Source organism: Pseudomonas sp. UMAB-40 (genome assembly GCF_900095275.1).
Lineage (GTDB): Bacteria > Pseudomonadota > Gammaproteobacteria > Pseudomonadales > Pseudomonadaceae > Aquipseudomonas > Aquipseudomonas mandelii_B.
The window spans coordinates 101,922-156,962 of record NZ_LT607566.1; the positions used below are offsets into that span (position 1 = coordinate 101,922).

General features: G+C 62.2%; 22 protein-coding genes and 2 pseudogenes. 12 read left to right on the plus strand and 12 right to left on the minus strand.

Going from position 1 to position 55,041, the window contains the following annotated elements; genetic code table 11:
- A pseudogene (locus K0F88_RS32520) lies at positions 1-296 on the plus strand (iron dicitrate transport regulator FecR); the annotation flags it as partial.
- 100 nt (positions 297-396) lie between these two features.
- Entirely contained in the window at positions 397-2,808 is a 2,412-nt protein-coding gene (locus K0F88_RS21895) for a TonB-dependent receptor (protein ID WP_219096509.1), read from the plus strand.
- Between the two features lie 147 nt (positions 2,809-2,955).
- On the opposite strand, the gene K0F88_RS21900 is transcribed toward K0F88_RS21895, so the two are convergent.
- Both K0F88_RS21900 and K0F88_RS21905 read right to left on the minus strand, forming a co-directional pair.
- Positions 2,956-4,398 (minus strand): mechanosensitive ion channel domain-containing protein, encoded by a 1,443-nt coding sequence (locus tag K0F88_RS21900; protein ID WP_219096510.1) that lies wholly within the window; start codon positions 4,396-4,398, stop codon positions 2,956-2,958.
- A gap of 202 nt (positions 4,399-4,600) precedes the next feature.
- Positions 4,601-5,467: a pirin family protein gene (locus K0F88_RS21905; protein WP_219096511.1), complete on the minus strand. Its 867-nt coding sequence runs from the start codon at positions 5,465-5,467 to the stop codon at positions 4,601-4,603.
- 260 nt (positions 5,468-5,727) lie between these two features.
- On the opposite strand from K0F88_RS21905, the gene K0F88_RS21910 reads away from it, so the two are divergent.
- Together K0F88_RS21910 and dkgB are read left to right on the plus strand one after the other, a co-directional pair.
- Positions 5,728-6,267: a PaaI family thioesterase gene (locus K0F88_RS21910; RefSeq protein WP_094468238.1), complete on the plus strand. Its 540-nt coding sequence runs from the start codon at positions 5,728-5,730 to the stop codon at positions 6,265-6,267.
- 237 nt (positions 6,268-6,504) lie between these two features.
- The gene (gene dkgB / locus K0F88_RS21915) at positions 6,505-7,308 is read left to right on the plus strand and encodes a 2,5-didehydrogluconate reductase DkgB (RefSeq protein WP_219096512.1); all 804 of its coding nucleotides are present in this window, start codon (positions 6,505-6,507) and stop codon (positions 7,306-7,308) included.
- 3 nt (positions 7,309-7,311) lie between these two features.
- Here the strand turns inward: dkgB and K0F88_RS21920 are convergent, their stop codons facing one another.
- The 6 genes from K0F88_RS21920 to K0F88_RS21945 form a co-directional block, all read right to left on the minus strand.
- Positions 7,312-10,533, minus strand: coding sequence for a transporter substrate-binding domain-containing protein (locus tag K0F88_RS21920; RefSeq protein WP_374039736.1), 3,222 nt, complete (start codon positions 10,531-10,533; stop codon positions 7,312-7,314).
- Positions 10,534-11,154 carry a response regulator transcription factor gene (locus K0F88_RS21925; protein ID WP_094468240.1) on the minus strand — a complete coding sequence of 207 codons (621 nt, stop codon included), beginning with the start codon at positions 11,152-11,154 and terminating at the stop codon, positions 10,534-10,536.
- A 142-nt stretch (positions 11,155-11,296) separates the two neighbouring features.
- Complete coding sequence (locus K0F88_RS21930) at positions 11,297-11,707, minus strand: chemotaxis protein CheY (protein WP_094468241.1); 411 nt, start codon at positions 11,705-11,707, stop codon at positions 11,297-11,299.
- 102 nt (positions 11,708-11,809) lie between these two features.
- A complete protein-coding gene (mgtA, locus tag K0F88_RS21935) occupies positions 11,810-14,512 on the minus strand; it encodes a magnesium-translocating P-type ATPase (protein ID WP_219096513.1) in 2,703 nt (900 codons plus the stop codon).
- 518 nt (positions 14,513-15,030) lie between these two features.
- Complete coding sequence (locus tag K0F88_RS21940; RefSeq protein WP_219096514.1) at positions 15,031-16,368, minus strand: lysine N(6)-hydroxylase/L-ornithine N(5)-oxygenase family protein; 1,338 nt, start codon at positions 16,366-16,368, stop codon at positions 15,031-15,033.
- Positions 16,369-16,490: 122 nt separating this feature from the next.
- Entirely contained in the window at positions 16,491-16,973 is a 483-nt protein-coding gene (locus tag K0F88_RS21945; protein ID WP_306823151.1) for a sigma-70 family RNA polymerase sigma factor, read from the minus strand.
- Between the two features lie 348 nt (positions 16,974-17,321).
- Here K0F88_RS21945 and K0F88_RS21950 point away from each other — a divergent pair, with 348 nt between their 5' ends.
- The 3 genes from K0F88_RS21950 to K0F88_RS21960 are packed head-to-tail and all read left to right on the plus strand — an operon-like array spanning position 17,322 to position 21,870.
- Positions 17,322-18,494 carry an efflux RND transporter periplasmic adaptor subunit gene (locus K0F88_RS21950; RefSeq protein ID WP_219096516.1) on the plus strand — a complete coding sequence of 391 codons (1,173 nt, stop codon included), beginning with the start codon at positions 17,322-17,324 and terminating at the stop codon, positions 18,492-18,494.
- A complete protein-coding gene (locus K0F88_RS21955; RefSeq protein WP_219096517.1) occupies positions 18,495-20,468 on the plus strand; it encodes a MacB family efflux pump subunit in 1,974 nt (657 codons plus the stop codon).
- Between the two features lie 7 nt (positions 20,469-20,475).
- Positions 20,476-21,870 (plus strand): efflux transporter outer membrane subunit, encoded by a 1,395-nt coding sequence (locus tag K0F88_RS21960; protein WP_094468247.1) that lies wholly within the window; start codon positions 20,476-20,478, stop codon positions 21,868-21,870.
- A 138-nt stretch (positions 21,871-22,008) separates the two neighbouring features.
- On the opposite strand, the gene K0F88_RS21965 is transcribed toward K0F88_RS21960, so the two are convergent.
- Positions 22,009-23,637: a PvdJ/PvdD/PvdP-like protein gene (locus K0F88_RS21965; protein ID WP_219096518.1), complete on the minus strand. Its 1,629-nt coding sequence runs from the start codon at positions 23,635-23,637 to the stop codon at positions 22,009-22,011.
- A gap of 252 nt (positions 23,638-23,889) precedes the next feature.
- Here K0F88_RS21965 and pvdM point away from each other — a divergent pair, with 252 nt between their 5' ends.
- The 5 genes from pvdM (at position 23,890) to K0F88_RS21990 (ending at position 32,155) form a co-directional block, all read left to right on the plus strand.
- Entirely contained in the window at positions 23,890-25,239 is a 1,350-nt protein-coding gene (gene pvdM, locus K0F88_RS21970; protein WP_219096519.1) for a pyoverdine-tailoring dipeptidase-like protein PvdM, read from the plus strand.
- Positions 25,240-25,269: 30 nt separating this feature from the next.
- A complete protein-coding gene (locus K0F88_RS21975; RefSeq protein ID WP_094468250.1) occupies positions 25,270-26,550 on the plus strand; it encodes an aminotransferase class V-fold PLP-dependent enzyme in 1,281 nt (426 codons plus the stop codon).
- 145 nt (positions 26,551-26,695) lie between these two features.
- Entirely contained in the window at positions 26,696-27,574 is an 879-nt protein-coding gene (locus tag K0F88_RS21980) for a formylglycine-generating enzyme family protein (RefSeq protein WP_219096520.1), read from the plus strand.
- 214 nt (positions 27,575-27,788) lie between these two features.
- Positions 27,789-29,438, plus strand: a complete 1,650-nt coding sequence (locus K0F88_RS21985) for a cyclic peptide export ABC transporter (RefSeq protein ID WP_219096521.1) — start codon at positions 27,789-27,791, stop codon at positions 29,436-29,438.
- Between the two features lie 251 nt (positions 29,439-29,689).
- Entirely contained in the window at positions 29,690-32,155 is a 2,466-nt protein-coding gene (locus K0F88_RS21990) for a TonB-dependent siderophore receptor (protein ID WP_094468253.1), read from the plus strand.
- 245 nt (positions 32,156-32,400) lie between these two features.
- Here the strand turns inward: K0F88_RS21990 and K0F88_RS21995 are convergent, their stop codons facing one another.
- From K0F88_RS21995 to K0F88_RS22005, 3 genes and pseudogenes are all read right to left on the minus strand, one after another.
- Positions 32,401-33,357 carry an alpha/beta hydrolase gene (locus K0F88_RS21995; RefSeq protein WP_094468254.1) on the minus strand — a complete coding sequence of 319 codons (957 nt, stop codon included), beginning with the start codon at positions 33,355-33,357 and terminating at the stop codon, positions 32,401-32,403.
- Positions 33,358-33,462: 105 nt separating this feature from the next.
- Positions 33,463-45,228 carry a non-ribosomal peptide synthase/polyketide synthase gene (locus K0F88_RS22000; RefSeq protein ID WP_219096522.1) on the minus strand — a complete coding sequence of 3,922 codons (11,766 nt, stop codon included), beginning with the start codon at positions 45,226-45,228 and terminating at the stop codon, positions 33,463-33,465.
- Positions 45,228-55,041: pseudogene (locus K0F88_RS22005) on the minus strand (amino acid adenylation domain-containing protein); the annotation flags it as partial. The pseudogene K0F88_RS22005 and the gene K0F88_RS22000, both read right to left, overlap by 1 nt.

A 55,041-nucleotide genomic window follows, 5' to 3' on the forward strand; every position in this document is an offset into this window, starting at 1 on the left:
GCCAGAGCTTCAAGCTCAACCGCCTCGACCCGCTGGAAAGCTTCGACACCAGCGCCCTGGCCTGGGACAAGGGCATGTTGCTGGCGAACAATATGCGCCTGGACGAATTGCTCGGCGAATTGAGCCGCTACCGGCCCGGCGTGTTGCGTTGTCATGAGGACGTCGCCGCGTTGCGGGTGTCGGGGGCGTTTTCCCTGCGCGATACCGATGCCAGCCTGCGTTTGCTCAGCGATACCCTGCCGCTGAAAATCAGCCGGCTGACCCGGTATTGGTTGTCGGTCGAACCGAAGGTCTGACTGTCCTGCGATTTTTTTCAATGTCCCCTGATACCTTTCTGCGCTTCGTTCGGTGTGTGGATATACCTCTTCAATTCCACGCGCTCGACAGGAACGCCGAATGACTTCAACACCCCTGCACGATTTCCCGCTCAAGGCCTTGAGCCTGAGTTTCGCCCTGGCCTGCACGGCGTTGCTGCCGTTCAACAGCCAGGCGGCCGACGCCGTGAATGAAAGCGCCAGCCGCAGCGTCAACATCGGCCCGGGTTTGCTCAGCCACACCCTGGCGCAATTTGCCGTGAGTGCCGGGGTACCGCTGTCGTTCGATCCGGCACAACTGGGCAACCGCCAGAGTCCGGGATTGCAAGGCGACTACAGCGTGCAATCGGGCTTTGCACAGTTGCTGGAAGGCAGCGGTTTCGAGCTGATTAGCACCGGCGGCAACGGTTACACGCTGGTGCCGCGAGTCACCGCCAATGGTGCGCTGGAATTGGGCGCGACCAGCATCAGCGCCCTGCGCGACGACAACGCTGACACCTTCGGCGGCGGCCAGGTCGCGCGCAGCGCACGGGTCGGCATGCTGGGCAACCAGGAACTCAAAGACCTGCCCTTCAGCGTCACCAGCTACACCGCCAAAACCATCGCCGACCAGCAAGCCCAGACCGTCGGTGATGTGCTGCTCAACGATGCCTCGGTGCGCCAGTCCGCCGGGTTCGGCAACTTCTCCCAGGTGTTCATGATTCGCGGCTTGCCGCTGGCCTCCGATGACATTTCCTATAACGGCCTATACGGGGTTTTGCCGCGTCAGATCATCACCACCGAAGCACTGGAACGGGTCGAGTTGTTCAAGGGGCCGAACGCCTTCATCAACGGTGTGACCCCAAGCGGCAGCGGTATCGGCGGTGGCGTCAACCTGCAACCCAAGCGCGCAGGCGACCTGCCGACCCGCAGCGTCACCCTGGATTACAGCGCCGATGGCCGGGTCGGCGGGCATCTGGACCTAGGCCAGCGCTTTGGCGAAGACAACCGTTTCGGCGCCCGGCTCAACCTGCTGCAACGCGAAGGCGATACTGCCGTCGACGATGAAGACCAGCGTTCGTCGCTGATCAGCCTGGGCCTGGACTATCGCGGCGATCGCCTGCGCATTTCGACAGACCTTGGCTACCAGAAACAGGTGATCAACCAGGGCCGCTCGGTGGTTTACGTCGACTCGAGCCTGAGCAAAGTGCCCAAGGTGCCGCACGCCAATGCCGGTTACGCGCAGAGCTGGAGCTACTCGCAACTGGAAGACACCTTCGGCATGGCCCGCGCCGAGTACGACCTCAGCGACAGCTGGACCGCCTACGTCGCCGGCGGTGCCAAACACACCCGGGAAAACGGCGTGTACTCGTCGCTGACCCTTACCGACCTCAATGGCAACGCCCGTGGCGGCATGCTTTACCCGCCGCACGACGAGGATAACCAGAGCCTGATGGCCGGCCTCAACGGTCGCTTGAACACCGGCCCGGTCAGCCATCAGTTGAACCTCGGCCTGGCGGGTATCTGGGGCGAGCAACGCTCGGCGTTCGAAACCATCGCCACGGCCGGGCGCTACAGCACCAACATTTACAACGTCACCGATAAACCGCGTCCACGGGCGACGTCGTTTGGCAGCGACATCCACGACCCGCGCATCGTCGGCAAAAACACCCTGCGCAGTGCGGCAGTGTCCGACACCCTGGGGTTTATCGACGATCGCATCTTGCTGACCCTCGGCGTGCGACGCCAGACACTCAACGTCGACGGCTGGAACACCACCACTGGCGCCCGCACTTCAAGCTATGAAGAGTCGATCACCACGCCGGTTTATGGTTTGGTGATCAAGCCGTGGGAACACGTTTCGTTCTACGCCAACCGCATCGAAGGCCTGGCCAAGGGCCCGACGCCGCCGACCAGCGCGGTCAACCGCGACGAAACCTTCGCCCCGGTGCGCAGCAAGCAAATCGAAGCCGGCGTGCGCCTGGACATGGACACCTACGGCGCCAGTCTGGGCGTGTATCGCATTGAGCAGCCATCGAGCTACACGCAGGACGGTATCTTCCGGGTCGACGGCCAACAGCAGAACAAAGGCGTGGAATTGAACCTCTACGGCGAACCGCTCGAAGGCCTGCGCCTGCTCAGCGGCGCGACGCTGATGAAGACCGAGATCGAAGGCAGCACCAACGGCGTCAACCGCGCCGTCGGCGTGCCGCGTTTTCAGCTCAACGTCGGGGCCGACTGGGATGTGCCGGGGATCGAAGGCGCGGCGTTCAGCGCGCGGATGTTGCGCACGGGCGGGCAGTATCTGAATGCCGCCAACACCCAGAGCATCCCGGCGTGGAATCGTTTTGATGTGGGTTCGCGGTATGCCTTCACGCTTGATGACAAGGAAATCACCTTGCGCGCCAATCTGGAGAACGTGGCGAACAAGGCTTACTGGGCGTCGGCCAATGGCGGGTATTTGACACAGGGGACGCCGCGGACGTTGAAGGTGTCGGCGACTCTGGATTTCTGATCTTAATATTTTGGTGAGTCTGCAATTGCTATCGCGGGCAAGCCCGCTCCCACAGGGATTTGATGCGAACCCGAACCTTGAGTTCGCAACAATCAATGTGGGAGCGGACTTGCCCGCGATCCGCGCAGCGGCCATCCACCTGAAGAACTACGCCCGACTGCGCAACCACCGCAAAAACCCTTTCTTCTCCACCACCTTCGGCGCTTCCTGGGTCAGGGTCTGTGCCTTGTGCAAGCGGAAATCCAGCAACGCCTTCATCGCTTCGCTGATGTCATGGCGCGCATCCAGGCACGGTTTGAGGTAGTCCTTCTCGATCCGGTACAGACTGCAGGCCGTCTTGGCGGTGAACTCTGCCGGCAGCGCGGTATCGGACAAAATCCCGCCCTCGCCGATCACCTCGCCCGGGCCCATGCGCCCAGATTCGAACTTGACCCCGCCCCGGCTCAATTGCACCGAGACCACACCCGATTCGATGATGAACAGGTGATCGCTGACCTCCCCCGCCGGCAGGATCATGTCACCGGCACGGAAGGTTTGCAGGGTCATGTTCTGGCTGAAGGTGTCTTTCTCTTCCTGACGCAGGGTTGAGAAAATGTTCGAGCTGTCCAGCAACGCCCGTGGCCGTGACAGGCCGGCAGGCGCGTTGGATTCGACGTTCGACAACAGGCTGACACCGGACGCCTGCAAGTGCCGGTACGCCAGGTCGAACAGCAGATTGCGCACCATGCGCTTCTGATCCATGGAGACCACGAAGCCACTGATTTCGTACTCCACGCCACTGGCGTTGGAGCCTTTCAACGCGACACATGGCGCCGGTTTGTTCAGCAGATAACGACAACCCTGCATCGCCCGCTCCAGCGCGTCGAGCACCGTTTGCGGGCGCGCGTGCGGGCTCAGTTGCAGGCTGATCGAGACGCCGAACATATCGCTCGGCCGGCTGAAATTGATGATCTTGGCCTTGGCCGCCAGCGAGTTGGGAATCACCGCCATGCTGCCCTGGGACGTTTGCAGGCGCGTGGCGCGCCAGTCGATGTCGGTGACCCGGCCTTCGGTGCCGTCGATGGAGATCCAGTCATCCAGTTGATAGGGTTTGGTGGTGTTGAGGACGATCCCGGAGAACACATCACTGAGTGTGCTTTGCAAGGCCAGGCCGACGATGATCGCCAACGCACCGGAGGTGGCGAGCACGCCTTTGACCGGCAGTTCGAGCACATAGGCGAGGGCGGCGATGACGGCGATCAGAAAGATCACCGCTCCGAGCAGATCCTGCAGCAGGCGCCCGGTGTGCCCGACCCGTTGCATCATCACTGCACCGATCAACACCGTCAGGGTGCGCGCGCCGAACAGCCACCAGCCGATCTGCAACCCCGTGGCCGCCAGGTGCAGCGGTACGTTGTCGGCCCAGGGTGCCGGCTCCAGCGGGTTCATGCCTTCGTTGAACAACAAGACGCTGAACAGCGCAAAAATCACCAGCCGCACGACCAGTTTCCAGTTGCTGCCGTTGGCACTGATCAAGCGCCACAAGCCGAGATCGATCAGGATCAGGACCAGCGCACTGATCAAGGGGTGATTGGTAAGCAGTGACAGCATCAAACAACTCCAGCCCATGTACGGATGGGCACAGTGTAGGAGCAATTGAGGATCTGATAACACCACAAAAAACTGTGGGAGCGAGCTTGCTCGCGATGGCGGTCAGACAGTCACTGAATAAGTGGCTGTCCTACCGCAATCGCGAGCAAGCTCGCTCCCACAGGGATGTGTGTTGGCATAGCCCGGCGTCAAAACAATGAGCTCAATCGCTCATCTGCCCAAACCGGCCTGACTGAAAGTCAGCGAAAGCCTGATGAATCTCTTGCTCGCTGTTCATCACGAACGGACCGTGGCCGACAATCGGTTCGTCGATCGGCTTGCCGCTGAGCAGCAACACCACCGCGTCGTCATTGGCTTCCAGGCTGAGCTGATGCCCCTCGCGTTCGAACAACGCCAACTGCCCTTCGCGCACAAGTTCCAGGCCGTTGACCTGAACCGTGCCGCGCAGCACCACCAGCGCAGTGTTGCGACCTTCGTGCAGGTCGAGGGTCAACCATTTGCCGCCGTTGAGGCGCAGGTCCCAGACGTCGATCGGCGTGAACGTGCGCGCCGGACCGGTGTGCCCCTCAAACTCACCCGCGATCAAGCGCAGGCTGCCGGCCTTGTCCTTGAGCGGGAGGTTCGGGATGTCGCCATCGAGAATCGTCTGGTAACCGGCATCGGCCATTTTGTCCCTGGCCGGCAGGTTGACCCACAGCTGCACCATTTCCAGGGTGCCGCCGCTCTTGGCGAACTCTTCGGAGTGGAACTCCTCGTGGAGGATCCCCGATGCCGCAGTCATCCATTGCACATCACCGGGGCCAATCTTGCCGCCGCTGCCGGTGGAATCGCGGTGCTCCACTTCGCCCTTGTAAACGATGGTCACGGTTTCGAAACCGCGGTGCGGATGCTGACCCACGCCACGACGTTCGGTGGTCGGGGTGAATTCGGCGGGGCCGGCATGATCGAGCAGCAAAAACGGGCTGATGTGTTTGGCCAGGTTGTCGTAGGAAAACAGCGTGCGAACCGGGAAACCGTCGCCGACCCAGTGGGTGCGCGGGCTGGTGTAAATACCGATGATGTTTTTCATCCTGCCTCCAAATTCGTTGTGTAACGCAATGGCCCAGCTTAAGACCGAACGCTTTGATCCACTAGACGGCAAAAATCAGCTTGAGCGTTCTATCTGGAGAACGATGGTGAAGGTTTCGACAGGGCTGCCATCGGCGAGGACTTTTGCCTTGGCGATTGCGTGTGACGACTCGACACACGGGGCTGGCGGAGTTTTTATTTCGGACATAATATCGACCAGGATTACAACCATAATATCCGCTCCCGCCTGAGGACCTCATCATGCAAAGCCCCAACCGTGACGCCACCCTCGCCCAATGGATCGCCCAGGAACAGGCCATGCGCTCGCGTCTGGCCGGACCGGGCAGCCTGTCCATGGCCGAGGTCAGTGCGCTGTCGCCCGCCGAGTTTTTCGAGGGTATCGGCGACGGCGCACTGCCTTCACCGCCCATCGGCGCCTTGATGGACTTCATCCCCATCGAATGGTCGGCCGGGCTGTTCATTTTCCAGGGCACGCCGGATTCGCGGCACTACAACCCACTGGGCAGCGTGCATGGCGGCTATGCGGCGACCTTGCTGGATTCGTGCATGGGCTGCGCGATTCATACACAGTTGAAGAAGGGCCAGGGCTATACGACGCTGGACTTACGCATCAGCTACGTCCGGGCGTTGACCGGTGCCAGCGGACCGGTCCGGGCCGAAGGGAAAATTGTGCATTTGGGGCGCTCCACCGCGCTGGCCGAGGGGCGGATTTATGATGTGGATGGGCGGTTGTATGCGACGGGGTCGACGACTTGCATGATTCTTGAGGCTCGGGGATAAGTTCCGAGACCGAGTCGCGGCCATCGCGAGCAGGCTCGCTCCCACAGGGGGACGCATTCCAATGTGGGAGCGAGCCTGCTCGCGATGGCGGCCGACCAGACACCCACAATCCCCCAGGCTGCCCCCTCCCCGATTCATGACTTGCGGTAAATATTGCTTTGCCCATCCAGCGGTTTTTCCCGGGGAGGCAGCCGGGGATACTCCTGCCCATTCCCACTGCAACCCCTGGAGTCATTGATGTCTATTCCCGCATTCGGTCTCGGTACCTTTCGCTTGCAAGGCCAGGTGGTCATCGATTCGGTGAGCACCGGCCTCGCGCTGGGCTACAGGGTGATCGACACCGCGCAAATCTACGAAAACGAAGCCGAGGTCGGCGAGGCCATCACCGCCAGCAGCATCGCCCGTGAAGAATTGTTCATCACCAGCAAAATCTGGGTTGCCAACTTTGCCAAAGACCGGTTGATTGACAGCCTCAAGGAAAGCCTGCGCAAACTGCAGACCGACTACCTGGACCTGACGCTGATCCACTGGCCGTCCCCGGACGATCAAGTGCCGGTCGAAGAGTTCATGGGCGCCTTGCTCGAAGCCAAGCGACTGGGCCTGACCCGGCAGATTGGCGTCTCCAACTTCACCGTCGAGCTGATGCAAAAAGCAATTGCAGCGGTCGGTGCCGAGAACATTGCAACCAACCAGATCGAGCTGCACCCGTACCTGCAAAACCGCAAGGTCGTCGAGTTTGCTCAGCGTCAGGGCATCCAGATCACCTCCTACATGACCCTGGCCTACGGCGAAGTGTTGAAAGACCCGGCGATCCAGCACATCGCCGAGCGCTTGCAGGCCACCCCGGCGCAAGTCACGCTGGCCTGGGCCATGCAACTGGGTTACGCGGTCATTCCGTCTTCCACCAAACGCGCCAACCTGCACAGCAATCTGCAAGCCTGTGCATTGCGCTTGAGCGAAGCCGACATGGCGCTCATCGCAGGTCTTGATCGCGGCCATCGATTGACCAGCCCCAAAGGCATCGCGCCGCATTGGGATTAAGCGTCAGCCCGGCTCAAGGCTCTGATCGAGACTTCGCATGGCGTGCTGCAATTGATCGACGGCCTCGTCGATCGATGCCGCATGCCCTTCGCCACAAGCGCGTTCCAGCGCCTCACAACACTCGATCAACCGCTGGGCCCGGACCATGCGCGCACCGCCCTTGATGCGGTGCGCCAGGTTTCGCAGATCAGGGAGATTGTTGTCAGCCTGTGCTTTAAGCAGATGTTCACGGTCATCCCGATTGGTCACGGCCAGTTCGCGCAGCAATTGATTAATCAACGTCCGGTCTTCACCGACGTATTGCTCCAACTCGCTCAAGTCGATCGGCGAAGACGAAGGGGCTTCACTCCTGGCCTCTTCAAACCGGTCAGCCAGCCATCCACTCAGATCCGCCAGCCGAATGGGTTTGAACAGGCAGTCATCCATGCCCGCCTCAAGGCACCGGACCTTTTCCTCGCGCTGCGCATTGGCGGTAAAACCCAGGATCAGTGTCGGCGGCAGGCCTTGCAGACGCTCTTCATCGCGTATCGCACCGGTCAATTCATAACCGCTGCGGTTCGGCATATTGCAGTCAGTGATGACCACATCGAACTCGTGGACACGCCACAGCTCCAGCCCTTGCTCGCCATCCTCGGCCTCCATCACGCGATGCCCCAGATAGCCCAGCTGACTTGAAAGCAACAGGCGATTGGCCGGGTAATCGTCAACCACCAGAATGGTCAGTGGCCGCGTGGGTTTCGGCGATCCGCTGTCCACTGATTCACAGGGTGGCAACGCTTTCAACACCATCAGCGAAAGACTGATGTCGACGTGCGAGCCCTGGCCGAGGACGCTGTGCAGCACCAGCCGTCCGCCCATCATTTCGCACAACGTGCGGCTGATCACTAACCCCAGGCCGGAACCCTGGCGGGCGGATTGCTGGCTGTTACCGGCCTGAACGAACGGACTGAACAACCGCTGCTGGTCGGCTGCACTGATGCCGATGCCGCTGTCTTCAATGCGCAGATTGACCGCCAGATGCCCCGACACACCGGACACCACGCGTAACGTTAAACTCACCTCACCGTCACGGGTGAACTTGATCGCGTTGCTCAACAGGTTGGACAGCACCTGTTTGAAGCGCGTGGGGTCGACCAGCACGTCGCGGTCGCTGCGCGGGTCCAGATCGACTCGCCACGCCAGATTTTTCTCCCGCGCCAGCCCTTCAAACACCCGGCAAACTGACGCCACCAGGTCACGCAGATTGACGCGCTCGGGTGTCAGGGATAAATGCCCGGATTCGATGCGTGCGATGTCCAGGATATCGCCGATCAATGCCAGCAACTGCTGCGCGGCAGTGGACGCGACATCTATGGCAAAACGGTCGACGATGCCCTCTTGCGCCTGCTTCTCAGCCATTTCAAGCATGCCGATCAAGGCATTCATCGGTGTGCGGATTTCATGGCTCATGGTCGCCAGAAACGTGGTTTTGGCACGGTTGGCATCGTCCGCTGCGTCCTTGGCCTCCTGCAATTGCTGCATCCACTGCTGGCGCTGGCGGATCTGCCGACGCTGCCAGGCAATCCAGCCCAGCGCCAGCAACCACAACGCCACGGCGGCGGCAAATGCCTGCAAGATGTTTTGCCGATGACGCAGCCAATAACTGTCCTCGACCACCGCATCATTGCTCCAGCGAGCGACCAACCCGTCCATCTCTTCGGGCGAAATGCTCAGCAACGCCTTGTTCAAAATCGAGTGCAACTCCGGCTGGTCACGACCGGTGGCCATGGCGATACGCGCCGGCTCGTCGCCCACAGTGCTGCTGATCCGTAAACGCCCCTGGTAGTACCGGGCGATCAGGTAACGGGTGATGAACAATGAGCTGAGCGCGGCATCGGCCTGTCCTTTCGCCACCAGCTCCAGACCTTCGGCCGGGTTTTGTACGCCCACCATCTGCACCTGCGGCGCCCGCGCCTGAATGAACGCACGCATCGGGTGACGGGGATATATCGCCAGGCGCTTGCCGGCCAGATCGCCCAGTGTCTTAGGGCTGTCGGCGGTTGCTGCACTGACCAGCGTGTACGGATTGGTCACATAGGACCGGGTAAAGTGCAGCCCTGCGACGTCTTCGGTCGTGGGGATGATGGCGGGCAAGACGTCGATCTCGCCGGCTTTGAGCCGCTGGATCTGCTGGTCCAGGGTCTGGCCTCGCACCACGTTGAAGTTCAAGCCGCTACGCTGGCTGATCAGCGTCAGCAATTGCGCCGTCAACCCACTGAAGCTTCCATTGGCCGTGTAAAACGTCAACGGCGCAAAGTCCTCGATCGCCGCCACCCTCACCGTCGGATGCTGATCCAGCCAGCGCTGTTCACTCACACTCAGATCCACGCGTTGCTGTCCCGCCACTTTGGCCCTGCCGGCGCTCCAGCGCTGCTCGATGATTGAGCGCTGCTCCATGGGGATCGCCGCCAGCGCCTTGTCGAAGAGGTCCTTCAGCGGCAAGTTGTCCCGGGCCAGTGCGAAGCCGAACGGGTTAGCGTCGAGGCCCGACGGTCCTACCAGATGAACGGAATTGAAGTAGTTGTTGTTGATCAGGTAATTGCCGCTGATGAGGTCGCTGAGGTACACATCATCCTGCCCATACGCCACCGCCCCGAGCGCATCGAGCGCCGACGGATAACGTTTCAGGCTGGCCTCGGGATAAAACGATTCAACGGTCTGCGCCGGCAGATAATCATCGGCCATGGCAATGCGTTTACCCGCCAGATCCTCGGGCATGCGCTCGTCCAGTCGGGTGACCAGCATCGGCTGATCTTCAGCGTAAGCACTGGACAGGATCAGCTCGGGGTCGGCCAGTTCGAAGTTGTTTGAGGTCCCGAGCAGATCCAGTTCGCCGTATTTAAGGGCTTCCATGGCCGCTTCACGCGTGACGTAGCGCAGCACCTCGATTTCCACGTCCAGCAGTTGCGCAACGAGCATGGCGTAATCGGCGGTGATGCCTTCCAGCTCGTCGTGATTGCGCGTCACCTCGAACGGTGGGTAGTCCGGCCCGCTCACCCCAAGGCGCAACACACGCTTGTTGCGCAGCCATTGCCGGTCCTGTTCATCCAGATGGACCGCGTAGCCCTCCACCGTGGAACGCCCCAGCAACTGCAAGCGCTCAGGCTCGCCGGTGGTCCGGGCCGAGGCTGGCAGCACCAGGCACATCATCAGGATCAGCAGAATGCATCGCACGGTCTGGCGCACTCAGATCAGGTGATTGCGTATGGCGAAGTCCCGCAGATGCACCGCCGCCACAACCCCCAGTTTTATGACCAGGCGCGTTTTGTAGGTGCTGACGGTTTTGTGGCTCAGGTTCATGGCTTCGGCGATCGCTTTGTTGGAGAAGCCTCGGGCAAGGTATTGCAAGATGGTCAACTCGCGGTTGGACAGTGTATCGATCAACTTTTTTTCGCTGTGTTGCAGCGGGTTCATCGGCCTGGACAGCAACTGCGAAAAATAGGTGTAGCCCGCCATCATTGCGTGCACAGCCTTGTGCAATTGCTCCAGGCTGTTGGTTTTTGAGACATACGCCAACGCGCCGCCGCGCATGCACCGCTCCTGGAAAAACAGCGGATCGAGCGAGGTGAACACCAGCACCACGCATTTCCAGTCGCTGGCCTTGATTCGCTCCAGCAGGTCCAGGCCGTTGCCGCCGGGCATCACCAGATCCAGGATCAGCAGATCCACCCGTTGCTCACGAAGTGTGGTCAACGCTTCCCCAACGCTGGCCGCCTCATGAATCTGCTTGAAACCTTCCCGCCCCAGTACAAGCTTCACTGCGGCGCGAACCACCGGATGATCGTCCACAATCATCGCTGACTTCATGGCAACTCCCTGTGCAAAGACTCAACGAATGCCCGTCGGATAACGCCGGGGCAGACGCAACGGCTGCGCCAGGACTGTTGCATGGGAGAAAGGCAGAATCTACCTGTCAGAAATGACAGTGCCGACGAACGGTATGTCGCAATCACCCGGCGTACCGCTGATGACGCTCCTGCGACGATGGATCAATGATCGCCATCAACATCTGGATACACCGCAGATCAGGCAGCGCCGCATGGCTCACTTGAACCTTCGGTTGCCGGCCGGCCGGGATCGCCGGCAACTGCGCCCGTTGGCCGTCGAAAATCAGTGCGTGGCGAACCTGCCGGTTATCGAGGACATAGCTGAGCAAATCCAGTTCGCCGGCCGCCAGCGCGGCATTGACGACCACCAGGTCGAACGGCTCACAACCGTACTCGACCAGGGTCAGCATTGAAGCAAGATCCTGCACCGGCGCCACGCGGTAATAATCGAGCTGATTGAACAGCCGCTCGATCAGCATCCGGTGAAAGTGCTGCTCGTCGGCGATCAGGATGCGCAAGGCTTTATTCGGCATCGTAGCCTCATGTGTGAATAGCTGATTTTTGAAGCGGCGAGGCTACGGGAGGCGCACAGATGTTTCTGTAGGACTTTTCTGAAATAACCAAAGACCCGGCCATTACTGCCATCCAAACCGCCGAATGTAGAAACCCTTCACCGCCTGAGTCAGCCCCATGTACGCCAGCAGGATCAGCGGCAGGAACACGAAATACAGCGACGGCAGCGCCTGCAATTTGAAGTAGTGCGCCAACGGTCCCATCGGCAGGAAAATCCCTACGGCCATGATGATCCCGGTCATGACCATCAACGGCATCGCCGCGCGGCTTTGCAGGAACGGGATTTTCGGTGTGCGGATCATGTGCACGATCAAGGTCTGGGTCAGCAGCCCGACCACGAACCAGCCGGACTGGAACAGCGTTTGATGGTCCGGGGTATTGGCGTCGAACACGTACCACATCAGGGCAAACGTGGTGATGTCGAAGATCGAACTGATCGGGCCGAAAAACAGCATGAAGCGCCCGACGTCCGCCGGCTGCCAGCGCTGCGGCTTGCTGAGCATTTCTTCATCGACGTGATCGAACGGGATGGCGATCTGCGAGACGTCGTAGAGCAGGTTTTGCACCAGCAGGTGCATCGGCAACATCGGCAGGAACGGAATGAACGCGCTGGCCACCAGCACCGAGAACACATTGCCGAAGTTCGAACTGGCGGTCATTTTGATGTACTTGAGCATGTTGGCGAAGGTCCGGCGCCCTTCCAGCACGCCCTCCTCCAGCACCATCAGGCTCTTTTCCAGAAGGATGATGTCGGCCGCTTCCTTGGCGATGTCGACGGCGCTGTCCACCGAAATACCGATGTCGGCGGTGCGCAGTGCCGGTGCGTCGTTGATGCCGTCGCCCATGAAACCGACGACGTGGCCGTTGCCTTTGAGCAGACGCACGATGCGTTCCTTGTGCGACGGCGTGAGTCTGGCAAAGACGTTGGTGGTCTCGACCGCCACCGCCAATTGGGCGTCGCTCATGCGTTCGATGTCATTGCCCATCAGCAGGCCTTGTTGTTCCAGGCCGACTTCGCGGCAGATCTTCGCGGTCACCAGTTCGTTGTCGCCGGTCAGCACCTTCACCGCCACGCCATGAGCGGCCAGCGCCTTCAGGGCCGGGGCGGTGCTTTCTTTCGGCGGATCGAGGAACGCCACATAACCGATCAGCGTCAGCGCCTGTTCATCCGCCAGGCTGTAAGTGTCGCGGCCTTCAATCATGGGCCGCGCAGCCACGGCGACTACCCGCAGACCTTCAGCATTGAACGCGCCAGTGACCTGGCGAATCCGCGCCAGCAATTCATCGGTCAGTGCTTCATCAACCATGCCGTGGCGCACACGCGTGCAGACCGCCAGTACTTCTTCCACCGCACCTTTGCAGATCAGCAGATGCGGCTGATCGCGCCCGGCGACCACCACCGACATGCGTCGGCGGGTGAAGTCGAACGGAATTTCATCGACCTTGCGAAACGCCGTGCCGACCTTCAGTTCACGGTGGATTTCCACGTGTTCCAGCACCGCCACGTCCAGCAGGTTTTTCAGGCCGGTCTGGTAGTAGCTGTTGAGGTAGGCCATTTCCAGCACGTCGTCGGAGTCGTTGCCCCAGACGTCGACGTTTCGGGCGAGGAAGATCTTGTCCTGGGTCAGGGTGCCGGTCTTGTCGGTGCACAGCACGTCCATGGCGCCGAAGTTCTGGATCGCGTCGAGGCGTTTGACGATGACTTTTTTACGCGACAGGAACACCGCGCCTTTGGCCAGGGTCGAGGTAACGATCATCGGCAGCATTTCCGGGGTCAGGCCCACGGCAATCGACAGCGCGAACAGCAGCGCTTCGGTCCAGTCGCCCTTGGTGAAACCGTTGATGAACAGTACCAGCGGCGCCATCACGAACATGAAGCGGATCAACAGCCAGCTGATTTTGTTGACCCCGGTCTGGAACGAGGTCGGGGCGCGATCGGTGGCGCCGACGCGCTGGGCCAGGGCGCCGAAATAGGTGTTGTTGCCGGTGGTGAGAATCACCGCCATCGCCGTGCCGGACACCACGTTGGTGCCCATGAACAGGATGTTGTCGAGGTCCAGCGGGTTGCCGCTGTCGCTGTCCTGCTGGCGCGGGAATTTTTCCACTGGCATCGATTCGCCGGTCATCGCCGCCTGGCTGACGAACAGGTCCTTGGCGCTGAGCACCCGGCAGTCGGCAGGGATCATGTCGCCGGCCGAAAGCACGATCAGGTCGCCCGGCACCAATTGCTTGATCGGCACCTCGGTGCGTGATGCCTCCCGACGCAGCACCGTGGCGGTGTTGCTGACCATTGCCTTGAGCGCGTCGGCGGCCTGGTTGGATTTGCTTTCCTGCCAGAAGCGCAGCAAGGTCGAGAGCACCACCATCGAGAAAATCACGATGGCGGCTTTCATGTCTTCCGTCAGCCAGGAGATCACCGCGAGCAAGGTCAGCAGCAGGTTGAACGGGTTTTTGTAGCAGTGCCACAGGTGGGTCCACCAGGGCAATGGCTGTTCGTGTTCGACTTCGTTGAGGCCGTATCGCTCGCGCAGGGTGTCGGCTTCCTGTTCACTCAAGCCGTCGGTGTGGCTGCCGAGTTTTTTCAGCAAGGGGCCGGTGGCGCTGTTGGCAGCGGTAACAAGGGTTTGCGCCAGCGTTGGCGGCACTTCACGGCTGACCGTGGTGTCGGTGAAGCTTTCCAGCAGCGCCAGTCGGCGAAAGTGCCGGCCGATGTGACGGGTGCGCAGGAATCCGGCAAAGAATTCCTTGAGCAGGGTAAGGTTCATGGCGGTGCCCCCTGGGTCAGCCGGGAGACCTTCGAGCAGGCGTGTCGAGTCGCTGCGATGACGACAGGCACGTCGAACATCACACACGGTCAGGCGTCGATGAGAGGGAGGTCGGGACACGGTCCTGGGCTGGCCGCGATCGGGATTTCCGCTGCTCGCTTTACGGCGAGACAACGGCAACAGGCTGCGCGTTATCTTGCCGGGAAGGTGCCGGTTATCGAAACCGGCCGACTACTGTCACTCGAACAAGTACCCACAGAGGGTCTCCGCTATTGATGAAAACGCGCGAAGCTTACGCCCCGATTTCTGGAGAGTAAACGAAGGAACGGCGGGTGGTGGGGGAATTGCGGGGTTCTTCAGGAAGGGTTCAGCTTTCAATATTTGTGGTGACTTTCAGGACCCCATCGCGGGCAACCCCGCTCCCACAGAGATCTCTAGTGAACACGGATTTTGTGCCAATAGATCAAACTGTGGGAGCGGGCTTGCCCGCGATGACGGCCTCACAGCCACCACACATTTTAGCTCGCAGTGGCCAACAACAAATCCACCATCGACCGGCTATGCCCACGGTGCTTGCCATGGTCATACAAGGAACCGGCAATCTCATCCGCGCGAATCGGCAGGATCGACAACAGCGTGTCGCTCAAACCGTGGCTCGCCTGGCAGAAGCCCTGCATATAGATGCCGGCCTTGCAGCGCTCGTCGGTGATCAGTTTGTAGTTGCGATCCACCTCGAAATCACCCAGGTATTGCTCCAGCGGCGCCAGCAGTTTGCGGTGCATCTGGCGCTCGTAGCCGGTGGCCAATACCACGGCATCGTACAGACGAACCGTGACTTCGCCGGTCGCGTTGTTACGCACCGCCAGTTCGATACCGCGCTCGGTGGCGGTGGCTTTTTCGATGGTGGTCAGGGTACGGAAAGTGTGGCGCGCGATGCCTGAGACTTTCTGGCGATAGAAGATGCCGTAGATGCGTTCGATCAGGTCGATGTCCACCACCGAATAGTTGGTGTTGTGGTACTCGTTGACCAGACGCTCACGCTCGCTGCTCGCCTGCTGGAACACCAGGTCGGTGAACTCCGGCGAGAACACTTCGTTGACGAACGGACTGTCATCCGCCGGCTTCAGCGCCGAGCCACGCAGGATCATGTCGACCTGCACCGACGGGAAGCTGTCGTTCAAATCGATGAAGGCTTCCGCCGCGCTCTGGCCGCCGCCGATGATCGCGATGCTCATCGGCTGATTGTTCACGCAAGACTGCTTGGCCATCTGCGCCAGGTACTGGGAATGGTGGAACACGCGGCCGTCATCCTTGAGCGCCTTGAACGCTTCGGGAATGCGCGGCGTACCGCCGGCACTGACCACCACCGAACGGGTGGTGCGCACGTGTTGTTGCCCTTGAGTGTCACGAGAGATCACCCGCAGCGCCTCGACCTGCTGGTTGTGCAGCACCGGCTCGATGGTCAGCACTTCTTCGCCGTAGCGGCTCTGGGCTTCAAACTGGCCGGCGACCCAGCGCAGGTAGTCGTTGTACTCCATGCGGCACGGGTAGAAGGTGCCGAGGTTGATGAAGTCCACCAGACGCCCGTGATGCTTGAGGTAGTTGACGAACGAATACGGGCTGGTCGGGTTGCGCAGGGTCACCAGGTCCTTGAGGAAGGAGATCTGCAACTCGCTCTGGGTCACCAGGGTGTTGCCGTGCCAGCGATAGTCCGCCTGCTTGTCGAGAAACAGAACATCCAGCTCGCCCTGGCTCGGCCCGCGCTCTTGCAGAGCGATGGCCAGCGCCAGGTTCGAAGGGCCGAAACCGACGCCGATCAGGTCGTGAACGATGGGCGATGCAATTGCCTGTGTCATTTCCAGTGTCCTCTGGATGAACCCCTCAACAAGGGGAATAAGCCTAAGTGACCTGATGCAGGACAGCAGGTCGTCTGTTGAGTAGGAACGAGGACAATGAAAAAAAATTTAGAGAGAAGGGATCAATGGGCGTCCCACTGACGCATCCGCACGCGGCAATGCTTCATGGCATTGACGATGTGCTTCTCCACCAGCGCGCGCGAGATACCGAGGTGCTCGGCAATTTCGGGGTGCGACAGGCCCTCGATCTTGCGCAGCAGAAAACTTTCGCGGCACAACCGCGGCAATTCCGCCAGGGCACGCTGGAGCATCTCCAGGCGCTGGCCATGATCGAGGCAGTTGTGCGGGGATGGGGTGAAGTAGCGCTCTTCGTTGTCGAGCACGTCCAGCGATTCGACCTGGCGCAAGGCATTGCGGCGATGATCGTCGATCACCAGGTTCAGCGCGGTGCGATAAAGGAAGGCCCGGGGCTGCTCGATCGGCGTGTCACTGGAACGCTCCAGCACCCGCAGATAAGCGTCATGCACCACATCTTCGGCCACCTGACGGTTGCCTAGCTTGGCGTTCAGGAAACACACCAGCTCGCGATAGTAGTTTTCCAACATGACTCCCGGCCGCACGAGGTGCGGTTTCTATCCTTGAGCCACTTCTGCGACCGCACAAATGGGCAGTGGCAAGATGGTGGCAGTTCGAGCCGCGTAATTTATAGTAATTCTCATATAGATTTAAAGTGTTGCTTTGACTTACCCGATAAATAGTCATGTGCTACACCTGTGTGGCGAGGGGATTTATCCCCGTTTGTATCGACCTGTGTCCGCGCCTAAATTCCCCATCACTTTCCTCGTTTACAGGACAGCTCCCCGTGTCTGTCGGCTCCCCGACAGCGTTCGCCTGCCGCCGTCTTTCATGCGCAGGTTGAACGACGGGCCGATACCCATTGGCCGGAACCCTGCATGAAACGTCCCCGACAGACCCGACGCGCCCTGCTTGTAGCACTTTGTCTGATCCCCGTTATCGCCATCGCCGCCTGGCAAGTGATCCCGCCGGGCCGGGATAAATTCGCCACCGTGCAAGTCAGCCGTGGCGACATTGAAAGCAGTGTCACGGCGCTGGGTACCCTGCAGCCCCGGCGTTATGTCGACGTGGGTGCCCAGGCGTCCGGGCAGATCCAGAAGATTCATGTGGAAGTCGGCGACGTGGTCAAGGAAGGTCAGCTGCTGGTGGAGATCGATCCGTCCACCCAGCAGGCCAAGCTTGACGCCGGACGCTTCTCCATCGAGAACCTCAAGGCGCAGCTCCAGGAACAGCGAGCCCAGCACGAACTGGCCCGGCAGAAGTTCCAGCGCCAGCAAAACCTCAAGGCCGGCGGCGCGACCCGCGAAGAAGACGTGCAAACCGCCCAGGCCGAACTGCACGCCACCCAGGCCCGCATCGACATGTTTCAGGCGCAGATCCGTCAGGCCCAGGCCAGCCTGCGCAGCGATCAGGCCGAACTCGGTTACACGCGGATTTACGCACCGATGGCCGGCACCGTGGTCGCCCTCGACGCTCGGGTCGGCCAGACCCTCAACGCCCAGCAACAAACACCGCTGATTTTGCGCATCGCCAATTTGTCGCCGATGACCGTGTGGGCTGAAGTTTCGGAAGCCGACATCGGTCACGTCAAACCCGGCATGACCGCCTGGTTCACCACCCTCAGCGGTGGCAACCGACGCTGGAGCAGCACCGTGCGGCAGATTCTGCCGGTGCCGCCCAAGCCGTTGGACCAGACCAGCCAGGGTGGCGGCAGCCCGGCCAGTTCGAGCAAAAGCGGCAGCGCGCGCGTGGTGCTGTATACGGTGTTGCTGGACGTCGATAACGCCGACAACGCGTTGATGGCGGAGATGACCACCCAAGTGTTCTTCGTTTCCGATCAGGCGAAAAACACCCTGACCGCACCGGTCGCGGCGCTGCAGGCCGGCACTGAAGCCAACATGCAAATCGCCCAGGTCGTCGCCGAAAACGGCAGCATCCAGCAGCGCGACGTGCGCACTGGCATCAGTGATCGTCTGCGGGTGCAGATCCTCGACGGCTTGCAGGAAGGCGATCACCTGCTGATCGGCCCGGCCGACGGGAGTGGCGGCTGAATGCAGACGCCCCTGATCGACCTGCAGGACATCCGCAAAGCCTACGGCGGCGGCGATTCACCGGAAGTTCACGTGTTGCGGGGCATCGACCTGTCGATCCATGCCGGGGAATTCGTGGCGATTGTCGGCGCGTCCGGTTCCGGCAAGTCGACGCTGATGAACATCCTCGGTTGCCTCGACCGCCCGACCTCGGGCGAATACCGTTTCGCCGGGCAAAACGTCGCCGCCCTCGACAGCGACGAGCTGGCCTGGCTGCGTCGCGAGGCTTTTGGCTTTGTGTTCCAGGGTTATCACCTGATCCCGTCCGGCTCGGCCCAGGAAAACGTCGAGATGCCGGCCATTTACGCAGGCTTACCGGCCGCCGAACGCCATGCCCGCGCCGCCGCCCTGCTCGACCGCCTCGGCCTGGCTTCGCGCACCGGCAACCGTCCGCATCAACTGTCCGGTGGCCAGCAACAACGGGTGTCGATCGCCCGTGCCTTGATGAACGGCGGCCACATCATCCTCGCCGACGAACCTACCGGCGCCCTCGACAGCCACAGCGGCGCCGAGGTGATGACCCTGCTCGACGAACTGGCGAGCCAGGGCCACGTGGTGATCCTCATCACCCACGACCGCGAGGTCGCGGCCCGGGCCAAACGCATCATCGAAATCCGCGATGGGCTGATCATCAGCGACAGCGCCCATGACAACCCTGAAGCGCAAACGTCGGCCAACCCCGGCGCGCTGCAAGCGGTGGATCTGCGCAAGCGCCTGATCGAAGGCGCGGAAGCGACCGGCGCGTGGAAAGGCGAACTGATCGACGCCGTACAAGCGGCGTGGCGGGTGATGTGGATCAACCGCTTTCGCACGGCGCTGACGCTGCTCGGCATCATCATCGGCGTGGCGTCGGTGGTGGTGATGCTGGCCGTCGGCGAAGGCAGCAAACGCCAGGTGATGGCGCAAATGGGCGCCTTTGGCTCGAATATTATTTACCTCAGCGGCTCATCACCGAACCCGCGAACACCCTTGGGCATCGTCACCCTGGACGATGTCGCGGCGGTGGGCAGCCTGCCGCAGGTGACGCGAATCATGCCGGTCAATGGCCAGGAGGCCGGGGTGCGTTTCGGTAACCTCGACCACTTGAGCTACGTCGGCGGCAACGACACCAATTTCCCGGCGATCTTCAACTGGCCGGTGGTGCAAGGCAGCTATTTCACCCAGGACGATGAACGCAACGCCGCGGCGGTCGCAGTGATCGGCCACAAGGTGCGGACCAAGTTGCTCAAGGACGTGGCCAACCCGATCGGCCAGTACATCCTGATCGAGAACGTGCCGTTCCAGGTGGTCGGCGTGCTCGCAGAAAAAGGCGCCAGCTCTGGCGACTCCGACAGCGACGACCGCATCGCCATTCCGTACTCCGCCGCCAGTGTGCGGCTGTTCGGCACCCACAACCCCGAGTACGTGGCCATCGCCGCCGCCGACGCACGCAAGGTCAAGGAGACCGAAATCGCCATCGAGCAATTGATGCTGCGCCTGCACAACGGCAAGAAGGATTTCGAACTGACCAACAACGCCGCGATGATCCAGGCCGAAGCGCGCACGCAAAACACCTTGTCATTGATGCTGGGCTCGATTGCCGCGATCTCGCTGCTGGTCGGCGGCATCGGCGTGATGAACATCATGCTGATGACCGTGCGCGAGCGCACGCGAGAGATCGGTATCCGCATGGCCACCGGCGCCCGTCAGCGCGACATCCTGCGCCAGTTTCTGACCGAAGCGGTGATGCTTTCGGTGGTCGGCGGGCTCGCCGGGATCGCCCTGGCGCTGATCGTCGGCGGCGTGCTGATCCTCAGCGAAGTCGCCGTCGCGTTCTCCTTGATAGCGGTGCTCGGTGCCTTTGGCTGCGCCCTGGTCACCGGTGTTGTCTTCGGCTTCATGCCGGCTCGCAAAGCTGCCCGACTCGACCCGGTCACGGCCCTTACCAGTGAATGATCTCTCCATGAAGCCGCAACTGAGTTTACTGACCCTTTGCCTGCTGCTCGGCGCCTGCGGCACGCCCGCCCAGCGTCCGGACAGCGGCATCCAGCCGCCCTCTTCCTGGCAATCGCCGCACACGCAAAACGCCACCCGCAGCAACCTGCACTGGTGGACGCAATTTGGCAGCCCGCAGCTGGATCAGCTGATTAAACAAGCGCGGGTCGGCAGTTACGACCTGGCCGCCGCCATCGCACGAGTGCGCCAGGCGCAAGCCGAAACGGTGGTTGCCGCAGGTTCGCAGCTACCCGAAGTCAAGGGTGCCCTGAACGCCAATCGGCAAAAACTGCTGCGCGGCAACGGTTACAGCCAGCTTGATGCCGACAGCGATAACAAGGCCGTCGATTACTTCAACGCCAGCCTCAGCGCCAGTTACGAAATCGATTTCTGGGGTGGTCAACGGGCCTCCCGTGACAGCGCGCAATTCGCGCTGCAAGCCAGCGAGTTCGATCAGGCGACCGTGGAATTGACGCTGCTCAGCGGCGTCGCCAATACCTACGCGCAGGCCTTGTCGCTGCGGGAGCAAAGCCGCATCGCCGAGCTGAACCTGGCGAACGCGCAGAACGTGTTGAAACTGGTGCAGACGCGTTTTGATTCGGGTTCGGCAACGGCCCTGGAACTGGCGCAGCAGAAGAGCCTGGTGGCGGCGCAGCAACGGCAATTGCCGCTGGTGCAGCAACAGGCTCAGGACGCGTTGATCGGTCTGGCCGCCCTGCTCGGCCGGCCGGTTCAGGAGCTGGCGCTGGGTCAGGAACGCTTTGATCAGCTGTCATGGCCGACCATCGCGGCCGGCGCCCCCAGCGAACTGCTCACCCGCCGCCCGGACATCGCCCGCGCCGAAGCACAACTGGCCGCCGCGCAGGCCAACGTCACCGTCGCCCGCGCGGCGATGTTGCCGAAGGTGACCTTGAGCGCAGAATTGGGATCGGGGGCGAACCGGGCGGCAGACATTCTGCGCAGTCCGTTCTACAACCTCACCGCCGGATTGCTTGCGCCGGTGTTCAACAATGGTCGCTTGGGTGCCGAGCGCGATAAAGCCACGGCCCGCCAGGAAGAACTGCTGGAAACCTATCGCGGGGCGATCATCAACGGCTTCGCCGACGTGGAAAAAGCCCTCAACAGCATTCGCGGACTGGATGCACAGCGTCAGTGGCAAAGCGAGGAACTGAACCAGGCGCAGACCGCCTTCGATATTGCGCAAAGCCGTTATCAGGCCGGGGCCGAGGATTTGCTGACGGTGCTGGAGACCCAGCGCACGCTGTATGCCGCGCAGGATCTGAATGTGCAGCTGCGGTTGTCGCGGTTGCAGGCGAGTATTGCGCTGTACAAGGCGTTAGGTGGCGGGTGGCAGGTTCTGTGATTTGAGTCGCCTGGAAGTCCGCTATCGCGGGCAAGCCCGGCTCCCACAGGGATTTATGTGTGCCGCAATGTTGGGCATGACACATGAACTGTGGGAGCGGGCTTGCCCGCGATTGAACGATAACGCGGTATCACCTGCTTAAGTGGTAATCGGCTTGGCCTTCAAATGCCGCGCATACCAAGGCCGCTGCGGCACTTTGCGGAACAGGTCCGCCAGCTTCTTATCGTCTTCACCAAAGGTGATGCGCAGCGCCAGTTTCATGGTTTCCGGGTCCATCTCGACCGACTTGCCCGTCTGCAACCCCGGCGTCGTGCTGCAACCATGGGTGCTCGGCCCCAGCCACGGATCAGCCACCTCGACCCAGCGCCCCGGCGCAAACCACGCCACGCCGTTGACCTCCAGACGACTCACCTCCCCCGGATGAAAACGCTCGTGCGCGCGGAACCAGTCTTCCAGACGATCATCGATCCAGCCGTGGAAATGCCAGAACACCGGGTTCACATGGGAGGAAAACGGGTCGCCGAGAAAGTCGTTTTCCGGCGCATACCAGCGCGCGGAAAAGTCTGCCGGATCCCGGGCAAACGGCACCGGCTGGCCATTGGACGGATCACGCGGCACCGAGGCCCAGCGCATGTGCAGCCAGTCATGCAGCCCCAGTTCGACCTCTGAACCGAACTGCCCCAGGGTGAGCTTCGACAGATAACGCGGATCGCGGTAGCGCGACTCCCAGACCTGGAAGTTGCTGTGATACGTCTCGGCGGTCTTGATGTCGCTGACCCATTGCGAGTATTCGGCATCGTCGTCGGCCTGCCAGGTCGGCGGCAGCGCGGTGCCGTCGTGGTTGTCGCAGTAATGGGCGAAGCCGATGCGATCCCGGGCCAGTTCTGGCTGCGGCAGTGGGAAATGCTGCCACGACGGCAAGTCCTGCATCGACCGCGCCGTGCCCAGCATGTGCCGGTGCATGAAGAAAAAGTCCACGCCCGAGCCATTGCGATCTTTGCGGGCGCCACGGGCATCACGCTCCTTGTCCCGCGGTCCGGGTTGCCAGCCAATGCCACGCAGGGCGTTGCGCTTGTCTTCGGACAGCGTGTGCCACTTGTCCCGCGAGGCATGCCAGAGCTGGTGAAACAACCGATGTTCGGCAGACACCAGCCACGCCAGCAGCGGCGCATTGAGACCGGCGCGCTCGCGGGCCTCGGGGAAAACCCGTTTGACGGCGATGAAGCGATTGTCCTGGGCGGTCATCATCAGCGGACGATCGAGGTTCAGCACCCGGCCACTGAGGGTACCGCTGCCGGCATTGCCGAAACCGGCCCAGACTTCGTCCAGCGACATGCTGAATTCGTAATCCGGCGTGCCGTGGGCGGCGTCGGCACTGACCAGCCGCCAGCTCAACTCAGCCGGCTTGGCTTCTGCCAGATCGCCCAGCACCCGGTAGCGCGGCTCATCGCTGGAGCGCAAGCGCTGGGCGGTGTCGAGGAACCCGATCAGGCCGCGCCCTTTGTGGCCGACGTCGAGAAACACCTCCAGCCCGTCCCGTGGCAGGCCTTCGATACCGGCGTCACGCCCTTCGAAACGAATCTGCCAGACGCCACGCAAGGTGTTCGCCAAATGCTGGCCGGCGACATCCGCCACATCGAATGAAGCTTCGCCGGGTGTGATCGTCGGATCCGGTTTCGTCCATTCGCGATGCCCATAAAAAGCCGCAGGCACGGCGGCACCGGTCAGCGCCAGGCCTGCCATGAACCATCGTCGAGAAATCGTCATTGCCCTACCTGTGTCAGCCATGAAGCAGGCTTTATCCAAGCTAGAACGTTTGTTAGCTGCAAAAATTTAAAAGCATCGCCAGCAGGCTGGCTCCCACAAGGATTGGGTGAACACCGTAGATCCCCTGTGGGAGCGAGCCTGCTCGCGATGGGGTCATCAGCCCCACTAAATTTCCAACCGGGCCACTCGTTCTTCCCAGATAGCAAAGGCCCCTGCGCCCGCACCGGGGCGGCGAACCTGACTGAGATGGCAATGACAAAACCACGTTCGAAAAAGGCTCTCTACATTGGCCTGCCGCTGGCCCTGGCGATCAGTGCCGGGGCAGGCTTTGCGGCCTGGGATTATTGGTTCAAGGACAATCCCGGTTACCCGGCCAAGGTGATGAAACAGGCCGATGAGCTGCAAGAGCGCATCCTCTCGTTCGACAGCCACGTCACCGTACCGTTGGACTTCGGCACCGCCGGCAATGAAGCGGACAAGGACGGCACCGGCCAATTCGACCTGGTCAAGACAGGGCGCGGTCGCTTGTCCGGCGCGGCCCTGACGATTTTCGGCTGGCCGGAAATCTGGAACGGCGCCAACGCCCCGCATCGCCCCACCGCCGGTTTCGTCGACGAAGCCCGGTTCGAGCAGGAAACCCGCTACAAAATCATCAGCACGATGGTTCGCGACTTCCCCAACCAGGTCGCCATCGCCTACACCCCAGACGATTTCCGTCGCCTGCACGGCGAAGGCAAGTTCGCGATCTTCATGAGCATGCTCAACGCCTACCCGCTGGGCAACGACCTGAACGCGCTGGACACCTGGGCCGCTCGTGGCATGCGCATGTTCGGTTTCAGTTACGTGGGCAACAACGCCTGGGCGGATTCGTCCCGACCGCTGCCGTTCTTCAATGATTCGCGCGACGCCCTCGGTGGCCTGTCGGAGATCGGCAAACAAGCGGTGCATCGTCTCAACGATCTGGGCGTGATCATCGACGTGTCGCAGATGTCGACCAAGGCCCTGGAGCAAGTCGCCCGGTTGAGCCGCACGCCGATGGTCGCCTCGCACTCGGCACCGCGCGCCTTGGTGGACATCCCGCGTAACCTCAGCGATCAGGAAATGCAACTGATCAAGAACAGCGGCGGCGTGGTGCAGATTGTCGGCTTCCCGACCTACATCCGCCCGCTGAGCCAGGCCACCCAGGACAAACTTAACGCCCTGCGCACACGCTTCGACCTGCAACCGCTGCAAGGCCTGGAAATGGCGCTGATGCCGGGCGACCCGGTGATCACCGTCTGGTCCGAACAACGTTTCGGCGAATACGCCAGCCAGCTCTACGCCATCGTCGACGAAGAACCGAAAGCCACCCTCAAGGACTACGGCGACGCGATTGATTACGCGGTGAAAAAAATCGGTATCGACCACGTCGGCATCAGTTCCGACTTCAACGACGGCGGCGGTCTGGAGGGCTGGAAGGATGTCAGCGAAGCCCGCAACGTGACGGCCGAGCTGATCAGTCGCGGCTACAGCGAGGCCGATATCGCCAAGCTTTGGGGCGGGAATTTCCTGCGGGTCTGGGACCAGGTGCAGAAGTCGTCCAGACCGGTGGCAAAAAACTGATGCCCACTTTTGCAAAAGCGAACCCAGCTCATGACTAACCGCCGTTCATTCCTCAAGCAGGCCGGTATTCTCGCGGCTGGCCTGCCCCTGAGTGCCGCCGTGAATCTACCGGCGCTGGCTGCCAATCCACCGCCGCTGTCCAAGGACAAATGGGCGCAATTGCGTTCGTTGTTCGACCAGGATCCGGACTACCTGCACTTCGCCAATTTTCTGGTGACGTCCCACCCACGGCCGGTGCGTGAGGCGATTGAACGCCACCGCGCCAACCTCGACCGCAACCCGGGCCTGGCGATGGACTGGGACCTGGGCGAAACGGAAAAACGCGAGCAAGCGGTGCGCGTCTGGGCCGGTCGCTACCTCAAGGCCAAGCCTGAACAGATCGCGCTGACCAGCAGCACCACGGAAGGCCTGTCGCTGATCTACGGCGGCATCCATGTGCGCCCGGACCAGGAAATTCTCACCAGCGAGCACGAACATTACGCCACCAATTACGCCCTGGGTTACCGCCAGCAAAAGGACGGGGTCAAGGTGCGCAAGCTCAAGTTGTTCGAGAACAGCCACACCGTGTCGGCGGATGAGGTGCTGGATTCGATCGCCAAAGGCATTCGCCCCGAAACCCGCGTGCTGGGCATGACCTGGGTGCAGTCCGGCAGCGGCGTGAAACTGCCGATCGGTGAAATCGGCAAACTGGTGAACGAACAGAATCGCAACCGCGAGGAAAAGGACCGCATCCTGTATGTGGTCGATGGCGTGCACGGTTTCGGCGTCGAAGACCTCGACTTCCCCGACATGCACTGCGACTTTTTCATCGCCGGCACCCACAAATGGATGTTCGGCCCGCGCGGTACCGGGATCATCTGCGCCCGTTCGGCCGAGCTCAAGGATGTGACGCCGACGATTCCGACCTTCTCCGAAGCCACCACGTTCTCGACCGTCATGACCCCCGGCGGTTATCACAGCTTCGAACATCGCTGGGCCCTGGACGAGGCGTTCAAGCTGCACCTGGAACTGGGCAAGGCCGAGGTGCAGGCGCGCATCCACGCCCTTAACACCTATGCGAAAAACCGGCTGCTGGAACACCCGCAGATTGAATTGGTCACGCCCAAGAGCCCGGACCTGTCAGCCGGGTTCACCTTCTTCCGGGTCAAGGACCGCGACTGCGAAAAAATCGCCGTGCAGTTGATGGAAAACCGTGTGGTCTGCGACTCGGTGGACCGCGACGTCGGCCCGGTGATCCGCATCGCACCCGGCCTGCTCAACACCGAGAACCACATCGACCGCTTCATGGCCTTGCTGAGCAAGATCGCCTGACGCAAAACCCTGTGGGAGCGAGCTTGCTCGCGTTGGGGCCAAAACATTCAACATCGATGGTGACTGATTCACCGCTATCGCGAGCAAGCTCGCTCCCACATTGGATCTTGCATGATTCCAGTTTTTTCTTTGAACGAGACACCTCATGAACAGTAATCCACTAACCCTGCCACTCAAGGCCCTGGCCCTGACGGCCCTGATGGCAGGTCTGCTGCCAACCACCGCCCAGGCGGCCACCGCCCCGCAACCGGGAAAAGTGTTCAAGGACTGCCGCGATTGCCCGGAAATGGTCGTGCTGCCTGCCGGTACTTTCACCATGGGCACGCCGGACGATGAAATCGGTCGCGAACCCGACGAAAGTCCGATGCACGAAGTGACCTTCGCCAAACCCTTCGCCATGAGCCGCTTCCAGGTCACCGCAGGCGAATGGGACAGCTACGTGCGCGAGAGTGGCGTGACCATCGCCAATGGCGATACCCGGCCGGGTCGTGAATGCGTCGCCAGCAAACCGCGCTACCCGCAAGGCCCGCGTCAGCCGGCGGTGTGCATGAACTTCGATGACGTGAAGCACTACGTCGCCTGGCTCTCGAAAAAGACCGGGCAGAAATACCACATGGTCAGCGAAGCCCAACGCGAATACGCCGCACGCGGCGGCACCAAAGGCCCGTTCCCCTTCCCGTTCGATGAAGGCAAGGAATACAGCATCAGCCAACACGCCAACACCTACGGGCCGGCGGACGGTTACAGCTACAGCTCACCGGTGGGCAGCTATGCACCGAACGCGTTCGGCCTGTACGACATGCACGGCAATGTCTACGAATGGGTCGAAGACTGCGAACACCCGAACTACGTCGGCGCGCCCACCGATGGCAGCGCGTGGGTAGAACCCAACTGCGAAGCCGTGCGCATTCGTGGCAACGACTGGGGTGAAGCGCCAGTGTTCTCCCGCTCCGGCAACCGCAACAGCCAGTACCCGCAAGAGCGTGGCGACTGGATAGGCTTCCGTATCGTGCGTGAGCTCTAACCATAACCCCAACCCTGTGGGAGCGAGCTTGCTCGCGATGACTGCCTTCCATTCGATAGAGATGTCGACTGGTAGTCCGCTATCGCGAGCAAGCTCGCTCCCACAGGGTCTTGTGTTTGAGTCGCGAGCACCACCAGTCGGCGACCTTGTAAATTAACCCCTCGATCAGACGTTCTACTGGGTATCTGCCTTTATACCCAAGGAACTGTCTTCCATGACCCAGCCTCCCCGTGGCGCCATCGGCGAGTTGTTCGCCCTGTTGAAACCGTTTCGACTCATCGTCGCCGCGTCCATTTTCCTGGGCATGGTCGGCGGCTTGAGCGTCACGGTGCTGCTGGCGACCATCAACAACGCCCTGCATTCGGACACCGGCCTGACCCAGGGCGTGGTCGCCTTGTTTGCCGGCCTGTGCCTGCTGGCGCTGCTGAGCTCGATCTGCTCGGACATCGGCACCAACTACGTCGGCCAGCACATCATCGCCAGGCTGCGTAAACAGCTCGGTGAAAAGGTCCTGTCGGCACCCATCGAACAGATTGAACGCTATCGCAGCCACCGCTTGATTCCGGTGCTGACCCACGACGTCGACACCATCAGCGACTTCGCCTTCGCCTTCGCCCCGCTGGCGATTTCCCTCACCGTGACCCTGGGTTGCATGGGTTACCTGGCGATTCTGTCGTGGCCGATGTTCCTGATCATGGTCGCCGCGATCCTGATCGGCACGGCGATCCAAGCCTACGCCCAGAGCAAGGGTGTGCAGGGTTTCATGGCCGCCCGTGACGCTGAAGACGAATTGCAGAAGCACTACAACGCGATTGCCGATGGCGCCAAGGAACTGCGAATCCACCGCCCGCGTCGCCAGCGCATGTTCGTGTCGGGGATCAAGGCGACAGCCGATTTCATCTGCAAGACCCAGGTGCGCTCGGTCAACACCTTCGTGATCGCCAAGACCTTCGGCTCGATGCTGTTCTTCGTGGTCATCGGCCTGGTGCTGGCGCTGCAATCCTTCTGGCCAAGCGCCGAAAAGACCGTGATGAGCGGCTTCGTGCTGGTGCTGCTGTATATGAAAGGCCCGCTGGAGCATTTGATCAGCACGTTGCCGATTGTCAGCCGCGCGCAGATCGCCTTTCGCCGGATCGCCGAGTTGTCCGAGCAGTTTTCCACCCCTGAGCCGCACTTGCTGCTCAGCGATCAGGGCAACGTCAAGCAAGCCGTGCACGAACTGAAACTGGCCGATGTGCGTTTCGCCTTCCCCGCTGCCGAAGGTGCAGCGCCCTTCCAGCTCGGGCCGGTCAACCTGACGATCAAGCAAGGCGACATCACCTTTATTGTCGGCGAGAACGGTTGCGGCAAGACCACGCTGATCAAGTTGCTGCTGGGCTTGTACACGCCGCAACAGGGTGAGATCCGGGTCAACGACGAGGCCATCGATGCGAAGAACCGTGATGACTACCGCCAATTGTTCACCACGATCTTCGCTGACTATTACCTGTTCGATGACGTGGTGCAGGGCGACACGCACATCCCCGAGGACGCGAACAAATACCTGCAACGCCTGGAAATCGCGCACAAGGTCAGCGTCAAGGACGGCAACTTCACCACCACCGACCTCTCCACCGGCCAACGCAAGCGCCTGGCGCTGGTCAACGCCTGGCTCGAAGAGCGCCCGGTGCTGGTGTTCGATGAATGGGCGGCAGACCAGGATCCGACCTTCCGCCGGATTTTCTACACCGAGCTGCTGCCGGACCTCAAGCGCCTGGGCAAAACCATCATCGTGATCTCCCACGATGACCGCTACTTCGATGTAGCCGACCAGTTGGTGCGCATGGAAAGCGGCCGGGTTGTCACCGAGCTGGCACCGGCCTGATTGGGGTTTTCATTGCTTTTCGCGGACCTGTGGGAGCGGGCTTGCCCGCGATGAGTCCATCACTTTCACATTGATGGTGATTGACCCACCGCCATCGCGGGCAAGCCCGCTCCCACAGGTTTCGCGAACTTTATGCTCCCCCAGAAATTTATTTGACGGCTTTCTTTCCGGTTTTTGGTTTGTGCCGCGTCTAATAATCATTCTTATTAACAAAAACTCTGCACAACACTTTTCAGGAGCTCAGGTAAGTAATGCGACCTCAACCACGCCGCACACCTCTCGCGCTGGCCGTACAGCGCCCGACTTTGCATCGCACCCTGTTCACCAGCGTACTGCTGACCGCCACCTTGCTGGGGAGCTCGATGGCCAACGCTGCACCTGTAAAAGTGAATATTGCCGTCCAGCCGCTTTCCAACGCGTTGACCGAGCTGGGCATGCAGACCAACCTGCAGATTCTCTACAGCCCTGACCAAGTGGCCGGCATCAAGTCCCGTGCGGTGTCCGGTTCGCTGGAGCCGTCCGAAGCCCTGAGCGCTCTGCTCAAAGGCACCGGCATTTCGTTCCAGATCAATGGCAACAGCGTCACGCTGGTCTCCGGCGGCGGTTCGGGCCTGCAACTGGGCGCGACCACGATTTCCGGCCAGGCCCTGGGCCTGACCACTGAAGACACCGGCTCCTACACCACCGGCGCCACCACCACCGCGACCAAGCTGCCGCTGACCCTCCGCGAAACACCGCAATCGGTGACCGTGGTGACCCGCCAGCAAATGGACGATCGCGGTGTACAGAGCGTCGGCGACGCACTGCGCAACACCCCCGGCATCACGTCGCAGAAGTACGACAGTGACCGTACCGAATTTTCCGCCCGTGGCCAGGCCATCACCAACTTCCAATACGATGGCGTCAACACCATCTACGACGGTGTGTACGGTGAAAACCCGAACAACAGTGACGACTCGGCCAGCCTCGACCATATCGAAATCATCAAAGGCGCTACCGGCCTGATGACCGGCACCGGCGACCCGTCCGCCACGGTCAACCTGATCCGCAAGAAGCCGACCAAGGAATTCAAGGCCTCGGTCAGCGCCACCGCTGGCCGCTGGGACAAGTACCGTGCTGAAGGTGACATTTCCGGTTCGCTGACCGATTCCGGCAACGTCCGCGGTCGCTTCGTGACTACGTACCAGGACGCCAACTCCTACCTGGATCACTACAGCCAGAAGAAAGACCTGTTTTACGGCGTCCTCGAAGCCGACCTGACCGACGACACCCTGCTGACCTTCGGCATCGACAAGTCCAGCGCGACCCCGCGCGGTTCGTCGTGGACCGGCAACCCGACGTACTTCGCCGATGGCGGTCGTACCGAGTTCCCGCGTCACTTCAACCCGGCTGCCGACTGGAGCCGTCGTGACTTCGACAGCACCACCTACTTCGCGTCGCTGGAGCAAGCGCTGGCCAATGACTGGAAACTCAAAGTCAGCCTGGACCAGAAAACCACCGATCACGACACCCAACTGGCCTCGGCCAGCGGCGGCAACCCGGACCGCGCCACCGGTGAAGGCATGTTCCTTTACTGGGGTCGCTGGGAAGGCCATCGCGTGCAGAACACCGCTGACGTGAACGTCTCCGGCCCGTTCAGCCTGGGCGGCCGCGAGCACGAACTGGTCGCCGGTGTCATGGCGTCCCACTCGCGTCAGACCGGTGCGACTTACGACACCAGTGCGTTCTCCCAAGTGCCAGGCAGCATCTATGACTGGAACGGCGAACTGCCGAAACAGGATTTCCCGAAAAACGGCAAATACGAACGCACCCAGAGCCAGAACGGCGTGTACCTGGCCACGCGCCTGCGTCCGACCGACGACCTGTCGTTCATCCTCGGCACCCGCCTGAGCACCTTCAAATACAACGAAGACTACAACTACAACCCGGGCGCCAACCAGACCGACACCCACGCCAGCTACAAGGAACACGGCGTCGTCACCCCTTACGCCGGTGTGGTTTACGACCTCAACGACACGTACTCCGCGTACGCCAGCTACACCAATATCTACCAGCCGCAAATCTACAAGGACGCCAACGGTTCGACGCTGGAGCCGGTTGAAGGCAGCGCTTACGAGACCGGCCTGAAAGCGGCCTACTTCGAAGGCAAGCTGAATGCCAGCCTGGCCTTCTTCCGTATCGAGCAGGACAACGTCGCCCAATCGATCGGCACCAACCCGGTCACCAACGAAGGCATCTACAAAGCCATCGACGGCGCGACCACCCAAGGTGTGGAGCTGGAACTGGCCGGTGAATTGGCCGAGGGCTGGAACCTGTCCGCCGGCTACACCTACGCCCGGACCCGTGACCAGGACGAGCAACGGATCTTCGGCTACCCGCTGTCCACCACCCGTCCTGAACACGTCGTTCGTACCTTCACCACCTACCGTCTGCCGGGCGTGATGAACAAGTTCACCGTCGGTGGCGGCGTGAGCTGGCAGAGCGCGTTCTACGGCAAGATCTACAGCGCCAGCGTGGGCGACTACACCCAGATCAAGCAAGGTGGCTACACCCTCGTGGACCTGATGACCCGCTACCAGTTCGACGACCACCTGAGCTTCACCGTCAATGCCAACAACGTCTTCGACAAGAACTACCTGACGGGCCTGGGCAACTTCGACACCACGTACTACGGCGAGCCGCGTAACGTGCAGGTCACCGCGAAGTATGATTTCTGAGTCGTGAGCTGAAATGAAAAATGCCCGTGTCGTGAGATGCGGGCATTTTTTTGAACCAGGGATTTGTGGTGAATGTGAGTCCGCCTTCGCGGGCAAGCCCGCTCCCACAGTTTTTGCGGCGTTCACAAATCCCTGTGGGAGCGGGCTTGCCCGCGATGGCAATTGCCGGGAAAACAAATGCCCTGAACCGGGCACAAAAAAACCGCCACCCCTGATCCAGGCATGGCGGCTTTTTTCATTTCAAATCAAATCCGCGAACGCACCCACTCCGCCACTTCCGAGTGAATCCCTTCCACTTCGCCCAGCAACCCCGCCATGCGCATGAAGTCATGGGTCATCCCCGGCTGCTCCAACAACGTCACCTCATTCCCCGCCGTACGCAACAGCTCGGCATATGCCAGCCCTTCGTCACGCAGCGGATCATACCCGGCCAGGTACACCAGCGCCGGTGCCACACCCGACAGATCCGCCGCCAGCAACGGCGAGCAACGCCAATCCGCCAGGTCATCCGGCGTGCGCCCGTAATGCGCGTAGAACCAGTCCAGCGTTGGCGTCTCCAGCAAATAGCCCTCGGCGAAATCCCGGTGCGAGGCACGCTGGGTGGTTGCATCCGTCACCGGGTACAGCAACACCTGGGCCTTGGGTTTCAACGCCAGTTCTTCAGGCTCACGCACTGCCATGATTGACAACACCGTGGCCAATGTTGCGCCCACGCTGTCACCGACCAGCGCCACCCGATTCGCGTCCAGCCCCCGCGCTGCGCCTTCGCGCACCAGCCAGTTGCCGGCATCGCAGGCGTCCTGCACCGGCGTCGGGAAACGCCATTCCGGCGCCAGTCGGTAATCCACGGTCAACAACGCAAACCCGCCTTGCGAGGCCAGTCGCCGGCACAGCGCATCATGGGAATCCAGGCTGCCGACCACATAGCCGCCGCCATGGAAATACAACACCACCGGCTGCAAGCCGTCGGCCGCTCGCCCATCGCGATACACCCTTGCCGACAGACTGTGGCCATCCCGCGCGGCAATGGTGAAGTCCTCGCAGGTCACGCTGTCCAGCGGCACATCGAGAAACCCTGACGACGCTTCAAAATCGATCCGCGCCTGTTGCGGAGTCTGTTCATGCATCGCGCGACTTTTACCGGTCATCCGGCCGAACTCGGCGAGTTCGAGAAATGCTTCAAGTTCTGGCAACACGGCCATGAGCGAATCCTTCTACACAAATAGGTCAATAATCGAGCAATACAAAATATTCTGATCAACGCGAACCCTGTGGCGAGGGAGCTTGCTCCCTCGCCACAATTGTTTTTATGCAGTGACCATGCGTCGCTCCAACAAATCTTCCAGCTCATCAAGCAATTCATCACCACGCAACAGCTCGTAGTGCCCGCCGGCCAACAGGCGATCAACGCCATGACTGCCGACTTGGCTCTCGAACACCCGGCGTTCGTCGTCACGCTCGGCCACCCACCAACGATGGGCCGAGGCCTTAATCGCCGGCAGTTGCCGATGCGCCAGCGCCAGTTGCTTGAGGCGCGAGCCGGTGGCGAAGATCTGCGTGAGCTCCCCCGCGCCCAATGCGGCTTGTTCATTGGAACCGTGCAAGGCGGCTTCAATCACGGCAGTGGAGCCCTCGCGTTCACTCAAGCCAGCGGCTTTCAGCGCGATCAGCACCTGAGCCTCATCGGCGGGCAAACCGAGCACAAACTTCAGGAAATCACCGAGGTCCTCGCGCCAGTCCCCCGCTTCTGCGGTGCCGGCTACATAGCTGTCGACCAACCCGGCAAACGCCACGGTTTCACCTTGGCTTTCCAATTCGTGGGCTACCAATTGCGTCAACGCGCCGCCCAACGACCAGCCCAGCAAGTAATACGGCCCTTTGGCCTGCTGGCTGCGAATCCGTTGCGCATAGGCTTTCGCCATGGCCAGCAGCGATTCGTCCTGCCAGTGTGGGTCAAGCAACATGCGGCATTGCACGCCGTACACAGTGCGCCGTCCTTCCAGTCGGCGGGCCAGCGGTTCGTAGTCGAACACCGTGCCGAAACCAGCGTGCAGGCAGAACAGCGCCGGCACATTGGGGATCCGCGCATTCAGCGCCAGCAGCGGGTCCGGCGCCGCTGCAACCGGTTCGGCCGCCTGATAACCGCTGAGTTCGGCGATGCACGGTTTCTGCATCAGATCCCGCAGCTTCAACTCGAAGCCCAGTTGCGGCTGACTGCGCACCCGCGAGATGACTTTGAGCACCTGCAACGAGTCGCCGCCCAGTTCAAAGAAGTTGTCGTCGATGCCCACTTGCGGCACGCCGAGCACTTCTTGCCAGATTGCGGTCAGCGCGGTTTCCAGATCGTTGCGCGGGGCGCGATAGCCGCCCAGCGCCCATTCAGGCGTCGGCAGTGCGCGACGATCCAGCTTGCCGTTGGCCGACAGCGGGAAGCGCTCCAGCACCATGATCCGCGCCGGCACCATGTAGTCCGGCAGTTGCGCTTGCAGTTCAGACTTCAAGAGCCGATCCAGCCCGACAGCACCGGCCCCCACCACATAACCGACCAATTGCTTGCCGGTCGGCGTGTCGTGCACCACCACGGCGGCATCCTGCACGCCGACGCACTCACGCAGACGCGCTTCGATTTCGCCCAATTCAATGCGGAAACCACGGATCTTCACTTGCTGGTCAAGCCGCCCCAGGTAGTCGATCAACCCGCACTCGCGCTGGCGCACCAGGTCGCCGGTGCGGTACATGCGACCACCGGCCTCGAACGGATCGGGGATGAAACGCTCGGCGCTCATGCCGGGACGCTGGTGGTAACCGCGCGCCAGGCATTCGCCGCCCAAATACAGCTCACCACTGACACCGACCGGCAACGGATTGAGGTCGGCGTCCAGCACATACAAACCCCGCCCGGCCACACCGCGACCGATGGGTGCATAGGCCGCGTCGCAGGTTTCGCTGACTTCGGCACGCCACAGCAGCGGCGTGACCACGGTTTCGGTCGGGCCATAACCGTTGACCAGACGCTGTGGACGCAAGGCGCGCTTGACCTGTTCGAAGCTGGCCTCCGGCACCGCGTCGCCGCCAAAGCAATACACCTCGACGGCCGGCGGATTACCCAGGCGCTCGGCCACTTCGGCCATCTGTTGCAGGTACGCCGGCGGGAAGCAGGCCACGGTGACACCGTGACGCTGCATCACTTCGAGGGTTTGCTCCGGGGTCCACAAACTGTCCTCGCGGATCACCAGGCTGCCACCGGCCAGCATCACACTCAGCCAGCGCTCCTGCGCACCGTCGAAGGCGAACGACATGAAGTGCAACTCACGGCTGCGCGGTGCCAGTTCGTAGAGTTCGATGATGCCGCGGCAATGCCGGGCAATCGGTCCGCGCGCCACCGCCACGCCTTTGGGTTGGCCGGTGGAACCGGAGGTGTAAATCAGGTACGCGAGGTGTCCCGGCAGCGGATTGGCAACCGGGCACGCAACGTTGTCGGCAACGCTCAACTGGTCGAGCAGCAGGCGGGGCGGGCTGTCGGCCAGGGTCAGTCGATCACCCAGATTGCTGTCGCAGAGCAACAGGCTGGCCGCCGAATCGCTCAACATGTAGGCCAGTCGTTCGGCCGGGTACGCCAGGTCCAACGGCAGATAAGCCGCCCCGGCCTTGAGCACCGCAAGGAACGCGACGATGGTGCGCTCGGAACGCGGCAACGCTACCGCCACCAGACTCTCAGGGCAAATACCGCGAGCGATCAACTGCTGCGCCAGCCCATTGGCCTGCACCTCAAGCTCGGCGTAACTGACTTCGCGATCTTCACAGATCAAGGCGATTTTCTGCGGCTGCGCTTTGACGTGTTGATTGAACGCGTGAAGTAAATCAGCGCTGTTGTCAGACGCCTGCGGCAGACTCAAACGCGCTTGCGGCAAGCCAATATTGCCGAGCAGGCACGAAGCGTCCTCAGGCAACGCACGCAACAACCCTTCCAACTGCGCACGTATCCGCTCGACTTCCACCTCACTGAAGCGATCACGCAAGAACAGGTATTCGACTTCCAGGCCTTCTTCGTTGGCGCTGACCATCAAGTCCATCGGGAAGTTGGTCACCCCGCCGCTGCCGACTTCGGCAAAGCGCAACTCACCTTCCTCGCCCCCTTTCAAGGCACGGTCCACCGGATGGTTTTCAAAGACGATGATGCTGTCGAACAACCCCTGGCCACCCTGCCCGGCCCAGCGCTGAATGTCCGACAACGGCGTGTGCTCGTAGTCGCGCACCATCAGGTTGTAATCCTGCAAGTCGCGCAGCCACTCGCCCAACGGCTGTTGCGGGTCCAGGGTCTGGATCACCGGCAAGGTGTTGATGAACAGGCCCAGCATGTCCTGCGCACCGGCCAGCCCGGTCGGGCGCCCCGCCACCGTAGCGCCGAACGCGACACTGCGCTGACCGCTGTGGCGTTGCAGCAACAGCAGCCATGCGCCTTGTACCAGCGTGTTCAGTGTCACGCGTTGACGCTTGGCGAAGGTGTGCAGTTTGCGCGTCGCCTCGGCGTCGAGGTTGCTGTACATCACGCCGTGACCGGAACCTGTCGCACCGGAAGCCTTGGCCAGAATGGTCGGTTCTTCAAGCAGCGCCAGGCGCTCACGCCAGAAGCCTTCGGCTTGCGTACCGTCCTGGCGTTGCAGCCAGGCGATGTAGTCGGCGTAGCGACCGGTCGGGGTCGGCAGGCTGTCGTTGTGGTACAGGCGCAGCATGTCGCCCAACAGGCGCGAAGCACTCCAGCCGTCCAGCAACAGGTGATGGTAGATCCAAATCATCTGGTAACGGTCATCGCCCAGACGCACCAGGATGAAACGCATCAACGGCGGGCAGCTCAGGTCGAAGCCCTTGGCCTGTTCCGCTGCGGCCAGTTCGCCCAGCGCCTGCTCGGTGCCGGCGCGGTCGCGCCAGTCAAGTTCTTCGATTGGCAGCTCGACGTCGGCGAACACCGCTTGCAGCGGATCGGCCAAGCCATCGCGCCAGCGGAATGCGGCGCGCAGCACTTCATGACGCTCGACCAGCGTCTGCCAGGCTGCGCGGAAACGCGGCACCTGCAAGCCGTCGACCGCCACGCTCAACTGGTTGACGTAGGGGTTGAGCTCCGGTGAATCGAGGCAATGGAACAGCATGCCTTGCTGCATCGGCGACAGTGGATACAGGTCTTGCAGACCGACCCGGGCGGCAATGTCGATGTGCGGCACCAGCGAGAACGCTTCGACTCTGTGCGCTTCGATCAGCGTTGCTTCACGGCGGCTGGCCACGGCGGCGAGCGCACGGATGGTCTGCTGCTCGAACAGTTGCTTGGGACTGAACACCAGCCCGCGCTGCCCGGCACGGCTTACCGCTTGCAGCGAAATGATCGAATCACCGCCCAGCTCGAAGAAGTTCTCGGTGACGCCCACCGACTCCAGCCCCAGCAGTTCCTGCCAGATCTCCACCAGCAACGCTTCGGCCGGCGACGCGGCGGCGACTTGATCGTGGTTCTGCCGCGTGGCTTCGGGCGCTGGCAGGCCTTGGCGATCAAGCTTGCCGTTCGGCGTCAGCGGCAACGCGGCCAGGCACATCAAGTGCGCCGGCAGCATGTGCGCCGGCAGACGGCTGCGCAGGTGAGCCGTCAGCGCTTCACGCAAATCCTGCTCATCGGCGAGCGGATCACGCGGCACCACGTAACCGACCAACTGGCGGCTCACCGGGCCTTCGCGGTCGATCACAAAGGCCTCACGCACGCCTTCGTGTTCCAGCAGGCAGGCTTCGATTTCGCCGAGTTCGATACGGAAGCCGCGAATCTTCACTTGCTGGTCGATACGGCCGAGGTATTCAACGACGCCATCAGCGCGGAACCGTGCGAGGTCGCCACTGCGGTACAAACGCGCGCCTGGCACAAACGGATCAGGCACGAAGCGTTCAGCGGTCAGGTCCGGACGTTGATGGTAACCACGGGCGACGCCCTCGCCACCCAGGTACAACTCGCCCGCGACGCCCACCGGCAACGGCTGCAAGCCGCCGTCCAGAATATAGGCGCTGCGGTTGCCGACCGGCCGGCCAATCGGCATGAACGCCGAGTCGAATTCGGTATCCGGATACGCCAGCCAGATCAGCGGCGTGATCACCGTTTCGGTCGGGCCGTAGCCGTTGATCAGGCGCTTGGGTTGCAGCACTTGCTGGACCTCATCGAACGCGTGCTTGGCCATGCCTTCACCGCACGGGGTGTAGGAACGGATCGGCAAATCACGCCCCGCTTCGCCCATGAAGTCGGCGATCTGCGACAGATAGGTCGGGGTAAAACAGGCGATGGTGATGCCGTGTTTTTCGATCTCGGCGCAGGTGCGCTCCACGCTCCACAACTCGTCGTCGCGCGGCATCACTGCCGAACCGAACACCAGCGGTGTCAGCCAGCGCTCGTGGGCGCCGTCGAAGCTGATCGAAGCGAATTGCAGCTCGCGATCGTCCGGGGTCATGCCGTACAACTCGCCGATCGACAGGCAATGCATGGCCAGCGGACCGTGGGCCACGCTGACGCCTTTTGGCCGCCCGGTGGAGCCCGAGGTGTAAATCAGGTAGGCGAGGTTTTCGCCGCAGGTCAGGTTGACCGGGTTGGCTTCCGACATTTGCTCCATCGGCTCGCGGTCGATTTCCAGTACCGGCAGGCCTTCGGGCAACGGCAGTTTTTCCCGCAGCCACGACTGGCTGATCATCAGCGAAATGCCGCTGTCTTCCATCAGGTAACGCAGGCGCTCCGTCGGGTAAGCCGGGTCCAGCGGCACATAAGCGCCGCCGGCCTTGAGGATTGCCAGCAAGCCGACGATCATTTCCGGCGAACGCTGCATCGCCAGGCCAACCCGCACTTCCGGGCCAATGCCCAGTGCGCGAAGACGATGGGCCAACTGGTTGGCACGACGGTTGAGCTGATCGAAGCTCAATTCCAGATCGTTGAAGATCAGCGCGGTGGCCTCCGGGCGGATGACGGCCTGAGCCTCGATCAACTGATGCACGCACAGCGGGTTTTCCGCAGCCGTGAAAGCCGGGCTCCACTCCTCCAACTGTTGTGCGCGCTCCGGCGCGGTCAGCAGGTCCAGTTCACTCAACGCAGCGTTTGGCGCGGCGACCATCGCCGCCAGCAGCGTGGCCAGATGCTCGCTCATGCGAACAATCGCTTCGCTGTTGAAATGCGCGCACTGGAAGCTCCAGTTCAGGCTCAACTGACGTTCGGCGGTGGCCGCCAGGGTCAGCGGAAAGTTGGTGCGCTCATGGTTCTGCGGAATCGAGAAGCTCAATCCGGCCGGCGCGCCTTGTTGCAGCGCTTCGGCGACCGGGAAGTTTTCGAACACCAGCAAGCTGTCGAACAGCGGTTCACCGGCACGCCCGGCCCAGCGCTGAATGTCGCCGAGGGCGGTGAATTCATGCTCGCGCAATTCGAGGTTCTGCGCCTGCAAACGGGTCAACCACTGGCCGACGCTTTCCACCGCGTCCGGGCTGCTGATCACCGGCAAGGTGTTGATGAACAGGCCGAGCTGGCTTTCGGCACCCGGCAAATCCACCGGCCGCCCCGCCACGGTCGCGCCGAAGGCGACGCTGCGTTGACCGGTATAGCGTTGCAACAGCAGCGCCCAGGCACCTTGCACCAAGGTGTTGAGGGTGACTTTTTGCTGACGGGCAAACTCGCTGAAACGTTGGCTGGTAGCGACGTCGAAGGTCTGGCGATGGTCTGCAAACTCCATCGTCGACAGATGTTTACCGTCGCCATGGGCCAGGCTCTGCGCCAGCAACGTCGGGTTGTCGAGGGTCGCTAGTTGCTCGCGCCAGAACAGCTCGTCGGCTTGCGCATCCTGACGCTGCAACCAGCCAATATAGTCGGCAAAACGCCCAATCGGCGCCTGCACTTCTTGCCCGGCATAACGCTGCAAGACTTCGCTCAGCAGCAGCGAATTACTCCAGCCATCGAGCAACAAGTGATGGTGGGTGTAGATCAGTTGCTGACGCTCATCGTCCAGCCGCACCAGGGTCAGGCGCATCAATGGCGCCCGCGTCGAATCGAGTTGCAGGCGCTCGTTGTCGATCAGCTCAATCAATGCGCCGGTCTGATCGCTGCGGCCACGCCAGTCGAGGCAGGTCATCGGCAGTTGCAGATGACGATGGACCAATTGCACCGGCGCCTCGAAGCCCTCCGGGAAATGGAAACTGCTGCGCAGGATCGGATGGGTGTCGAGCACCGCTTGCCATGCGCGGCCAAGACGCTCGGCGTCGAGGCCACGGGCTTCGACACTGAGCTGATTGACGTAGGCGCCGGACTCCGACTCGTACAAGCTGTGGAACAACAGACCGGCTTGCATCGGCGACAGAGGATACAGGTCTTCAATCTGCGCCGGCGGCACCGGCAGGCCATCGAGTTGCGCCTGGGTCAGGCGCGCCAGCGGGAAGTCCGCCGGGGTCACGCCACCCGCGCCGTCACTCAGACAATGGGCGATCAACGCCAGCAACTCGCGTTGATAATCCGCGGCCAGCGCTTCGATTTCACGTTGGTCAAAGCATTCGCGGCTGAAGGTCCAGTCGAGTTTCAATTCGCCGCCATACACCTGACCGTCCACCGACAGCCAGTTCGGCAACGGTGCGTCCGCCGATTGCGCGGCGCCGCTGGATTCGCGAGCCGGAGTGAACAGTGCATCCTCGGCGAAGCTCTGATCGAACTGCCCGAGGTAGTTGAAGGTGACCCGCGCTTGCGGCAACGCCGCCAACGCCGCTTGGGTCGAGGCATTGCCCATGTAGCGCAGCAGGCCGTAGCCCATGCCTTTGCCGGGGATTTCGCGCAGTTGCTGCTTGATCGCCTTGATCGAGCCGGCCAGGTCGGCGGTCGGCGTCAAGCGCACCGGGAACAGGCTGGAGAACCAGCCGACGGTGCGGGTCAGGTCGATGTCGTCGAACAGCTCTTCGCGGCCGTGACCTTCGAGCTGAATCAGCGCCGAGGTGTCGCCGGTCCAGCGGCTGAGGGTGCGGGCCAGTGCGGTCAGGAGCAAATCGTTGACCTGCGTGCGGTAAATCGCTGGCGCCTGTTGCAGCAATTGGCGGGTTTGCTCGCGATCCAGGCCGATACTCACGCCCTGACGCAGATGCCCGGCCTGACTGGCTTGGGCATTGGCGGCGGGCAGCGAATCATTGGCGATGCTCAGCTGCGCCTGCCACCAGTCCAGTTCGCTGGCAGCGGCTTCGGAACGTGCATAGGCGTCAAGTTTGTCGGCCCAGGCCTGGAAGGCGCTGGTCTTCGGTGGCAGCTCTTGCCCTTGGTAAGCGGCTTGCAAATCTTCCAGCAACACCCGCCACGACACCCCGTCCACCGCCAAGTGGTGGATCACCAACAGCAACCGCTGCGAGCCATCGGCCTGAGCAATCAACGCGACGCGCAGCAACGGTCCGTCTTGCAGACTGAGGCTGCGCTGCGCCTCGTCGCACACCGACTCCAGCGAAGCATCGCTGGCCACGCGAGCGGTCCAGAGCATGTCGATCACATCACAGCTGTCGGCCCCGACATAACGCCCCGACCATTGGCCGTCGACCTGACTGAAGCGCAAACGCAGCGCATCGTGCTGCTTGAGCAGGCGTTGCAGCGCCGCTTGCAGGCGTGGCAATTCGAGGGTTTCGCGCGGCACAAGCAGCACCGCCTGGTTCCAGTGCGCGCGTTGCGGGATCGGCTCGTCGAAGAACCAGCGCTGGATCGGCGTGAGTGTTTGCACACCGTCCACCGGTCCTTGTTGTGCCAGCGGTGCAGCCTGTTGTTTGACCACAGCGGCCAGGGCTTGCAAGGTCTGCTGCTGGAACAGGTCGCGCGGTTGCAGGCTCAAACCGGCACGACGGGCACGGCTGACCACCTGGATCGAAATGATCGAGTCGCCGCCCAGTTCAAAGAAATTGTCCTGACGCCCGACCTGCTCCACGCCCAACACGTCCTGCCAGATCTGCGCCAGCACCTGTTCATGTTCAGTGCGTGGCGCTTCGAAGGCCCGTTGGCTGACTTGCGCGATCGGCGCTGGCAGGCGTTTGCGGTCGAGTTTGCCATTGGGACTCAGGGGCATTTGCTCGATCAGCACGGTCTGCGCCGGCACCATGTAATCCGGCAGGCTCGCCAGCAGATGGCTTTTCAGGGTTTCACGCCACGCGCCTTGCTGCTCGGCATCAGCGCTGACCAAGGCCCGATCCTGCGGCACGATGTACGCGACCAACTGCTTGCCGCTCGGGCCATCGAGGGCCAGGACCACGGCTTCCTGCACCTCGGCATGTTCTTGCAGGCGTGCTTCGATTTCGCCCAGCTCGATACGCAAACCGCGAATCTTCACTTGGTGGTCGATACGGCCGCAATAGTCGATGGCGCCGTCAGCGCGATAGCGCGCCAGGTCACCGGTGCGGTACAGACGCTCGCCGCTGCCGAACGGATCAACGACGAAACGCTCGGCGGTCAGCGCACCACGTCGGTGATAACCACGCGCCAGGCCGACTCCGCCCAGGTACAACTCGCCCACCGCACCCAGCGGCAACGGTTGCAGTTCGCTGTCGAGGATGCAGGTGCGCAGGTTGGCGATCGGACGGCCGATCGGCACGCTGTCACGCCCTTCTTCGACGCAGGTCCAGTGGGTCACGTCGATGGCCGCTTCGGTCGGGCCATACAGGTTGTACAAATTCGCTTGCGGCAGGCTGCGCAAAGTCTGGCGTTGCAGCTCCATCGGCAGCGCTTCACCGCTGCAAATGATCCGCTGCAACGAGGTGCAGGCCAGCGCCTCGTCGGCACCGATGAACGCCGAGAGCATCGACGGCACGAAGTGCAGCGTGGTGATCGCCTGCTCGACGATCAACGCGGCCAGGCGTTGCGGGTCACGGTGTTCGCCCGGCGCGGCGATCACCAGGGTGGAGCCCTTCATCAGCGGCCAGAAAAACTCCCACACCGACACGTCGAAACTGAACGGCGTTTTCTGCAGCACGCGGTCGGTCGGCTGCAAGTTGTAGGCTTGCTGCATCCACTCCAGACGGTTATGCAGCGCCACATGGCGGTTACCGGCACCCTTGGGTTTGCCGGTAGAGCCGGAGGTGTAAATCACATAAGCGAGGTTTTCCGCGACCGCAAGGTTGGGCAGATCAGTGCCCGGTAAGTCGCTCAGCCAATCGGCGTCTGCGAGCAGGCACAAAGTGCGCACGTTGTCCGGGGTCGGCAGTTGCGCCAGCAGATGTTCCTGGGTCAGCAACAAAGAAATGCCGCTGTCTTCGATCATGTAGCTCAAGCGATCAACCGGGTATTCCGGGTCCAGCGGCACATACGCGCCACCGGCCTTGAGAATGGCCAGCAGGCCGACGACCATTTCAAACGAACGGTCGCAGGCAATCCCCACCAGCACTTCCGGGCCGACACCCTGGGCACGCAAGTGGTGGGCTAAACGGTTGGCGCGCCGGTTCAGCTCGGCGTAACTCAGGGACTGGCCCTGGAACACCAGCGCCGTCGCCTCTGGGTTTTCAATCACGCGTTCTTCGAAATGGCGCTGCACGCAGACTTCGCCCGGATAGGCCTGAGCGGTGTCGTTGAGCTCGTCGAGGATGCGCAGACGCTCGTCGGCGTCCAGCAACGGCAACTCGGCGAGTGGGCATTGCGGATTGGCGAGTACACCGGCCAACAGGTTGCGCCAGTGCCGCGCGAGGTGTTCGATGCGTTCAGCGTCGAACAGATCGGTGGCGTAAGTCAGGCTGGCGAATAGCTTGTCGCCCTCCTCCTGGGTGTCCAGTTGCAGATCGAACTGGGTGGTGTGCGCCGTGGCGTTCAATGCCTCGACGCGCAGGCCGGCGAGCAAGCCGCTGACCGCCGCCGGTTTGGCTTGCTGGTGGTTGAACACCACCTGGAACAGCGGGCTGTGACTGAGGCTGCGTTCACCTTGCAGCGCCTGCACCAGTCGCTCGAACGGCAAGTCCTGATAATCCTGGGCATCCAGCGACGCGGTACGGGTCTGGTCGAGCAATTGGCTGAACGGCAGACGTCCATCGAGCTCGGCACGCATCACCTGGGTGTTGACGAAGAAGCCGATCAGGCCACGGGTTTCCGCGCGATTGCGGTTGGCAATCGGCACCCCGACGCGCACATCGGACTGGCCGCTGTAGCGATAGAGCAAGGCCTGGAAGCTTGCCAGCAACAGCATGAATGGTGTGACACCGCGCTGTTTGGCCAGGCTCATCAGACCGCTGGCCAACGTGGCATCGAGGGCGAAATCCAGACGCGCACCGCGTTGGCTCGGTTGCGCCGGGCGCGGACGGTCGGTGGGCAACTCCAGCAGCGGTTGTTCGCTGCCCAGGCGGTCGCGCCACCAGTTGAGTTGACGGTCCAGCTCGCCCGCCTCCATCCAGCGGCGTTGCCACATCGCGTAGTCGGAATACTGGATCGGCAGTGCTTCCAGCACGGCATGCCGGCCTTGGCAATGCGCGGCGTAGAGCCGGGAAAACTCTTCCACCAGCACGCCCATCGACCAGCCATCAGTGACGATGTGATGCAGGGTCAGCAACAGCACGTGGTCTTTGGCGTCGAGTTGCAACAGGCTGACCCGCAACAGCGGACCGTGCTGCAGATCGAACGGCCGGGCGATGTCCTGTTCGACGCTGTTCATCGCCTGATCGAAGCGCTGATCCTCAGGTTCGCCGCGCAGGTCGATCTGCTCGATGGGCAGCGAGGTGAACTCGGCCAGCGTCTGCACCACTTGCCCGTCATCCTCGACGAACCGGCTGCGCAAGCTCTGATGCCGCTCCAGCAGCCCATCGAAACTCTGCTGCAACGCAGCAACGTTCAGCGGCCCGTGCAAACGTAGCGCGGCCGGAATGTTGTACGCCGAACTGTGTGGATCAAGTTGCCAGAGAAACCATTGGCGCTGCTGCGCGTATGACAGTTCAAACGTTGCTTGAGGCTCGGCAGCCGGCGGAATCGGCAGCTGGCCAAAGCTCACGCCCTGCTCTTGCATGCGTTGCAGAAACTCGCGGCGCTTGTCGGCAGGCAGGCCGGCGAAGCGGCTGGCGATACGCTGGGCAGTGGTGTGTTCCATCAGTTGATCTCCATCTCGTCGAGAAGCGACTCAAGCGCATCAAGACGTGCATCGTTGTCAGCCGGGGCGTGTTGCCCGGCCATGGCGGCATAAGCCTGAAGGTCGGCGGATTCGAACAGCGCGCGCAGCGGCAGCTCGATACCCAGTTCCAGTTCCACACGGGCACTGGCCTGGGCAGCGAGCAGCGAATGCCCGCCCAATTCAAAGAAGTTGTCGCGTCGGCCGATTTGCGCCACGCCCAGCACGTCGGCCCAGATCGCGGCCAGTTGCTGTTCGAGATCACCCACAGGGGTTTCGAACGGCCGCTGCCAATCCTCGGCATCCGGCACCGGCAGCGCCTTGCAGTCGAGTTTGCCGTTGCCGGTCAGTGGCAAGGCATCGAGCAGCAACCAGTGGCTCGGCACCATGTAATCCGGCAGATCGACCTTGAGCGCGGCGCGCAGGTTGTCGCGCCAGGCTATTGGGTCATGCGGGGTTTGCTCGGCCACGACGTAGGCGCACAGCTGCGGGCCGCCTTCGCCGGTATGCACGCTCAACACCGCTTGACGCACGCCCGGCTGGGCCAGCAGCGCGGCTTCGATTTCACCCAATTCGATGCGGAAACCGCGAATTTTTACTTGCTGGTCGATACGGCCGAGGTAATCGATGCTGCCGTCGGCCCGCTGACGCGCCAGGTCGCCGCTGCGATAAAGACGCTGCGAAGCCTCGAACGGGCTCGGCACAAAGCGCTCGGCGGTCAGGCCGAAACGACCGTGATAACCGCGGGCCAGGCCGGCGCCGGCGATGTACAACTCGCCCGCCACACCCACCGGCACCGGTTGCAGCTGACTGTCGAGCAAGTACCAGCGCAGGTCGCGGATCGGCAGGCCGATCGGGCTTTGGGCCTTGCCGTCGAGGTCGGCCAGGCGGATGGCGCGGTAGGTCACGTGCACCGTGGTTTCGGTGATGCCGTACATGTTGACCAGGGTTGGCTGCTGATCGCCGAAGCGTTCGAACCATGGACGCAGGCTCGCGACTTCGAGGGCTTCGCCGCCGAAAATCACCTGACGCAACGCCATGCTTCGTGGGCTGGCGCAGGCAATCGGCAACAACTGGCGGAACGCCGTCGGGGTCTGGTTCAACACCGTCACGCCTTCATCACAGAGCAAGCGGTGGAACTCTTGCGGCTCGCGGCTNNCCGCCGGTGCACAGCGAACCGAACAGCTCCCACACCGAAAAGTCGAAGGCATAGGAATGGAACAGCGTCCAGACATCGTCCGGACCGAAGTTGAATTCGCCAGCGGTGGCCGTGAGCAGACGTCCAACGTTGCCGTGGCTGAGCAATGCGCCCTTCGGCCGACCGGTGGAACCGGAGGTGTAGATCACGTAGGCGAGGTTGTCCGGGGTCGCCAGCGCTGGCAGGTTGTCGGCGCTGAAGGCGTCCAGTTGCAACGATTCCAGGCTCAGCACCTGCAGGCCGTCCCGGGCCGGCAAACCGTCGATCAAGTGTTGCTGGGTCAGCAGCAGCGTGATGCCGCTGTCTTCGATCATGTAGCTCAGGCGCTCGGCCGGGTAGTGCGGGTCGAGCGGCACATAGGCGCCACCGGCCTTGAGAATCGCCAGCAAACCGATCACCAGTGGCATCGCTCGTTCGGTGGCGATGCCGACCCGCACTTCGGGGCCGACGCCCTGCTCGCGCAGTTTGCGCGCCAGTCGGTTGGCCTGGGCGTTGAGCGCGGCGTAGGTCAGTTGCTCGCCTTCGTAAGTCAGTGCGATGGCGTCCGGCCGTTGTGCAGCTTGCGCTTCGAACAACTGGTGCAGGGTCGGCGATGTCGGTTGTGCCTGGAACGCAGGGTTCCAGTGCTGCACCAAGGCCTCTTGCTGCGACCGGTCAATGAGTGGCAGTTCGGCGACGCGTTGCTGCGGATCGCTGACCACCGCACGCAGCAGGTTCAGCCACTGCTCGACGAGGCGCTGCATCGACGCTTCGTCGTACAGATCGGTGGCGTAGGTCAGGCTGGCATCGAGTGTTTCGCCCTGTTCCTGAGTGTCGAGCACCAGGTCGAATTGCGTGGTGTGTTGCTGCCAGTGCAGACGCTCGACGTTCAAATCTGCAACCGTGCGCTCGACGCTCGCACCCAATTGCTGCTGGTGGTTGTAGAGCACCTGGAACAACGGGCTGTGATTGAGGCTGCGGTCTGGTTGCAAGGCATCGACCAACTGCTCGAACGGCAAGTCCTGATTAACCTGCGCGCCCAATGCAACCTGTTTGACCTGTTGCAGCAAGGTGCTGAACGGCTGCTGCCCGTCGATCTCGGCACGCAGCACCTGGGTGTTGATGAAGAAGCCGATCAGGCCTTCGGTTTCGAGGCGCGAACGACCGGCGCTCGGCACGCCGACGCTGATGCTCGACTGTCCGCTCTGGCGATGCAGCAAGGTCTGGAAACTCGCCAGCAACAGCATGAACAACGTCACTTGCTGTTCCTGGGCGCGTTGACGCAAGCCGGCGAGCAAGTCGCGATCCACATTGAGCCTCAGGCTGGCACCGCGCTCTGTGCGACGGGCCGGACGGGTCAGTTCGCTTGGCAATTCCAGCGGCGCCTGACTGCCCGCCAGTTGCTCGCGCCACCACGTCAGTTGGCGCGCACCCTCGCCCGCTTCCAGCCAGTCGCGCTGCCAGCGGGCGTAGTCGCTGTAGTTAACCGGCAAGCTATTCAGATCGTCAGCGCGACCTTCTACGGCCGCCTGATACAACGCGCTGAACTCATCGACCATGACCTGCATCGACCAGCCATCGGCAGCGATGTGATGCACGGTCAGCACCAGCACGTGTTCGTCGGTGTTCACTTGCAGCAGCAACACGCGCCACAGCGGACCGTTGCGCAGATCGAACGGGCGGGCGATTTCTTCGGCGACGGCGGTGTCGACCGACAATTGATCGAGCGTACGCTGTTCCAGTTGCAGCGCCAGGTTGTCGTGCAATACCGGACGCGCCTGCTGGCCATCCTGTTCGAAGGTTGTGCGCAAAGTTTGGTGACGGGCCTGCAATTGGGTGAAGGCTTCGCGCAAGGCGTCACGGTTCAGCGGGCCTTTGAGTCGCAGCGCGGCAGGAATGTTGTAGGCCGGACTTTGTGGGTCCAGCTGCCAGAGAATCCATTGGCGCTGTTGGGCGTACGACAGAATCTGTGGCTGATCGACGGGCGTACGTTGCAGCAGCGGTTGGCCGCCGGCATTCGCTTGCGCTGCTCGCTCGGCAAACTCCGCCAGATTCGCGGAAGAGAACAGGCTGCTCACCGACAGTTCGAGCTGCAACTGTTGGCGCACCCGCGAGATCACTTGCAGCACCAGCAACGAGTGCCCGCCCAGCTCGAAGAAGTTGTCGTCGCGGCCAACTTGCCCGACCTGCAACACGTCCTGCCAGATCAGCCCCAGTTGCGTTTCCAGACCTTGGGCCGGGGCGACGAAATCACGTTGGCCATCGCTGGCCTCGGCACGCGGCAAGGCTCGGCGATCCAGTTTGCCGTTGTTGTTGAGCGGCAGTTTCGGCAGCAGGATCAGGTGATTCGGCACCATGTATTCCGGCAGCGACTGGCGCAGAGCGGCTTTTAGGCTTTCCAGATAATCAACTTCGGACGACAGCGAATCGCTGGCCACGATGTAGGCCACCAGTTGCGTGCTGTCCTGGGCGATGACCGCCGCGTCGCGCACGTCTTCACGGGCTTGCAGGCAGGCTTCGATCTCGCCCATTTCGATGCGGAAACCGCGAATCTTCACTTGATGGTCGATGCGGCCGACGTATTCCAGCTGTCCTTCGGCGTTGTAACGCGCCAGATCCCCGCTGCGGTACAAACGCGCGCCCGGTTCACGGGCAAACGGGTCCGGCAGGAAACGTTCGGCAGTCAGCGCCGGGCGGTCAAAATAGCTTTGCGCGAGGCAGGCCGGGGCGCCGATGCACAGTTCGCCGACACCGCCGGACGGCAGCAACTGACCCGCCGCATCCAGCACATACAGCGCACGACCGGCGATGGCGCGACCAATCGGAATGCCAAACGCATCGCTGGCATCGTCGAGACGGCATTCATGCACGCTGGACACCACGGTCGCCTCGGTCGGGCCATAAGTGTTGAGCAAACGGACGTGGCTCAAACCGGCCTGATGCCACAAGCGCAGGCCTTCGACCGACATCGCTTCACCGCCGACGTGAACCTGGCGCAAAGCACCGAGATTGCTAACCACGCCGCTCGCGCATTCGCGGGCCAGCAAATACCAGTAAGCGGCCGGCAAGTCCGCCACGGTCACGCCGTGCTGAACGATTTCAGCAGCGAGACGACCGGCATCCCACACCTCATCACCGCGCATGATCAACGCCGCGCCGACGCACAGCGCCGGGAAGCACTGTTCGACGAAACCGTCGAAACTGAAGGTCGCGAACTGCAACACGCGGTCCGCCGCCGACAGCAGCGAATAGTCAGCGGCGCTCTGACAGAACTCGCGCAGCGCGGCATGGGCGATGGCCACGCCTTTGGGTTGGCCGGTGGAGCCGGAGGTATAGATGATGTAGGCCAGGTCTTCAGCAACCGCGTGGTTTTGCGGATTGGTCTCGGAGTAGCCAGCACTGTCGTCGAGGCTCAGACGGAGCACACCCGTCACATCTTCCAGCTGACCGGATTCGCACAGCAGCACGTCGAGACGGCTGTCGCCGATCATGTAGGCCAGACGTTCGTTCGGGTATTTCGGATCGAGCGGCACGTAGGCGGCGCCACTTTTGAGCACCGCCAGCAGGCTGACAATCAGCTGCGGGCCACGGTGCAGCGCCAGGCCGACACGCTTGCCCGGACCGGCACCGTTGGCCATCAGACGATGGGCCAGACGGTTGGCCTGGGTGTTCAATTGCGCGTAGCTCAGGCACTGGCCGTCAACCTGCAACGCTAGCGCGTCCGGGGTCGCGGCGGCCTGCGCGGCGATCTGCTCGTGGGCCAAAAGTGCTGTGGACAACTCGATTGCCGGCGGTTGGCTGATCGCGAGCAGCGCATTTTTGCCATCGACGTCGAGCAGTTCCAGCGCGCCAAGTGCCGCGTCCGGTTGCGCCACCAGTTGCGTCAGCAGGTGCTGCAAATTGGCCGACAACTCAGCGACCTGAGCAGCACTGAACCGCGCCGCGTCGTAGCTGAAATCCAGGCTCAGGCCTTCGCCCAGTTCGATGCCCAGGGTCAACGGATAGTGGGTGCGTTCGTGGTTGTGCAGGTTGCCGAACGACAACCCGGCCGGTGCGCCCTGTTTCAACGCTTCAGCCACCGGGAAGTTTTCGAACACCAGCAGGCTGTCGAACAGCGCCGAACCCTGCTGCCCCGCCCAGCCCTGAATGTCGTAAAGCGGCACGTGCTCGAACTCGCGCATGGCCAGGTTCAGCCCTTGCAGCTCGCCCAGCCATTGACTGACGGTGCAATCCGGCTTCATCGCGCACACCAGCGGCAGCGTGTTGATGAACAGCCCGAGTTGCTCTTCGATCCCCGGCAGCGGCGCCGAACGCCCGGCGACCGTCGCCCCGAACACCACGCAATCCTGACCGGTGTAGCGATGCAACAACAGACTCCACGCTGCTTGGAGCAAGGTGTTGAGGGTGACTTTCTGTTGGCGGGCGAACTCGGCCAGACGCTGGGTTGCGCGACTGTCGAGGGCGACACGAAGTTCCTCGCTGCCTTCGGCGTCAACCGGTGGACGCAGCGCTTCGGCCAGCAACGTCGGTGCTTCCAGCGGTGCCAGTGCGGCTTTCCAGAACTGCTCGCCAGCAACGGCGGACTGCTGCTGCAACCAGCCCAGGTAATCGCGGTATTGCCCGGTCGGCGCCGGCAACGACTGGCCAGCGGCGTAATGCTGGATCACTTCGGCGAGCAACTGCGCGTTGCTCCAGCCGTCCATCAAAATATGGTGACTGGTATAGATCAGGTGCCAGTCATTGGCACCCATGCGTACCAGCTTCAAGCGAAACAGCGGTGCGCTGCCCAATTCAAAACCTTGGGCACGTTCGGCGTCGGCCAGCGCATCGGTGTCGGTGGCGTCCAGCACTTCAAGCGGCAGCGCGACCTGGCGAACAATCGCCTGATGCGCGATGTCGAGGCCTTGCCAGTGGAAGCTGCTGCGCAGGATGTCGTGACGTTCCAGCGCGGTTTGCCATGCTTGGGCAAAACGCTGTGGGTCGAGGCCTTGAATGTCCAGACGCAACTGACTGATGTAGGCGCCGACCTCGGGTTCGTACAGGGTGTGGAATAGCATGCCCTGCTGCATTGGCGACAGGGGATAAAGGTCCTCAAGGGTCGCGACCGACAATTCGTCGAGTTGCGTCTGGCTGATGCGCGCCAGCGGGAAGTCCGACGGCGTGGCCTGGGCGATCTCGAGGGCGCAGCAATGATCGATCAGCGCGTTGAGTTCCAGCGCGTAATCGTCCGCCAGACGCTGGATGGTCGCCGTGTCGAACATCTCGCGGCTGAAGCCCCAGCTCAGCGCCAGTTCACCGCCGTAGACTTGGCCTTCCACCGTCAGCCAGTTGCCCAGTGGCGCCGAGGGGTCCTGGGCCACGCCGTTGCCTTCGGTGGACGGCACGAACATCGCGGCGTCATCGAACTGACGGTCGAACTGCCCCAAGTAGTTAAAGGTGATGCGCGGTTGCGGCAACGCGGCCAGTTCGGCGCGCATCGCCGGCGTGCCGAGGTAACGCAGCGCGCCGTAACCGAGGCCTTTGTCCGGCACCGCGCGCAATTGTTCCTTGATGGTCTTGATCGACGCGCCGAGGTCACTCGACGGCATCAGGTTGACCGGGAACAGGCTGGTGAACCAGCCGACGGTGCGGGTCAAATCGATGCCGTCGAACAAGTCTTCGCGGCCATGGCCTTCGAGCTGGATCAGCGTGCTGCCTTGCCCGCTCCAGCGGCAAACCGCCCGTGCCAGCGCGGTCAGCAGCAGGTCGTTGACCTGGGTGCGATATGTCGCTGGGGCGTGTTGCAGCAGTTTGCGGGTTTGCTCGACGTCGAGTTTGATCTCAAGTTTTTGTTCGAAGCGGTTTTGCAGCGCGCCGTTCGGGCGGTCACACGGCAAATCGGTCGGTGCGTCGCGCAGCTTGGCCTGCCAGTGACCGAGGCTGTTTTCAAACACTGGCAAATGATCTTGCAGACGGGCAACCCAGCGTTGATAAGTGCTGGTTTTCGCCCTCTTCACGGTGCTGCCGCTGTAGAACTGCTGCAGATCTTCCAGCAGCACGCGCCAGGAAACACCATCCACGGCGAGGTGATGGATGACCAGCAGCAAACGCTGAGAACCGTCCGCCATTGCCACCAGCAGCGCCCGGATCAACGGGCCATTTTGCAGATCGAGGCTGCGTTGGGCTTCATCGCACACCGCGTTGAGCGCTTCGACCGATTGCGCCTGACGCTGCCACAACACCGACTCGGTGGTCGGTGCCGCGTAGGCTTGCTGCCAACCGTCGGCAGTCTGCTCGTAACGTAGGCGCAAGCTGTCGTGATGGGTCAGCAACTGTCCAAGTGCGCGGTCCAGCGCTTCGACGTTCAACGCCTCGCGCGGCACCAGCAGCAGCGACTGGTTCCAGTGCTGACGCTCGGGGATTACTTGTTCGAAGAACCCCTGTTGCACCGGCGCCAACGCCACCGCGCCACTCGCCGGACCTTGGTCGATCAGCGTCTGCTCGCCGCTGCGGGCAGCCTGGGCCAGGCTGCGGACGGTCTGGTGCTGGAACAGGTCCTTGGGGCTCAACACGATCCCGGCCTGGCGCGCCCGGCTGACCACTTGCATCGAGACGATGGAGTCGCCGCCCAGTTCGAAGAAGTTGTCTTCAAGGCCGACGTTGTCGATGGCCAACACATCCTGCCAGATCGCGGCGAGGGCTTTTTCCATCGCTGTGCGCGGTGCGACGTGCTCGCGCTGTTGCTGCGAGCCGTCAATCGCCGGCAAGGCCTTGCGGTCGAGTTTGCCGTTGGGGGTCAGCGGCAGCTGCGCGAGGAACAGCAGGAACGCCGGGACCATGTAGTCCGGCAGGTGCTGACGCAGCGCCGCTTTCAGGGATTCACGCAGGGTTGCTTGCGCATCCGCGTCGTCCAGTATCGCCGGATCGGCCGGCACGATGTAGGCGACCAGTTGCTGACCGTTGGTGCCGTCCTGCGCCAACACCGCCAGCTCGCGCACCGCCGCTTGCTGCAACAGCCGCGCTTCGATTTCACCCAGCTCGATGCGGAAACCACGGACCTTGACCTGATGGTCGATACGCCCGACGTATTGCAGCGAGCCGTCGGCCTGATAACGGGTCAGGTCGCCGGTGCGGTACAGGCGTTCGCCGTTGCTGGCGAACGGGTTTGGCACATACTTCTCGGCGGTCATGCCCGGTCGCGCCAGGTAACCACGGGTGATGCCGGCGCCCGCCAGGTACAGCTCGGCGGACACGCCTTGGGGCACCGGTTGCAGGTCGGCGTCCAGCAAATAGCTGGCGGTGTGCTTGAGGGGACGGCCGATGTTCGCGCGACCGCCCGCTTCACGGCGGGTCCAGGTCGAATAGGTGGTGTCCTCCGACGGCCCGTACAGATCGTAGACGTGCTCGACGGATGGCTGCTGATACAGCCCCTCCACCAGGCTCTGCTTCAGCGGCTCGCCGGCGAGGTTGATGATGCGCACGCTCGGCGGGATCTGTCCGTCGCGCTGCAAGGCATTGATTGCGGACGGCACAGTGTTGATCAGGCGCACCTGATCCCGGGCCGGCAGTTGCGGTAATTCCAGGGCGTTGCGGGCGATGATCACCGAGCCACCGTTGGCCAAGGTCACAAACAGTTCCCACACCGACAGGTCGAAGCACACCGACGTCGAGGCCAACACGCCTTGAATGTCTTCGCGGCTGTAGACCGATTTCGACCAGTCGATCAGCGCCAGCACGTTGCGATGGGCAATGGCCACGCCTTTGGGTTTGCCGGTGGAACCGGAGGTGTAGATCACGTAGGCCAGGTTGTCTGGCGTGACGCGGGTGACCGGCGCGCTGGCCGGGTAAGCAGTCCACGTCATATCGTCCATGAGCAGCACTTGCGTTTCGGCTGCCACCGTCAACGTCGCGGCGACCGTTTGCTCGGTCAGCAGCACCAGGGCGCGGCTGTCTTCGAGCATGTAGGCAACGCGTTCGGCCGGGTAATCCGGGTCCAGCGGCACATAGGCGCCACCGGCCTTGAGCACCGCGAGCAGCGCGACCAGCACGTTGTCGGAACGCTGCATGGCCACGCCGACCCGGACTTCCGGGCCGACGCCCAGCTCGATCAACTTGTGGGCCAGGCGATTGGCCTGAGCGTCGAGTTCGGCGTAAGTCAGTTGCTTAGTGGCGAAGGTCACCGCCAATGCGTCCGGGCTGGCCGCGACTTGTTGGCTGATCAGCTGATGAATGCACAGGTCTTGCGGGAAGCTTTCGTCAGCGCGATTCCAGTCATGCACGATGCGCTGGTATTCGGCGCTTTCCAGCAGCGGCAAATCACTGATGCGCTGCCGCGAATCGCTGACCATGCCTTGCAGCAAATGCGTCCAGTGCTGCGCCATGCGCGCGATGGTCGCGGCGTCGAACAGGTCATTGGCGTAGGTCAGCGCCGCGTGCAGTTTGCCGCCCTTTTCATACGTATCGAGGGTCAGGTCGAACTGCGTGGTGCGCCCTTCCCACTCGATCACGCCCAGCGCCAGGCCGGAGGCGGTGCTGACCGTGGAAATGTCCGCAACCTGCGGCTGGTGGTTGTACATCACCTGGAACAGTGGCGTGTGGCTAAGGCTGCGTTCCAGTTTCAGCGCCTCGACCAGGCGCTC

Bases quoted from the DNA above. Each gene is read 5' to 3' on its own strand.
- K0F88_RS21895 (WP_219096509.1), top strand. From the start codon at position 397: ATGACTTCAACACCCCTGCACGATTTCCCGCTCAAGGCCTTGAGCCTG.
- K0F88_RS21900 (WP_219096510.1), bottom strand. From the start codon at position 4,398: ATGCTGTCACTGCTTACCAATCACCCCTTGATCAGTGCGCTGGTCCTG.
- K0F88_RS21905 (WP_219096511.1), bottom strand. From the start codon at position 5,467: ATGAAAAACATCATCGGTATTTACACCAGCCCGCGCACCCACTGGGTC.
- K0F88_RS21910 (WP_094468238.1), top strand. From the start codon at position 5,728: ATGCAAAGCCCCAACCGTGACGCCACCCTCGCCCAATGGATCGCCCAG.
- dkgB (WP_219096512.1), top strand. From the start codon at position 6,505: ATGTCTATTCCCGCATTCGGTCTCGGTACCTTTCGCTTGCAAGGCCAG.
- K0F88_RS21925 (WP_094468240.1), bottom strand. From the start codon at position 11,154: ATGAAGTCAGCGATGATTGTGGACGATCATCCGGTGGTTCGCGCCGCA.
- K0F88_RS21930 (WP_094468241.1), bottom strand. From the start codon at position 11,707: ATGCCGAATAAAGCCTTGCGCATCCTGATCGCCGACGAGCAGCACTTT.
- mgtA (WP_219096513.1), bottom strand. From the start codon at position 14,512: ATGAACCTTACCCTGCTCAAGGAATTCTTTGCCGGATTCCTGCGCACC.
- K0F88_RS21940 (WP_219096514.1), bottom strand. From the start codon at position 16,368: ATGACACAGGCAATTGCATCGCCCATCGTTCACGACCTGATCGGCGTC.
- K0F88_RS21945 (WP_306823151.1), bottom strand. From the start codon at position 16,973: ATGTTGGAAAACTACTATCGCGAGCTGGTGTGTTTCCTGAACGCCAAG.
- K0F88_RS21950 (WP_219096516.1), top strand. From the start codon at position 17,322: ATGAAACGTCCCCGACAGACCCGACGCGCCCTGCTTGTAGCACTTTGT.
- K0F88_RS21955 (WP_219096517.1), top strand. From the start codon at position 18,495: ATGCAGACGCCCCTGATCGACCTGCAGGACATCCGCAAAGCCTACGGC.
- K0F88_RS21960 (WP_094468247.1), top strand. From the start codon at position 20,476: ATGAAGCCGCAACTGAGTTTACTGACCCTTTGCCTGCTGCTCGGCGCC.
- K0F88_RS21965 (WP_219096518.1), bottom strand. From the start codon at position 23,637: ATGACGATTTCTCGACGATGGTTCATGGCAGGCCTGGCGCTGACCGGT.
- pvdM (WP_219096519.1), top strand. From the start codon at position 23,890: ATGACAAAACCACGTTCGAAAAAGGCTCTCTACATTGGCCTGCCGCTG.
- K0F88_RS21975 (WP_094468250.1), top strand. From the start codon at position 25,270: ATGACTAACCGCCGTTCATTCCTCAAGCAGGCCGGTATTCTCGCGGCT.
- K0F88_RS21980 (WP_219096520.1), top strand. From the start codon at position 26,696: ATGAACAGTAATCCACTAACCCTGCCACTCAAGGCCCTGGCCCTGACG.
- K0F88_RS21985 (WP_219096521.1), top strand. From the start codon at position 27,789: ATGACCCAGCCTCCCCGTGGCGCCATCGGCGAGTTGTTCGCCCTGTTG.
- K0F88_RS21990 (WP_094468253.1), top strand. From the start codon at position 29,690: ATGCGACCTCAACCACGCCGCACACCTCTCGCGCTGGCCGTACAGCGC.
- K0F88_RS21995 (WP_094468254.1), bottom strand. From the start codon at position 33,357: ATGGCCGTGTTGCCAGAACTTGAAGCATTTCTCGAACTCGCCGAGTTC.
- K0F88_RS22000 (WP_219096522.1), bottom strand. From the start codon at position 45,228: ATGGAACACACCACTGCCCAGCGTATCGCCAGCCGCTTCGCCGGCCTG.